53 protein-coding genes and 6 pseudogenes (2 of these 59 cut by a window edge) are annotated in these 57,253 nt (G+C 58.9%); 26 read left to right on the forward strand and 33 right to left on the reverse strand.

The genetic code is table 11. The annotated features are described in order from the left end of the window. Both S101446_RS16935 and S101446_RS16940 read left to right on the forward strand, forming a co-directional pair. Positions 1 to 212, forward strand: the 3' portion of a protein-coding gene (locus S101446_RS16935) for a winged helix-turn-helix transcriptional regulator (protein WP_208620589.1). 202 nt of this gene lie to the left of the window's left edge; 212 of the gene's 414 nt are visible here — the last part of the coding sequence; its start codon lies off the left edge, out of view; it ends in the stop codon at positions 210 to 212. Positions 213 to 366: 154 nt separating this feature from the next. Further along, positions 367 to 972, forward strand: coding sequence for a nuclease-related domain-containing protein (locus S101446_RS16940; protein WP_244184681.1), 606 nt, complete (start codon positions 367 to 369; stop codon positions 970 to 972). Here S101446_RS16940 and S101446_RS16945 read toward each other — a convergent pair. From S101446_RS16945 to ssb, 6 genes are all read right to left on the reverse strand, one after another. Next, complete coding sequence (locus S101446_RS16945) at positions 966 to 1,400, reverse strand: hypothetical protein (RefSeq protein WP_087609023.1); 435 nt, start codon at positions 1,398 to 1,400, stop codon at positions 966 to 968. The two genes, S101446_RS16940 and S101446_RS16945, sit on opposite strands and share 7 nt — an antisense overlap. Positions 1,401 to 1,853: 453 nt before the next feature. Continuing rightward, positions 1,854 to 2,243 (reverse strand): hypothetical protein, encoded by a 390-nt coding sequence (locus tag S101446_RS17885; protein ID WP_157684883.1) that lies wholly within the window; start codon positions 2,241 to 2,243, stop codon positions 1,854 to 1,856. 180 nt (positions 2,244 to 2,423) lie between these two features. Further along, positions 2,424 to 4,475 (reverse strand): ATP-dependent helicase, encoded by a 2,052-nt coding sequence (locus S101446_RS16955; RefSeq protein ID WP_087609025.1) that lies wholly within the window; start codon positions 4,473 to 4,475, stop codon positions 2,424 to 2,426. Further along, positions 4,472 to 4,807, reverse strand: coding sequence for a hypothetical protein (locus S101446_RS16960; RefSeq protein ID WP_087609026.1), 336 nt, complete (start codon positions 4,805 to 4,807; stop codon positions 4,472 to 4,474). Before S101446_RS16960 ends, S101446_RS16955 begins: the two co-directional genes overlap by 4 nt. Positions 4,808 to 5,109: 302 nt before the next feature. Then, positions 5,110 to 6,309 carry a DUF3991 and TOPRIM domain-containing protein gene (locus tag S101446_RS16965; RefSeq protein ID WP_087609027.1) on the reverse strand — a complete coding sequence of 400 codons (1,200 nt, stop codon included), beginning with the start codon at positions 6,307 to 6,309 and terminating at the stop codon, positions 5,110 to 5,112. A 579-nt stretch (positions 6,310 to 6,888) separates the two neighbouring features. Then, on the reverse strand, positions 6,889 to 7,359 hold the full coding sequence (ssb, locus tag S101446_RS16970; protein ID WP_014106778.1) for a single-stranded DNA-binding protein: 471 nt from the start codon (positions 7,357 to 7,359) through the stop codon (positions 6,889 to 6,891). A gap of 364 nt (positions 7,360 to 7,723) precedes the next feature. Here ssb and S101446_RS16975 point away from each other — a divergent pair, with 364 nt between their 5' ends. Then, positions 7,724 to 8,236, forward strand: coding sequence for a hypothetical protein (locus S101446_RS16975; RefSeq protein ID WP_087609028.1), 513 nt, complete (start codon positions 7,724 to 7,726; stop codon positions 8,234 to 8,236). On the opposite strand, the gene S101446_RS16980 is transcribed toward S101446_RS16975, so the two are convergent. The 7 genes from S101446_RS16980 to S101446_RS18850 form a co-directional block, all read right to left on the reverse strand. Next, positions 8,233 to 8,739: a hypothetical protein gene (locus tag S101446_RS16980; RefSeq protein WP_087609029.1), complete on the reverse strand. Its 507-nt coding sequence runs from the start codon at positions 8,737 to 8,739 to the stop codon at positions 8,233 to 8,235. The genes S101446_RS16975 and S101446_RS16980 overlap by 4 nt on opposite strands. Further along, positions 8,736 to 9,125: a hypothetical protein gene (locus tag S101446_RS16985; RefSeq protein WP_087609030.1), complete on the reverse strand. Its 390-nt coding sequence runs from the start codon at positions 9,123 to 9,125 to the stop codon at positions 8,736 to 8,738. Before S101446_RS16985 ends, S101446_RS16980 begins: the two co-directional genes overlap by 4 nt. Beyond that, a complete protein-coding gene (locus tag S101446_RS16990) occupies positions 9,122 to 9,505 on the reverse strand; it encodes a hypothetical protein (protein WP_244184682.1) in 384 nt (127 codons plus the stop codon). The genes S101446_RS16985 and S101446_RS16990 overlap by 4 nt, the downstream gene beginning before the upstream one ends. Positions 9,506 to 9,562: 57 nt before the next feature. Then, on the reverse strand, positions 9,563 to 10,462 hold the full coding sequence (locus S101446_RS16995; RefSeq protein WP_087609032.1) for an ArdC family protein: 900 nt from the start codon (positions 10,460 to 10,462) through the stop codon (positions 9,563 to 9,565). 61 nt (positions 10,463 to 10,523) lie between these two features. Beyond that, positions 10,524 to 10,679 (reverse strand): hypothetical protein, encoded by a 156-nt coding sequence (locus tag S101446_RS18105; RefSeq protein ID WP_010515653.1) that lies wholly within the window; start codon positions 10,677 to 10,679, stop codon positions 10,524 to 10,526. 218 nt (positions 10,680 to 10,897) lie between these two features. Then, a complete protein-coding gene (locus S101446_RS17000; RefSeq protein ID WP_087609033.1) occupies positions 10,898 to 11,413 on the reverse strand; it encodes a DUF3085 domain-containing protein in 516 nt (171 codons plus the stop codon). A 122-nt stretch (positions 11,414 to 11,535) separates the two neighbouring features. Next, positions 11,536 to 11,745, reverse strand: a complete 210-nt coding sequence (locus S101446_RS18850) for a DUF5983 family protein (RefSeq protein ID WP_444699932.1) — start codon at positions 11,743 to 11,745, stop codon at positions 11,536 to 11,538. Between the two features lie 18 nt (positions 11,746 to 11,763). On the opposite strand from S101446_RS18850, the gene S101446_RS17010 reads away from it, so the two are divergent. Beyond that, positions 11,764 to 12,795, forward strand: a complete 1,032-nt coding sequence (locus S101446_RS17010; protein ID WP_014106769.1) for an IS110 family RNA-guided transposase — start codon at positions 11,764 to 11,766, stop codon at positions 12,793 to 12,795. A 251-nt stretch (positions 12,796 to 13,046) separates the two neighbouring features. On the opposite strand, the gene S101446_RS18855 is transcribed toward S101446_RS17010, so the two are convergent. From S101446_RS18855 to S101446_RS17040, 6 genes are all read right to left on the reverse strand, one after another. Next, complete coding sequence (locus tag S101446_RS18855) at positions 13,047 to 13,295, reverse strand: DUF5983 family protein (RefSeq protein ID WP_019087509.1); 249 nt, start codon at positions 13,293 to 13,295, stop codon at positions 13,047 to 13,049. Between the two features lie 31 nt (positions 13,296 to 13,326). Next, positions 13,327 to 14,358, reverse strand: coding sequence for a phosphoadenosine phosphosulfate reductase domain-containing protein (locus S101446_RS17020; RefSeq protein WP_087609034.1), 1,032 nt, complete (start codon positions 14,356 to 14,358; stop codon positions 13,327 to 13,329). A gap of 321 nt (positions 14,359 to 14,679) precedes the next feature. After that, positions 14,680 to 14,928 (reverse strand): hypothetical protein, encoded by a 249-nt coding sequence (locus S101446_RS18565; protein WP_239020163.1) that lies wholly within the window; start codon positions 14,926 to 14,928, stop codon positions 14,680 to 14,682. Then, positions 14,921 to 15,259, reverse strand: coding sequence for a hypothetical protein (locus S101446_RS17030; RefSeq protein ID WP_087609035.1), 339 nt, complete (start codon positions 15,257 to 15,259; stop codon positions 14,921 to 14,923). The genes S101446_RS18565 and S101446_RS17030 overlap by 8 nt, the downstream gene beginning before the upstream one ends. A gap of 183 nt (positions 15,260 to 15,442) precedes the next feature. Next, complete coding sequence (locus tag S101446_RS17035; RefSeq protein WP_087609036.1) at positions 15,443 to 17,368, reverse strand: ParB/RepB/Spo0J family partition protein; 1,926 nt, start codon at positions 17,366 to 17,368, stop codon at positions 15,443 to 15,445. 177 nt (positions 17,369 to 17,545) lie between these two features. Further along, positions 17,546 to 22,645, reverse strand: a complete 5,100-nt coding sequence (locus tag S101446_RS17040; RefSeq protein WP_087609037.1) for a lactate dehydrogenase — start codon at positions 22,643 to 22,645, stop codon at positions 17,546 to 17,548. A 549-nt stretch (positions 22,646 to 23,194) separates the two neighbouring features. Between S101446_RS17040 and S101446_RS17045 the strand changes: the two genes are divergently transcribed. Then, complete coding sequence (locus S101446_RS17045; protein WP_235450627.1) at positions 23,195 to 23,869, forward strand: ParA family protein; 675 nt, start codon at positions 23,195 to 23,197, stop codon at positions 23,867 to 23,869. Then, the gene (locus S101446_RS17050) at positions 23,866 to 24,564 is read left to right on the forward strand and encodes a hypothetical protein (RefSeq protein WP_007400691.1); all 699 of its coding nucleotides are present in this window, start codon (positions 23,866 to 23,868) and stop codon (positions 24,562 to 24,564) included. The genes S101446_RS17045 and S101446_RS17050 overlap by 4 nt, the downstream gene beginning before the upstream one ends. Before the next feature lie 561 nt (positions 24,565 to 25,125). On the opposite strand, the pseudogene S101446_RS17055 reads toward S101446_RS17050, so the two are convergent. Beyond that, positions 25,126 to 25,782 (reverse strand): annotated as a pseudogene (locus S101446_RS17055) (IS630 family transposase); the annotation flags it as partial. A gap of 77 nt (positions 25,783 to 25,859) precedes the next feature. After that, positions 25,860 to 26,798 (reverse strand): replication protein RepA, encoded by a 939-nt coding sequence (locus S101446_RS17060; RefSeq protein ID WP_087609072.1) that lies wholly within the window; start codon positions 26,796 to 26,798, stop codon positions 25,860 to 25,862. 953 nt (positions 26,799 to 27,751) lie between these two features. Between S101446_RS17060 and S101446_RS17065 the strand changes: the two genes are divergently transcribed. Then, positions 27,752 to 28,645 carry an alpha/beta fold hydrolase gene (locus S101446_RS17065; RefSeq protein WP_087609038.1) on the forward strand — a complete coding sequence of 298 codons (894 nt, stop codon included), beginning with the start codon at positions 27,752 to 27,754 and terminating at the stop codon, positions 28,643 to 28,645. Between the two features lie 135 nt (positions 28,646 to 28,780). On the opposite strand, the gene S101446_RS17070 is transcribed toward S101446_RS17065, so the two are convergent. After that, positions 28,781 to 29,410, reverse strand: coding sequence for a TetR/AcrR family transcriptional regulator (locus S101446_RS17070; protein ID WP_087609039.1), 630 nt, complete (start codon positions 29,408 to 29,410; stop codon positions 28,781 to 28,783). Positions 29,411 to 29,526: 116 nt separating this feature from the next. Here S101446_RS17070 and S101446_RS17075 point away from each other — a divergent pair, with 116 nt between their 5' ends. After that, the gene (locus tag S101446_RS17075; RefSeq protein ID WP_087609073.1) at positions 29,527 to 30,096 is read left to right on the forward strand and encodes a hydrolase; all 570 of its coding nucleotides are present in this window, start codon (positions 29,527 to 29,529) and stop codon (positions 30,094 to 30,096) included. Positions 30,097 to 30,105: 9 nt separating this feature from the next. Then, complete coding sequence (locus tag S101446_RS17080) at positions 30,106 to 31,188, forward strand: AbrB family transcriptional regulator (protein ID WP_048851911.1); 1,083 nt, start codon at positions 30,106 to 30,108, stop codon at positions 31,186 to 31,188. A gap of 206 nt (positions 31,189 to 31,394) precedes the next feature. On the opposite strand, the gene S101446_RS17085 is transcribed toward S101446_RS17080, so the two are convergent. Next, on the reverse strand, positions 31,395 to 32,309 hold the full coding sequence (locus tag S101446_RS17085) for a helix-turn-helix domain-containing protein (protein WP_087609040.1): 915 nt from the start codon (positions 32,307 to 32,309) through the stop codon (positions 31,395 to 31,397). Between the two features lie 153 nt (positions 32,310 to 32,462). Between S101446_RS17085 and S101446_RS17090 the strand changes: the two genes are divergently transcribed. Beyond that, positions 32,463 to 33,209, forward strand: coding sequence for an SDR family oxidoreductase (locus S101446_RS17090; RefSeq protein ID WP_034928751.1), 747 nt, complete (start codon positions 32,463 to 32,465; stop codon positions 33,207 to 33,209). A 48-nt stretch (positions 33,210 to 33,257) separates the two neighbouring features. Here the strand turns inward: S101446_RS17090 and S101446_RS17095 are convergent. Then, positions 33,258 to 33,566, reverse strand: a pseudogene (locus tag S101446_RS17095) (DUF1348 family protein); the annotation flags it as partial. Between S101446_RS17095 and S101446_RS18825 the strand changes: the two are divergent. Then, positions 33,472 to 33,876 (forward strand): transposase, encoded by a 405-nt coding sequence (locus S101446_RS18825; RefSeq protein ID WP_082084931.1) that lies wholly within the window; start codon positions 33,472 to 33,474, stop codon positions 33,874 to 33,876. The pseudogene S101446_RS17095 and the gene S101446_RS18825 sit on opposite strands and share 95 nt — an antisense overlap. Before the next feature lie 113 nt (positions 33,877 to 33,989). Then, positions 33,990 to 34,739: pseudogene (locus tag S101446_RS17105) on the forward strand (IS5 family transposase). 9 nt (positions 34,740 to 34,748) lie between these two features. Here the strand turns inward: S101446_RS17105 and S101446_RS17890 are convergent. The 4 genes from S101446_RS17890 to S101446_RS17120 all read right to left on the reverse strand — a co-directional run bounded on the left by S101446_RS17890 (position 34,749) and on the right by S101446_RS17120 (position 37,297). After that, positions 34,749 to 35,537, reverse strand: coding sequence for a hypothetical protein (locus tag S101446_RS17890; RefSeq protein ID WP_133250329.1), 789 nt, complete (start codon positions 35,535 to 35,537; stop codon positions 34,749 to 34,751). Then, positions 35,506 to 36,489, reverse strand: a complete 984-nt coding sequence (locus S101446_RS17115; RefSeq protein WP_157684884.1) for a nucleotidyl transferase AbiEii/AbiGii toxin family protein — start codon at positions 36,487 to 36,489, stop codon at positions 35,506 to 35,508. Before S101446_RS17115 ends, S101446_RS17890 begins: the two co-directional genes overlap by 32 nt. Continuing rightward, the gene (locus S101446_RS17895; RefSeq protein ID WP_034928088.1) at positions 36,470 to 36,901 is read right to left on the reverse strand and encodes a DUF6088 family protein; all 432 of its coding nucleotides are present in this window, start codon (positions 36,899 to 36,901) and stop codon (positions 36,470 to 36,472) included. Before S101446_RS17895 ends, S101446_RS17115 begins: the two co-directional genes overlap by 20 nt. A gap of 114 nt (positions 36,902 to 37,015) precedes the next feature. Then, positions 37,016 to 37,297 (reverse strand): HU family DNA-binding protein, encoded by a 282-nt coding sequence (locus S101446_RS17120; protein WP_264996583.1) that lies wholly within the window; start codon positions 37,295 to 37,297, stop codon positions 37,016 to 37,018. Between the two features lie 191 nt (positions 37,298 to 37,488). Here S101446_RS17120 and S101446_RS17125 point away from each other — a divergent pair, with 191 nt between their 5' ends. The 6 genes and pseudogenes from S101446_RS17125 (at position 37,489) to S101446_RS17150 (ending at position 43,429) form a co-directional block, all read left to right on the forward strand. After that, a complete protein-coding gene (locus tag S101446_RS17125; protein WP_239019510.1) occupies positions 37,489 to 39,366 on the forward strand; it encodes a strawberry notch-like NTP hydrolase domain-containing protein in 1,878 nt (625 codons plus the stop codon). Further along, positions 39,363 to 39,818 carry a replication initiator protein A gene (locus S101446_RS17130; RefSeq protein ID WP_244184683.1) on the forward strand — a complete coding sequence of 152 codons (456 nt, stop codon included), beginning with the start codon at positions 39,363 to 39,365 and terminating at the stop codon, positions 39,816 to 39,818. Before S101446_RS17125 ends, S101446_RS17130 begins: the two co-directional genes overlap by 4 nt. Positions 39,819 to 40,060: 242 nt before the next feature. Next, positions 40,061 to 40,387, forward strand: a pseudogene (locus S101446_RS17135) (DNA methyltransferase); the annotation flags it as partial. 53 nt (positions 40,388 to 40,440) lie between these two features. After that, positions 40,441 to 40,782: a DUF736 domain-containing protein gene (locus S101446_RS17140; protein WP_034928093.1), complete on the forward strand. Its 342-nt coding sequence runs from the start codon at positions 40,441 to 40,443 to the stop codon at positions 40,780 to 40,782. 110 nt (positions 40,783 to 40,892) lie between these two features. Beyond that, positions 40,893 to 41,459, forward strand: a complete 567-nt coding sequence (locus S101446_RS17145) for a lytic transglycosylase domain-containing protein (protein ID WP_239019508.1) — start codon at positions 40,893 to 40,895, stop codon at positions 41,457 to 41,459. 228 nt (positions 41,460 to 41,687) lie between these two features. After that, positions 41,688 to 43,429 (forward strand): annotated as a pseudogene (locus tag S101446_RS17150) (relaxase/mobilization nuclease domain-containing protein). A 21-nt stretch (positions 43,430 to 43,450) separates the two neighbouring features. Here S101446_RS17150 and S101446_RS17155 read toward each other — a convergent pair. Then, on the reverse strand, positions 43,451 to 44,059 hold the full coding sequence (locus S101446_RS17155; RefSeq protein ID WP_034928099.1) for a glutathione S-transferase family protein: 609 nt from the start codon (positions 44,057 to 44,059) through the stop codon (positions 43,451 to 43,453). Between the two features lie 93 nt (positions 44,060 to 44,152). Between S101446_RS17155 and S101446_RS17160 the strand changes: the two genes are divergently transcribed. The 5 genes and pseudogenes from S101446_RS17160 to S101446_RS17180 all read left to right on the forward strand — a co-directional run bounded on the left by S101446_RS17160 (position 44,153) and on the right by S101446_RS17180 (position 48,191). Next, positions 44,153 to 44,698 carry a TetR/AcrR family transcriptional regulator gene (locus S101446_RS17160; protein ID WP_014106942.1) on the forward strand — a complete coding sequence of 182 codons (546 nt, stop codon included), beginning with the start codon at positions 44,153 to 44,155 and terminating at the stop codon, positions 44,696 to 44,698. A gap of 88 nt (positions 44,699 to 44,786) precedes the next feature. After that, on the forward strand, positions 44,787 to 45,008 hold the full coding sequence (locus S101446_RS17165; RefSeq protein ID WP_010512019.1) for a hypothetical protein: 222 nt from the start codon (positions 44,787 to 44,789) through the stop codon (positions 45,006 to 45,008). Beyond that, positions 45,005 to 45,583, forward strand: coding sequence for a zeta toxin family protein (locus tag S101446_RS17170; RefSeq protein ID WP_014106943.1), 579 nt, complete (start codon positions 45,005 to 45,007; stop codon positions 45,581 to 45,583). Before S101446_RS17165 ends, S101446_RS17170 begins: the two co-directional genes overlap by 4 nt. 170 nt (positions 45,584 to 45,753) lie before the next feature. Further along, positions 45,754 to 47,757, forward strand: a pseudogene (locus S101446_RS17175) (conjugal transfer protein TraG). Next, positions 47,754 to 48,191, forward strand: a complete 438-nt coding sequence (locus S101446_RS17180; RefSeq protein ID WP_087609043.1) for a CopG family transcriptional regulator — start codon at positions 47,754 to 47,756, stop codon at positions 48,189 to 48,191. The pseudogene S101446_RS17175 and the gene S101446_RS17180 overlap by 4 nt, the downstream one beginning before the upstream one ends. A gap of 253 nt (positions 48,192 to 48,444) precedes the next feature. On the opposite strand, the gene S101446_RS17185 is transcribed toward S101446_RS17180, so the two are convergent. The 4 genes from S101446_RS17185 to S101446_RS17205 all read right to left on the reverse strand — a co-directional run bounded on the left by S101446_RS17185 (position 48,445) and on the right by S101446_RS17205 (position 53,745). After that, positions 48,445 to 49,631 (reverse strand): IS3 family transposase gene (locus S101446_RS17185; RefSeq protein ID WP_118963845.1). Its coding sequence is split into 2 segments (ribosomal slippage): positions 48,445 to 49,373 and positions 49,373 to 49,631, totalling 1,188 coding nucleotides; the frame shifts between segments, so codons are not numbered across the junction. Between the two features lie 355 nt (positions 49,632 to 49,986). Next, positions 49,987 to 52,221, reverse strand: coding sequence for a xanthine dehydrogenase family protein molybdopterin-binding subunit (locus S101446_RS17195; RefSeq protein ID WP_087609044.1), 2,235 nt, complete (start codon positions 52,219 to 52,221; stop codon positions 49,987 to 49,989). Between the two features lie 13 nt (positions 52,222 to 52,234). Next, a complete protein-coding gene (locus tag S101446_RS17200; RefSeq protein ID WP_087609045.1) occupies positions 52,235 to 53,242 on the reverse strand; it encodes an FAD binding domain-containing protein in 1,008 nt (335 codons plus the stop codon). Continuing rightward, positions 53,239 to 53,745: a (2Fe-2S)-binding protein gene (locus tag S101446_RS17205; protein WP_087609046.1), complete on the reverse strand. Its 507-nt coding sequence runs from the start codon at positions 53,743 to 53,745 to the stop codon at positions 53,239 to 53,241. The genes S101446_RS17200 and S101446_RS17205 overlap by 4 nt, the downstream gene beginning before the upstream one ends. 598 nt (positions 53,746 to 54,343) lie before the next feature. On the opposite strand from S101446_RS17205, the gene S101446_RS17210 reads away from it, so the two are divergent. From S101446_RS17210 to S101446_RS17220, 3 genes are all read left to right on the forward strand, one after another. Continuing rightward, positions 54,344 to 54,622 carry a hypothetical protein gene (locus S101446_RS17210; protein ID WP_019091889.1) on the forward strand — a complete coding sequence of 93 codons (279 nt, stop codon included), beginning with the start codon at positions 54,344 to 54,346 and terminating at the stop codon, positions 54,620 to 54,622. 128 nt (positions 54,623 to 54,750) lie between these two features. Continuing rightward, complete coding sequence (locus S101446_RS17215) at positions 54,751 to 55,257, forward strand: YciE/YciF ferroxidase family protein (protein ID WP_019091888.1); 507 nt, start codon at positions 54,751 to 54,753, stop codon at positions 55,255 to 55,257. 334 nt (positions 55,258 to 55,591) lie between these two features. After that, positions 55,592 to 57,253: the 5' portion of a thiamine pyrophosphate-requiring protein gene (locus S101446_RS17220; RefSeq protein ID WP_087609047.1), read on the forward strand. 126 nt of this gene lie beyond the right edge of the window; only the first 1,662 of its 1,788 coding nucleotides appear in the window; its start codon is at positions 55,592 to 55,594; its stop codon lies off the right edge, out of view.

Raw genomic sequence — 57,253 nt, forward strand, 5'->3', positions numbered from 1 at the left:
ACGGGTTTGTCCTGCGGACGGTCTACGCCGAGGTGCCCCCGAAGGTGGAATACAGCCTGACGCCGCGGGGACGGACCCTGGAGCCGGTCATCATGGCTCTCAAGAAATGGGGGGACGAGAATACCGGGTTCAGGCGGGATCCTGAATCCCCTGCGAAACTGGACGAGCCTGCCGCCGATTGTCCGGTCTCCTGCGTTCAGGCTGGCGGTTGAGCGGGCACTATTGGTGATCCGCATCCACGCTGCAGACATGTACCCGGCCCCTCACCCGGAACATAAACGGTTCCCGGCATTTCCCGCCCCAGTCGCATGACGGACAGATATACGGGACACGCTATCGGGCCATTGAACCATAGGGGGAGACTGCGTGGTAAGACTTCGACGTCGTCGCGTGAAGCCTCCCGACAGGTGCCGGCTGACGGCCCATGAGACGCAGGTCTGGCGATCCTTTCGCGCCGCCATCCAGGGCGAGAAAGGAGAGAGCGCCGTAGCCCACGTGCTCGACCGGAGCGGCCTGGCCGTGCTGCACGACGCCATACTGCCGGCGGGTGACGGCAGGACGACCCAGATTGACCACCTGTTCCTCAGCCCGCGGGGCATCCATGTCGTGGAGACAAAGCGGTATGGCGGCGAACTGACCGGACACCCGGAAGTTGAACGGTGGCGACAGCGTTTCGCGGGCGAGGCGCCCGACGCCCCGCCCCGGCTGATTTACAGCCCGGTGATGCAGAATGCCGCCCATTGCCGCGCCGTCTATGCGCTGGCCCGCCTCGTGGACCCGACCATCCAGGTCTTCAGCCACGTTGTGATGACGGGAACTGCGGTCCTGTCACCGGCGCTTGTCGGCTGCACCGTTTCCCTTTCCGAATTGGAAACCCTGCTACGTGGTCTTGAGCGCAACGTGCCGCGGGGCACACTGACTGACGCATGGCGGCGCATCGGGCTTGCCTGCCATGCCAGCGGGCATCAGTAAGCGGCCTCCCTGTCAAGAAAATCGAGCAGTTCCGCGATTTCCCCGGTTGAAAGCATGCGTCCGCGACAGGCCTCGCTATCGCGGGGAAAATCGAGCGGTTCGCCGCCATGATCACGGTTGCCGGCACTGATCCAGAGTACCCGCTCCGGCTCTTCGGGATCATAATCGAGGCGAACCCCGAGGCCATCTCCAAGGTCAATGAAATCGGAGAACAGGTCGTCCTCACACCGAAGCGGAAGCGTGCCGATTTCCACACCGACCCACCTGTCGGGAAATCTGGCCCGGAGAAGGTCGGCGAGCTGGCGCGTATGCAACCTGAGATCCGCCGGGTCCCGGACGGGCGGCGGTGGCTCCTGAGGCTGCAGGAAACCCGCCTCGTCATCATCCCAGTCATCGGGCTCAATCGGCGGCACCGGCTTTTTCGCCATAAAGGAGACGTCCTTCGACCAAAAGAAAAGCAATTAAAGACCGACGCGACAGACAGGGCCAGCCTGTCCGATGCAGTGCCCTGACGCTCATGTGAAGCCGATTATATCCCAGCTGTGTGACTGCGTGCGTATCGTATCGAAACGCGGTCCTGTCCGGTTATCCATAAGCTCGCCAACATGTGTCTGGGCCGCACTCGGCCATGCAAGAGCAGGTCGCCGTCCTGCGCCGCCCTCGCCCGATTACGCCTTTCCTGTATTCACAATCCGGATGCGTCCAATTCCTGATCCGCAAGATTCCAGCAATCACTAAACTGGAGAGACATATTAAGAAGTTCATAAATTTACCCAATAATAAATATCTCAATTTTTTTATTTTTATGTTAAACATCAAATATTATTTTTAATTTATTAAATATTGATGTAAATTGTAATTAAAAAAAATAATATCGGGAATTACTCCTCATCCCCAAACCCCTCCTTTGGAACAGCATAATCCCCATCTTTTATAACAGGACGCCATCCGGATGCTGGATAAAACATCTTTAGATCTAATATACGATAGATATCATCCGAGATCCGCTCGATAGATATTTCTCCATCTGCGTAATACGTGTATTTCCCTCCCGCCCCGGCAGGAGCTCTTTCGTTAATTAATTTAATATCCCATTCAGATACAATACCAACCGCCTCCTGAAGAGGAGCCCTAAATTCTATCTTGAAATCACGTGATATTTTACATAAACAAGGTACAAACTTCTGATCAATAATCATTTCTGATATAAAATTATCTGGGAACGATACTCTTAATTTCAATTCAACCCTCCAAATCCCAAAAAATGACAATTATTATCCCAGTCATCGGATTCCATCGGCGATACTGGCTTTTTTGCCATAAATCAGACGTCCTTCGACCAAAAGAAAAGCAATTTAAGACCGAATCGTCGGACGGAACCAGCCTGTTTGGTGCAATGCCTGGGCCGCGCGAATGCATGTCGCCGCTGCCGGAGCATGCATTGTCCGCATTCACAAGCCAAGCGCATTCAGTTCCTGATCAACCTGCCTCCAACGACCGTCAGACTGACGTGGTTCGTTCCTGCCATGATTCCAGCTGCTGACCCGGTTTTCGCGTGGAATTTCGTCAATGAACCGGCTCGGACGGGAAGATCCGCCCTGGCGATAATCACAGAACGTGATCGTGGCCTGCTCCATGGCCCGGGTCAGTCCCACATAGGCAAGGCGACGCTCCTCTTCGGGATTGCGCGACATCGCACCGGGGAAAATCGCCTCTTCCCATGCAGGAAGAAAGACGTGCCGGAATTCCAGTCCTTTCGACCGGTGCATGGTCATGAGCTGAACGCGATCACGACCTTGTTCGCCAGGTGCTCCGCCTGCCAGTGCCGCATGTTCGAGGAGGTGTTCCACGCGCCGGAAACCCTGGGCCAGTTCGATCAGTTCCGCGAGGTTTTCGCGCTGGGTTGCCGCTTCATCCGAATCATCAGCCCGCAGCATGTCCAGATACCCTGTTGCCTCGAGCAGGCCGGTAAGGCGCTCCCCAAGGCTTTCCCTTTCCCGACATCCGATCTGTCTGAGAATCTGGACGAATCCCTGCAGCGCCACGGCACATCTCGGGGACAGACGGGTCCGTGTGGCCGCCGCGCATAGCGACTGACCACCCGCCGAAGCCTCTATCTCGATTTTCTCCAGGCCCCTGGCGCCAAGGCCCCGTGGAGGCCGGTTGGCCATCCGCCGAAAGGCTTCGTCCGACCTGCGCTCATCGGGCCATGCGCAAAGCGTCAGCAGGGCCAGAGCGTCCTTGACGGCGGTACGCCGATAGAAACCCACATCCCCGATGATCTCGTAGGGAACACGAGCGTGGAGCAATGCTTCCTCCAGCGTTCGGGAGAGCCGGTTCTGGCGGTAAATGATAGCCATGTCATGCCAGGCGACGCCGGTCGCTGCGCGACGGCCAATCTCCCGGACGATCGCCGCAGCTTCCTCGGTGGCGTAGGAGAACCCCAGAACCTCGATCGGGAGGCCCTCGCCCCGACGTGTAAACAGTGTCTTTTCGATCCGCGACGGGTCAAATGAAATCACCGCATTCGACGCATCAAGAATATTGCTGGTGGAACGGAAGTTCTCCTCGAGCTTGAACGTCTTCACAGCAGGAAACTCACGCGGGAAGTTCCGCAGGAAGCCGACTTTCGCCCCCCGCCAGGAATAGATGCTCTGGGAATCATCACCCACACAGAACAGTTCACCAGACGTCCTGCTGAGCAACGTGAGCCACAGGTACTGGGCGCGGTTCACATCCTGAAACTCGTCCGCCATCACGGCCGTAAAACGGGCGGACCACCGGCGATGGTATGCCGCATCATGCAGCATCGCGAGGGTCGGCCACATCAGCAGATCACCAAAATCCGCCGCGTTCTGCTCGCGCAGGATCGCCTGGTAACGACCATACAACCCGACGACAAAGCGCCAGCTTTCGTGATCCACATGGAGATTCGCCGACTGCCGCCTGCCGATCAGGCTTTCAACATGCGCGAAAGCAGCCACCGGTGTGATCAGATCCTCTTTCAGCCGCGCAATCCGCTCGGCCATTTTTTTGATCTGTCTCGCATCTCCTGGCGCTCCTTCCTGCGGCACGGGAAGCTTTTCCTTAGGGACAGTCCTGATCAGGCGGCGGACAATGGCGAGACTGTCCTCGGCGTCACGAATGTCAAAACCGCTACGCAATTGCGCCACTTCAGGCTCGGCCCGTAGCTGTCGGGCAGCCAGGGCATGAAACGTTCCAAGCCATGTGGGTACCGAGTACGTCCCAAGAACGTCTCCGATGCGCTTGCGCATTTCCTGGGCGGCCTTGTTGGTAAAGGTTACACAGAGGATCTGGCCAGGAACCATGCCATGCAGTCCGACGCGGGTTGCGACCCCGGCTGTCAGGGTTTTGGTCTTGCCGGTGCCTGCCCCTGCCAGAACCAGAACATATCCCAGCGCCATCGCCGCGCGCCGCTGTTCTGGCGTCAGGCTATCAAGGACTGGCGCAAGCGCACGCGGAACGGGAAGATTACCGGTCATAGCTCTTCCAGCCCTTCCGCCATGCAACCCGGGGTCGTGGTGATCTTACCGGTCGAGAGCAGGATCGTCGCCGGATAGGAAAGATCCCAGTTCCCAAGCCTGCGTTCCCAGCGTCCATCGATAACCAGGCCGACAGGACAGCCCGACCGTTCGTAGAGGCGGACTGCACTTTGCGGTATCGGGGGATCATCTTCGGCCTGCTCCAAACGCTGGCGCAGGTGGCGGTTCCAGATGCCTCGAGCCGGGCGCGAGCGGGCAAACGTCCGTGCAAGGTCTGCCTTCATCGCCAGACGCGTAATCCCCAGATCCGCATAGTCTGAAACAGATCCCATGACCCTCTCCTATGTGAGATGATCCTGCGCGCAGGACCGTTCGGCGCCCACCTCTGTGGCACGCCAGCCGTAAATGACGATCATCCCGTGATCGTCGGCGAAGGAGGCGATGCGGCCTGCCAAATCCCGGCCTCAGGCCATCGAGGCCGCGTGTTGCCCCGCAATCGATGCGCCACGTATTTCCGCATATCCGTCGCCCCTGGCAGAGCCGTTCGGGCATGCGCGCGGGCCTGCAGATATCTGGACAAAGCCTGCACCTCGTGATGCCGTCTGTCCGGTGATCCCAAAGGATTTACGCTGGTTCACAAGGACATCCCCGGCGATGAACCTAGCCGTGGTCCGGCAGGCTTCTCGACAGGTTCAGACGAAGCAGGCAATGAGGGAACCGAAACCCGCAGCGGCCGCTGCATGCCGTGCGCCTCGGCCTGACCCAGCCATGACGGGGAAACCGTCTCCGGCTGCGCTTTCGACCCCGAACCCAGGACTTCGGACAGGCGGCACAAGGGCGCAACGGGAACAGAACCGGCCTGCATTCCTTCCCTGCGGCTCCTCAGAACCGCGTTCCAGTCCTCTCCCTGCCCCTTCGGAGATACCCGTCCTGACCAGAGACCGACGTCCTGTGCCATCGCAGCGAATTTCCCGGCATAACGATCCCCCTGCAGGTCGTTATCAACGGCAACAACCAGTCGCGCATCAGGCTGGGCGGCGACCTGCATCATGACCCGCTTCAGGTTCGCTTCGCTCTCTGGGCTCATGCCGCCACCTGTCGAGGTGTAGAGCGTTCCTTTCTGGAAGCGATCGAGTGCTGCAAAGGATAATGCATCAATGGCCGCCTCGGTGACGACAAGGCGCGTCACGGGTTCTTCTCCCCCGTCGGCCCGGAAACCGAAGAGACGCTTGCCAATGCCGCCCGTCGAAAACCCCTTGTAATCCGGCCCCCGCATTTCCATGCCGGTGAACTGCCCATCCGCATCCCGGTGGCCGAACCAAGCGGTTCCGTGCGGGCCTTCCTTCAGCGCCCCCTGCTGTCCGGCAATCGCGACAATATGGTCGGGCAACCCACGAATCTCCGTCAGATAGCGCCATGCAGCCGTCCCCTGCCCGGGTGCGGTACGACGGTTCCACAATTCAGCGGGATCGCGCCGCGGTCTGTCAGCGGCTCCCTTCGTACGCTCGACAACTTCGAGCGTCGGGCTCCTGCCGATCAGGGCGCGAAGTTCCTGCCTGACATGACCGAGATTCTTCGAGGGATCGAGATACTGGACAAGCTTGAAGACATCGCCCTTGCCGTCGCCCTTGGGGTCCCACCAGCCCTTGCCATCGTGATTGACAATAATGGCCTCACTGTCACGGCGAAATTTCAGGTTACGGGCGGAACGCTGCGCAGTGGCCTGCCGATCCAGCCGGAACCCGGCTTTCTCCAGCACTACGGCGCAGTTTACAGCATTGCGAAGCTCATCAAGTTCTCTTTGCTGTGCTTCTGGGGAAGACGTGTAAGCCATGAAAGACACTCCTTCACGAACAGCATGGATTGTGTTTCAGACCGCTCCGGTATTTACGGTGAGTATTTGAGATGATCATGCGGAAACACACGACGACCTCTGTATGGTTCGTCGAGATATTGCGTCCTGATGATCCGCGTTGACGGTTTTATTCTGCGTGAACTGCAAAAGAATACAGAACGCACGAATGGCCGCAGTTTACGCGCGGCAGCAAACGGCATGTGCCCGCGCCACTGCGCACGCATTACCGGGACTATGGACGAGCGGGCATTCACGACGGCAGATACTCCCTGTGGAGGATCCCGTCTGCGCCCACATCATGCGACTGACGAAAAAATAAGGTTCACGAGCCCGTATAAAGGTCGATAGAGAAACAGGAGAGACACAGTTCATCCCCGATGTGGACGGACGACCGGCGTTCCGGTGTCGGCCGACAGGCTTTCCCGATCGCCCGCGCCATCAGGTCTGACAGTCCTCACAAGTATTCATGACGAGAACTGGGGCAGCAGAAACCGCATTTTCTTCTCCCTGAACAGGCACAATGCTCCGGGTCGCTGACGACCCGGAACACCGAACGACCTAAAATGGGATTTCATCATCCACGTCCTGCGCGTTGGAAGTTGCGGCAGGAACGGGGCGCTGTGCAGCGCTCCGCGAGGGACGCTCTTCATCAAAACGTCCATCGCCCGTGCTTCGACCATTGGCCAGCACCTTCAGGTTTCCATCAAACCGATCAATGATGATCTCGGTCACATAACGGTCCTGTCCCTGCTGATCGGTCCATTTGCGTGTCTCGAGATGGCCTTCGACATAGACCAGCGTTCCTTTCTGGCACCGACGTTCGATCACGGCTGAAAGGTGATCGTTGAAAGAGACGACACGGTGCCACTGGGTTTTTTCCCGGCGCTCACCGCTGGCGCGATCGGTCCAGGTTTCACTTGTCGCCACGCCGAAGGATGCGATTTTGCCCTCCCCTTCCCTACGTGCGGCAAGATCCGGATCCCGGCCCAGGTGACCGATGATGATGGCGCGATTGACTGACTGGCTCATGGTCTTGTTCCTTTTTTCCTTCCTGGTCGTCTCCGGCCCCTGCCGGATCTCTGACCTGGTGCGGTCGCGCGGAAGCGGGCCACAGGCGGCGGGCGCAACCCCTCGGGGCGGCAGTGGTGCGGAAGCCGCGCATGCGGCTTCACGGTGCCGTCCCGACCGCAGGCCTGGGGGTTGCGCCCGACGACGACCGCTTCAGACCGCAGAAACCAGGTCAGAGACCCGGCAGGGGCCGAAGTCATGCTTTTGGATTTTGAATTTTGATTTCTGTTTTATTTTTCTATTTCGCTCATAATCGTGTCATTTATTCTTGTACAATTATGATAGTCGTCCTAGAATTTCCCTGTCTCTACATTGGGAGTTCATCATGGCGGTGATTACTGCGTCGGAAGGACGCATCACCCTGAAGGCCGACTTTCATCCCGAACTGGCAATCCAGGCCCGGCGTTACAGGGGACGATTTCTCGGCAAGGAAATCGGCTGGTCCTTCCTCCCCGACCATGAGCAGGCGATCCGCCAGATCTGCCAGACCCTGTATGGCGTGGATGGCACGCCAGATGCATGGAATGACTGCTGCACCGTGCAGGTCGAAGTCGACGAGCAGGATGTCCGGGCACCGCTGTGGCGCCAGTTCAACGCCGATATTTACCTCGGTGGCCGTCACGTTGTGGGCGTTTTTGGTCCACGGCAGGCAGTTCGCACCGGCAGGGGCATAAAATTCCTGCGCGGCCAGCCGCATTGCGCCGCCCGGATCGGCGCCTACCACATGGAGGTACCCACCGGCAGCGTTCTGGAAATCCGGAAATATCCGCGTGCCGCACTGGCGTTCCTGGGCCGGTGCCTCGACGGGCATGGCTCCTGGCGCATAGCCCAGGGCTAGAGCAGCCCGAGTTGCACGGTGGGCACGGGTGCATCCGCTGCCGTCGCTGTTCCGCCATGCTTTGCCTGCAGACGGGCCAGCTCCGCTTTCTCGCGCGCAACCTGTTCCTCGCGGGCACGGGTCGTCCATGCCTCGACCAGCAGGTTTTCCCGAACGCGCAGCCTGATTTCCTTCTCTACATCCGACCAGACAAAAGTCGGGTCGCCCCAGCAGGGATATCGCGCAACCTGATCGAGGAAATCGCGCCGTGTGGCTGCATTGTCGAACCATGTCTGCGCGAAGCCGGTCCGATTATAATGCGCGATAAATCCGAACATATTGCTCAGCCGGTTATACAGGGCCGGTGTAAATTTTTCTGCAGGCATTCCGAGTGCAATGAACCGCAGGATCGCATTACCAAGCTTTGCCTTTTGCTGGGCCGTCGCCCATTGGGTGGGTTTCAGGACAGCCGGGTCGAAAGGCGGGACCCGAAGCCGCTCACACAGGATCGGCCCCGCCGTCATGACACCTGGCTCCGGCATCGATAGCCGTTATGAAAGCGGCTCACATCCGGCAGATCAGGATAATGCCCCTCGCCCAGGCCCTCTTCACTCATCCTTTCCAGATAACGCACCGCCACGGTCACACGTCGGGCACTGGCGAGGCTGCGCAATACGACCAGATCCGAGCGGCCTCGCATATAACGATCTTCCCGGAGACCGGTGACGGGGTTCAGCGCAGCCGCCCCCATCGTGGCGTTCAGAAAGCATTCCACGATCCACGGCCGGGTCCGATAGGGACGCCCCGAAACAGGAGCCGGAAGACGGAAGATGGTTCCACTGGCAATGGTCCCGACCCGGAGCGGGTTATTACCGCCCTGAAATGGAGACGTATAATACTGGCGGATCATGCCACGTCTCCTTTGCAGGACGCCATGTTTCCAGTTTCGGCTGCGGATCGTCCATGCAGGATCCGCACGCCATCAGCGTCGTTATCGACCATGAGAACCCATCTGTCCGTCCCCAGGGCGCCAGCGCGGTAAGCCGCATCAAAGCCACGTGGCTTACGATCGCCCCGACGGATATGCACACTGATGGAAAACGAGCGCCCGGGATGCGCGCCGGCGATCCTCTCACCGTACAGCGTTACGGCAGTCGAGATTTCCGCGAGCGTCAGGGCTTCTGTCATCCCCCGTGCACCAAGGTGTTCCATCGGCAGCGCCTTAAGGATGGTGCAGCCGTCGGAACGGATGCGCACGGCGGGAGTGGCAATCAGGGCAAAGACAGGCATGATGAACTCCATCACTCAGCGCGCCCTCGCGGGCGCACAGGTTTTTACGGTTGGGTTTTAGGCGGCAGAAGCCACGTCCTCGACGGACGGCTGACGTGCCGATGGGCTGAAAATGTATTGGGCCGCGGCTGAAGCAGCGCTCGCTGCGGTGAAAATGGCGCGCTTGTCAGCCCTCAGCAGTTCCAGCCAGTTCCCGATGTAATCCGCATGGCGGACCGTCGGCTCGATCTGCAGTTCCGCGCATACGAAAGCTGATGTCATCTCTGCGACCAGTTCCTCGGCCGCGTAGGCATGGTCACCAAACCGCCTGCCAAAGGTGCGCGACAGCCGACTTTCGGCCCCGGTCCAGTGCCCGATCTCGTGAAAGACGGTTCGGTACCAGTCGATCTGGTTGAAATAGGACTGCTGGGGCGGAACCCGGATGAAGTCCGCATCCGGGGCATAAAATGCCTTGTCACCACCGATGCGAATGTCCGCCCCGGTTTCGGTCATCAGCGCTTCCGCGTGCGGCACGATTTCGCGTTCCGGCAACGGCGCGGTCGGCGCAACCATGCTGTCCGGCAGGTTCTCGCACTGGTCAACGTTGAACACCGTAAACCGCTTTAGAAACGGGATCTGGCGTGGCTCGTCGGAACCTGCTTCCGATTTTGGCGTGAAACGGTCGGCATAAAATACCGTCGTTCCCTTCTCGCCTTTCCTGACATTGCCGCCCTGCGCATGCGCCTGGCGGAACGTCAGCCATTTCTGGGTAGAAAACCCATGCATCTCTACCGAACCCCACAGCATCAGGATGTTGATCCCGGAATAGGCCCGGTCGATCGCGGCATTACGCGGCAGGGCAATGCCGCATTTCGTGCGGCTCCACGGGCAGACCCATGGCACGGTTCCCGCTTCAAGTTCGCGGATGATGCGGTCAGTGACGGACTGGTGGATGTCAGTACGTTCAGTTCTGGCCATGATCAGTCTCCAGAAAATGCAGACGCCGCCCCGAAGGGCGGCGCGGATGGCGAGGGTGGTGTCACCTGAGATCGATGATGCCCGTACACGGATCGAGGAAGACGTCGGGCAGCAGGAGGAAAGTGACCATGGAGGCCGTCCAGAGGAGCACGATGACGACGAATTTGGCGATTTCGACGGCAGGGCGGGACGGCGGCGCGATGCGGTTCTGTGCCATTTCCAGATCCTTTTTTCGGGGGTTTCGACCCCTTCCGGCGACCGCAGGCCAGACTGGCGGGCAAGGGCGCCGCACAGCGGCGGCACCGGAGCCGCGCACAGATGGCGCAGCCATCGCGCACGGCGAGGAGCCACCCCTTGCGCGGCAGGCTGGACTGTGGTGCCCGCCTCCTACCTTTACTTTTTCGTTTATTTCTATATTTTATTTTTATTGTATTTTTATTTAGAGTAGGCCTTTCCAGATCCGCCATCCGGTCGTCCGGATCGGTTTTTTTGCGGGGATGCCAGATAGGGGCAACTGATCCGCGCAGGCGTGACATCAATCCACAAACGACTGCCCGCAGTCGCCTCCAGCGCCTTGCGGATGGTGTCGGCAGAAAGAAATTCCGCGCCATCGTCACCGCCAAACGACGCGCGCTTGACATCGTACCAGTCGTCAGGACATGTGCGCGGGTCCGCTTCGACAGCATAGGCGACAAGGCTCGCCTGCCCCTCAGCGTCACTGAAGCCCGGATAACCATTCGACATCAGGTACACCCCATGATCGCCAACCAGCATGAGGCCTGCCGGTATCTTGGTACGGTCGACATCCACACCGGTCGGATGGCGCGACGACACGCCAGCCTTGAGAAAGACCGGGTCAACAAGCTGATCATAGGTAGGGGAATGTTCGCTCGCGGCTTGCGCATGAGCGAGAAGACGCGCCACGAGGGCATGGTCGAAATGAAGTTTCATGGCAGTATTCCTTTGTGTGAGCCCCTTGCGAGGACACAAAAAAGGCGGAACACCGAAGTATCCCGCCTTAAGAAATAAGAACCGGCGCCTCTGGCCCGAGGGACGCCCGATGCCGTTGCCGGTCATTCATCTTCATCGTCATCAAAGAAACGAAGCGAGGCATCGACCGGGCCGTCCGCATCAAACAGGACGTAATCACAGTCGTGATTCCGGGCCAGGGCAAGAATGGCCCGCAGTGACCGCGACCCCGGCCAATCATGGGAGTATGGATCCAGATGGGGTGGACGGCCTCCATGCGACATCAATGTGCCATGATGAGGTCGGAAGACCATTCAGAGGAGACCGCCCGGATGAAAGTTACCATAATCGGCCTGGATATCGCCAAGTCTGTTTTTCAAGTGCATGGCACGGACGCAAGCGGAAAATGTCTGCTCAAGAAGAAACTCGGGCGGAGTGAAGTTATCTCATTCTTTGAAAAGCTGGAGCGCTGCCTGGTCGTACTCGAAGCCTGTAGCACGTCGCATCACTGGGCTCGTGTCATCCGTGACACCGGTCATGAGGTAAAACTCATTCCCCCTGAAATGGTCAAACCATTTGTCAAACGTGGCAAGAAAAACGATGCTGTTGATGCCGCCGCGATTTGTCTTGCCGCGATCCATCCCGACACGCGCTTCGTCCCGATTAAAAATCGGGAGCAGCAAAGCCTGTTATCGCTGCACTCAACTCGTACCCTTCTGGTCAAACAGCAAACGATGCTGGTGAATGCGTTGCGTGCACTTGCAGCGGAATTCGGTTTGATTGTTCCCCTTGGAAATGCCCGTCTCCCCGAACTTCTGGCGAAAATCGAAACCTCATCCAATCTGCCTGATGCCCTGAAACAGACAACCATGCTGCTCTTTGAACAGTATGGTCGACTGAACGAAAGCATAGAAAACCTGGAAGGAGGTATCCGGACACATGCCAAACAGGATGAAGATGCTCGCCGTCTTTTGACCATCCCGGGCATTGGTCCGGTAACCGCCTCCCTGATTGTCGCGTCTGTTACCGATATTGGGGCCTTCGATACGGCCCGGCACTTCGCAGCCTGGCTTGGTCTCGTACCGCGCCAGCATTCATCGGGCGGAAAAACCCGATTGGGCAGAATTACCAAAACGGGCAACCGGGAAATAAGAAAGATGCTCGTTCTGGGCGCAACATCCATGCTTTACCGCGCACAGAAATGGGATAGCGCTGCGGGAGTATGGCTTTGCAAGCTTCTGGAACGTCGCCCGGGCCGTCTGGCAACCGTGGCGTTAGCCAACAAGCTGGCCCGGATCATCTGGGTTTTGTTGTCGCGCAAAGAGATCTATCGTCCGGCCGGTCGCAGTGTCGCTATAGTCTGACATGTACCACCAGGATGATGGATACCGGAATAAGCTCCGGTAGATCCGGCAGTATGCACTGACCGCGTGATGGGAAAGACTGTAATCAGAAGCAGTTCAGGCAATACCGAATGTCCCCATGTGCCATTGAGCACGAGATCCAGATTGGTGCCTGACACGCAAGCGAACACCCATGATGGCCAGCGAAGGATTTCGCATAAACAGGCCGGACATAAGGGCGCATCTGACCGGATCTCCACATCATGACAGTATCAGTGCATTTCGCTGGAGCGAAAATACGCAGAAGAAAGATACGACAATGCAATCAATGTGACCTCTTGCATCGTAAAGGCCGTCCACATAAGCGGGACATGGACAAACCATCCGTGCGGGCCGGACAGGCAGGTCAGCCCAAAGGAACCACCTGACCTTGCATATCTCTCAAGGTGTCCACGGTCCGACAGGGGGAGGTGGCCGGTGCTCAGGTCGAGGAATTTCCGGATCTGGAAAGGCGCTAACATCGGGTTTCTCCCTGCTGGAGGATGAGGCGGGTCAGACCGGCCCGGCGCTCTCGCCGAATGCGCCAGCGGGCAGGACCCATTGTTCGGGGGATGTGAGGACACGGCCACGCCAGCGGTGGCAGAGCGCACGGCGCACCAGATCCGGATGCTGGCGCACGGGGCCGTAGACCGTGCCGCCCCTGGCCAGCGTGCCGAGGTCCCGGTCGCGTCGGATGGTGCAGCCAAATGCGCGTTCCCACTCACACAGCCGGGCGAACCGATCCGGGTCCATGTGACGCAGCGTTGCAGCCTGATCGGCAGACATGAATACGCATGTCAGGCAGGACAGGCGGCCAAACCCGAGCTGATAGGGAAGCGGCGGAATCACGCCATGCCGACTCAGGATCTGCCAGACAGCCGCTTCACTCCAGGCATGTACCGGCCGCCAGTGATCGATATGCCGTCGGATCCGACCATCACGACAGTCTGCCCGGTGCCGCTCAAAGACAGCGTAACGGGCACGGTTCGCGGACTCCGCCGCGCGTTCTCCGGTTACAAACAGGGTCCGGGCATGACTGAAGCGCGCCTGGTTCCGCAGGGCGCCATCCGCAACCATGATCTTGGCGTATGGGGAACACCAGCGGACCGACAGGTTTGCCGAAACCTGCGGGAAGCGGCGTCGTGTATTGGGCGGTCCCTTGCCACCGACAGTGACGCGCCCTGTCGGGGTATCGAACCAGACCGGTGCGGTCGGCGCATTCTCGCGCAGCATTTCCCGCACGATCCCGCCCTGGCGGGCGGAGAAATACAGCCTGACGCCAAGGGCTGCAGCCAGATGCCGCCCGTAATCGGGTACATGCGGCCAGTCAAAAACGTCCCCGTCATCGTCCACACGATGGTGCCACCACTCGATGCGTTGCGGCGCCACGCCCTTTTCAAGCAGGTGCAGCGTACTGGCGAGGGAATCCTTGCCAAAGGAACAGGCGATGATGACGTGATCATAACCCGCCAGGTCAGGTCTCTCTCCGGGCTCCGGCACGACAGTTCCCTGGCGGGATAACAGGCCTGCGGTCACCATGGACATTCTCCTTGTCTGAATGTCTTCTGGCGGTCCGAAGGGATATCGCGGGTCAAACGCGGCGCGTGCGCCGGCATCGCAGGCCTGCGGAGCGGGACAAGAGCCACCGTTTGAGGCGCGATGGCCCTTCGGGCATATTTTTCCTGTGTCTTCCTGCTCTTCCTATGCGTCCGCGTTCAGGTATTCGTGCAGATACCGGCGCAGCACCACGCAGGCTGCATGGGTGTCCCGCTCATCGTCATCCGCAAGGACACGATCCATCACTCTGGCGAGAACGGCGGCTGCCTCTCGCCCCGGGCTGAAAACAAGGGAAAACCCAAACTGTCCCTACAGCACGCCGGTCCCGGCATCGTGGACCATGGCCACGATCTCGCCATGGACGACTTCCTCGACCTCAAGGTCCACTTCCTGGCCGTCAGGTAAAATAGTGGTCCGGATCCCGTCAGAGTCCACACTGTCGGGGACGGCATTGAGGACGATCCGCGCAGCCGCCTCGGCGTCCTTCGCCGTGACCATGAAATCGCCAGCATCGGCTTCAAACAAGCGCTCAACCAGCGTGACACGAAAATCAGGCATTGCCGTCCTCCCTTAACAGGACAAATTCGCTCAGTGTCTTGGCTTCCCGCCATGGGCAGTGCCACACCATCACCTCCTTTCCGCAGATTTCGGCGACAGAGCCGCGCTCTCTCAGCCGGGCTAGCTCGGCCGACGTGACTCTGGGAACCGCCGTGAAAGCGGAAAATTCGACCACTGCCGCCTCCACGCTCTCATAGGGTCCCCGCCATCGGCGGGCCGCTGGCGGATAGATTTCAGGCGTCCGGATCAGAACCCCACCATCCGGGTGGAAGCCCAGTTCAACCACATACCTGCCGATCAGACGCTTTTCCGTCATGTATTCATGGGTCATCACGGTTCTCCTTCGCCGACGCAAGTGAACGCGTAACCTGACGTTCCGGATAAGCCCGGTTGGGGCGCATCGCAGAATTTCGCGGTCGACGTCCTGCCAGAGGCCGTTGCCGGCTCACCGCCCGACGTCACCACTGGGGGCGACGGGCCGTGAGCCAGAGCCGTACGGCGGCAACAGCCTCGCTCAGCTGAAGCCTACAAACTCAACATGCGTCCTGAGGAATTCTTCAGGTGTCTGCGATGGCGGAGCCAGACTTTCGGCCCTGCCGTGCGGCACCTCATCCCCCTGATCTGCCGCCAGGTCTGTGGGCGTGTCAGTCACTTCATCGAGCTCAATGCCCGTCGCGGCAGGATCATCGGTTCCCGGGCCACCAGTCCGCGCATCGGCATCCGCGTCGTCTTCCAACTCGGTCTCGTCGTCATGCGCCAGGTCCCCATCATCGTCATCCGCTTCGGATGGCGGGGCGAGCGCTTCCGCGAAGGTGGCGTTCAGCGCTGCGACATCGACCTGGAAACGCGCGGCAGGATGCACCCAGATCCCCTGCCCGACATGGTCCATCAGGGCGCGGCGCATTTCCTTGCCGGTATTGCGCGGCAGGATGCCTTCCGCCTTTATGGCCTTCGTGATGCCGGACTTGCTGAGCGTTTTCAGGAAGTTTTCATCCGCCATGGCAGGCAGATGGTCGTCCGCTTTCACGATATGGCCGACCAGGACACCCCAGTCGCCGCTATTCGTCGCGTTCTTCTCGCAGGACAGCACGGCTTTGAGCACGTCGACAGCAGCGCCACGCAGGACCGCCTCGTCCAGCGTCATCTCGCCATCCTGGAACAGTCCGGCGGCAGCCACGAGCCGGCGTGACGGACGGCGCTGCGGGTAGTGCGCGTTGGAATCCCCGTCCACCCGGACATTCTGCGCGTTGAGGGCCGCGATCATCAGCCCGACCAGGATCCATGGATCGGCAGAGCCCCGCATGCCGTCCAATGCGGCATGCAGCGCCTGGGTGCGGAAACTGCCGATCATGTCAAAACCGCGCCCCGAGATATCGGGCCGTTCCCGTGGCCCTTCGGGCAGGGCTTCAATGACGGCGGACGGCGTCACGCGACCCGCCGCCTCGCTGCCCGGCAGGACGCACCAGCCCTCGCGAACCTTCAGGCGATGATCGAGCCAGAAGAATTTCGTGGCGCCCTCGCGCTGCCAGTAGATCCGGACCATGCCGGGTTCGAAGACCGGCTCGCCGTTCTCGTCGCTCTGCAGGATCAGTGCGTCTTCAGGCGTGTTCTGACCCAGCCACTGGCGCTGCGCCTTCTCATAGGCGAAGCCGTCATCGGTATAACGGCCGTCCTTCCCGGCTTCACCGAACAGATCTTCCTGCCAGGCGATCCGGCAGCTTTTTGCAATGGCGTCATCAAACGAGGCCTCGATTGCATAAAAACGGTCCTGCCGCAGGGCTGACGCAATCCGGTCCCAATCGGGGATGGCAGCACCGGGTTCCCAATTTCCGTCGGGCTGTTGCTCGCCCTCATCTTCGCAGGCTTCGACATCCTCGGGCGGCGACGAGCCAACCGGAAACCCGAAATGGCCCCAGACCTGTTCCTGCAGCGCGGTGGACGCAAGGGCGATGCTCGCCAGTTCACGATTGCCGGGCCCCTTGCCCGCCTCGATCCACGCCAGAATCTCGGGTAGGATGGCAGACAGGCGGCCGATCTGCTTCAGCTGCACCGGTGTGAGCATCAGCGCCTTGCAGATCGCGGTGTCATTCCACTTTTTTTCCTCCCGAAGCCTGGCAACAACCCGCCACTGTTCAACCTGGGTCATGGGCTGACGGATCATGTTCTCCGATGCGGCACGCATCCGGTCCAGTTCCGCATCATCGCCTGCCACCGTCACCTGAATGGTTTTCAGGCCGGCCTTGACCGCGGCACGCCGGCGGCGATGCCCTGCAACGATCATCAGACCGTCAGGAGTTTCGCGGACCAAAGGCGGGTGGATGATCCCGACGGCCTTGACGTTCAGCGCCAGCTGGCGCTCTTCCGCCTCGTTGGGCGCGGATTTCCGCGGGTTTTCGGGGTTGTCGAGCAGGGTTTTCGGATCAACTTCGCGCAGTTCCATGGTTTTTACTCCGTGTTCTCAGGACGCCTTTCCTGATGCACTCCGGCGGCCAGCACCGGGCTGGCGGGGCAAGGGCGCCGCGCAGCGGCGGCACCGGACCCGCGCGCAGGCGGCGCAGACGCCGAGCACGGGGAGGCGCCCCCCCTTGCGGCGCCTGACCGGAGATGGCAGCCCTTCTCAGGCTGCCACCTCTTCTTCCTTCTCCCTGTCCTCGGTGTCGTCATGCGCCGGGTCTTCATCGGTCGCGGTCGCCGCCAGATCGTCTTCCAGCGCTTTCAGCTCAGCGCGCTTTTCATCAAGCATCGCCTGTTCCGCGAACGGCAGGCCCAGACGGGCGCGGTATGATGGCAGGCGACGCTGCGCTTCCTCCCGCATCCGGATTGCATCACGGAGCGCGTCATCAATCCGAAGCAGCGCATGCTCGAGGCGCGAGGCCAGCCCAAGGCCCTTCGTGTCGTCCTCGACGCCGATTTCAATGCGGCCTGAGCGCGCTTCCACAAACAGCATCACGTCGACCGCGCGCTTTTCGTAGTACACGCGACGGGCAGGCCCAGCTTCGCACATGACGGCGAACCCACCGATGCGTCCGAGGTTCCAGACGCCTGCCTCGCCGTTTTTCGCCGCCAGGCGGATCTGGGACAGGAGCCATGATCCGGCCTTCTCGCGCTCGCTGACATCCCCCTTGTCCCGACGCAGTACGAACGCATCCCCCTTCGTGGGCTGACGGCTGGCAATATCCGCCTCGATAAGCGGGATCTGGCGCTCCGCGCCCGCAATCTCACGCTCGGCCCGGTCGATGGCACGTTTTACGGCGAACTGGTCGTCATAATGGGCGGCCGCCAGTCTCTCGAGCCGCGCAAGATCGGCCTCCAGCCCGGCTTTGTGCATCAGCCGGGCATCGCCCGAGGCAAGCGCCTTGGCCATGGCGAACTGGTTTCCCCCTTCCCCGCCAATGTCCTCAATCCGCCGGATGGAACGGTCACCTGACATCGCAAGTCCAATAAAGCGCTGCTTGCGTTCGAGGAGCTGCCAGTTGGTCGCGTCAACGGAACCCTGCTGGGCGTAGGCGTAGAGTTCGATTTCCGCGTGCTGGTTGCCCTGCCGCTCGATGCGACCCTCGCGCTGGATGATGTCGGAGACCAGCCACGGCACGTCGAGATGGTGCAGGGCCTTGAGGCGCTGCTGGGCGTTGACGCCGGTGCCCATGGTCGCCGTCGAGCCGATCAGGATCCGCTTGCGCCCGGCATTGAGATCACCGAACAGCTTCTGCTTCGCCGCACTCTTCCTGTAGTGCTGCATGAACGCGATTTCCGCGCGCGGCACGCCCAGTCGGATCAGTTCATCGCGGATCCATGTATAGGCGGAAAAACCGCGTGTCTCCATCGCGCTCTCGGTGCCCAGATCCGAAAAGATCATCTGCACCGCCCCCGGCAGGTCGTACGGCCGACCGGTTTCAGGATCGCTGTAACGGCTTTCCGATGTCTCCTGCCAGATCCGGAACACGTTCCCGATCATCAGGTTGAGCTTCGACGTGTCATCATTCGCGGCGAGAGGGGCGACGAAGCGCAGGTCGATCGCGGCATGACGGGCATCCGTGATGACGGACAGGAGGATGTCGTCGCCCTTTTGGGGACGCCCCTGGCGCGCTTCGATGGCGTTGATGCGGGCCGCCAGCGTCTTCTGGTAGGCCCTGAAGTTATCGTTTGTCGGCGCGACAATAATCTCGCGACGCCCGCCCCGGATCGCAGGCAGAGTCACGTACTGGCGCAGGTCATCGTGCTGCACGACATCCGCGAAGTCGCGATACATCGCCATGAGGTCGGCGACGTTGACGAACTCGGTGAAGCGCGTGACCGGCTTGTAAAGCCCGCTTGGCTGCAGTTCCAGTTCGGTACGGGTTTCGCCGAAATTGGCTGCCCAGGCATCGAATTCATGCAGGTAGCGCTTCTGCAGCGCCTCAAGATCCATATAGCGGCTGACCGTCCACATTTCGGCGAGCGTATTGGTGATCGGGGATCCGGACGCCATGATCAGCGGGCGCTCCGGATTTTTTGCCGCCAGGTAGCGCGTCTTCACGAAGAGATCCCAGGCCCGCTGCGAGCCGTTCGGATCGACCCCCTTGAGGTCGGACTGGTTGGTTGCAAAACTCAGCTTCCGGAACTGCTGCGCCTCGTCGACGAGGATCTGGTCGATACCGATCTCTCCCAGATGCACGAGATCGTCCTTTCGAGCGGAAAGGCCTTCCAGCTTCGCCTGCATCTTCTCCTTCATGCTCTCGACCCGCTTGCGCGACAGGCGATCGGCCGCGTCGACGCTTTCCAGCACTTCCTCGTAAGACGCGATCTGCGCCTCGATCATCTGGCGTTCGAAATCCCCCTCCACCGGGATGAACCTGAATGCGTCATGCGTGATGATGATCGCATCCCAGTTTCCGGTCGCGGCCCGGGCAAGGAACCGCTGGCGCTTTGCTTTCACGAAGTTCGTCTCGTCGGCGACGAGGATCCGCGCAGTCGGATAGAGCATGAGGAATTCGCGGGCCATCTGGGCGAGGCAGTGACCGGGGACGGCGATCATCGCCTTGCTGATCAGCCCAAGCCGCTTCTGCTCCATGACGGCCGCAACCATCGAGAAGGTCTTTCCGGAGCCGACCGCGTGCGCGATATACGTGCCGCCCGCGGCGATGATCCGCCAGATGACCCGTTTCTGGTGGGGGCGCAGGCTGATCGTGGTGCTTGCACCGGGCAGGCGCAGATGGGAGCCATCAAACGCGCGTGCCACGAGGTTGTTGTAGGTATCGTTATACAGCCTGACCAGCCTCTCGGCCCGATCGCCATCCTGCCAGACCCATGTCTCGAACGCACGCCTGATCGCCGCCAGTTTTTCCTTTGCGGCTTCCGTCTCCTGTGTGTTCAGTTCGCGGTGCTCATTGCCATCGCCATCACGCCAGACATCCCATATTTTTGGCGATGCCTGCGTCAGGGCATCTTCCAGCAGTTCGCCGGCATGTCGCCGTTCCGTTCCCCAGACTGACGTCGCCTCGGCCTTGCCCATGAACGCCCGTTTCTCCACGGTCCAGCAGGCGACCGCAGGCGCGTGATAGATGACCGTTTCGACCCCGAGCACTTCGGCGGTAAAGGCGATGATGTCGCTGACCGGCAACCAGGGAGCGCCAAGGCGCGCGGTGATCTCCGACGGACGCAGATCGGCTGGCTGGACGGCTTCCAGCGCCGTCACGTTCCGGGCGTAGCGTCCATCGATCCGGGCTGCATCGCGTGCCTCTTCCAGCTTGGTCCGCACGGCGCCGGAGAGCATTTCATCAGCCGTGACCCAGACATCGCGACCGTCCACACTCCGTACCGGATCGAGATAGACCGCATCCCCCAGTGCGGCCGCGACCTCAGCTTCGGACTGTCCCATGAGTTCCGCGATCCGCGGCATTTCCACGCCGCCTGTTTCATGCAGGCAGACGGCCAGGGCGTCGTGGGCGGAATGGATCTCGGGTTCGGCAGGCGCATGAATGACCCGTTCCGAGAAAATTGGTCCCATCCGACCTTTCTGTGTCGCCTCGTCGTATTCCTCGATGGACGAGATCAGCCAGACGTCGGGATCATCGTAAAATGGCGTAAGGTTCGGTCGCCGCTGGGTTTCGTTTTCGACCCCGGTTTCCGGATCGATTCGGACCGTCACATTCATCAGGTTGATCGGGCCGAACTGTCGGACAAAGCTGAAATAGGCACGCTTCAGGTCACCTTGCAGGCGTCCATAGGGCAGGTTCTCCATCTGCGCCCGCAGGACCGCGCGTGCCGCATCCCGGACGGGTATCAGCGCGGTAATGATCCGGGCATGCTTCTGGAAGAGGCCATCCTTCTGATCCCCCTTCCTGATGGCGACCGTGGTGGCCTGTCCGTCGCAGATCTGCTGCAGGACGCCTTTCGTGACGAAGTAGGAGCCCTCTTTCAGTTGGGCGCCATCGGCAGCCGTGCCGACCAGCACACCGGCTCCCACCGGCCGGACAATACGCTGGTCCAGGGGTTCCGGAAAGCGCACGTCCTGCCCGATCCGGCTCAGGGCCCCGGGCAACATCACATCGAGCCTGCCGTCGGCACGCGCGTCGCATGTGTAATCGGGACCGAACTGGGTGGTGGTCCAGCCGTGATGGCCAAGCACCTGCTCCGGATGGTCGAGGAAATAGCGATTGATAAGGAGCGGGCCATTGCCCTGGTCGCTGTCCGCAAGGGCGTCGGTTTCCAGCCAGGTCTCGTCATCGGCCATGTCGCCGATCATGCGCTTGCGTAACACCAGTACGTCCACCACCACGTCCGTGCCGGCGTCATCGCGCATTGCCCCGGCGGAGAGCCGGACCGCCCCCACGAGGTCAGCCATCTCGGCGATGGTCCGGCGCGCGGTGCTGTCCGTCTTGTCCAGCGTATGGCGGGACGTCACGAACATTGCGATGCCGCCCGGGCGGAGTGCTTCGATGGATCGGGCGATGAAAAAGTCATGCAGGCTCAGGCCAAGCCGCCCCAGACCTTCCGGGCCACGCACGGTGCGATTGGAAAAGGGTGGATTACCGATCGCAAGGTCATACCCGTCTGCGAGCTTCACTGTCGTGAAATCCTCGCTGCGGATCCACTGGTTCGGATAGAGCCTGCGTGCAATCCTTGCCGTAATCGGATCATTCTCGATCCCGGTAAAGGCGATGCGTCCCTCGAGCGTTTCCGGTCGGGCTGCGATGAAAAGACCGGTCCCACAGCCGGGTTCAAGCACGGAACCGCCTTTGAAGCCCATCTGCAGCACTTTGTTCCAGAGCGCGTGCACGATCAGTTCAGGGGTGAAATGCGCATATTGTGTCGCGCGCTTCAGTCCTGCCCTTTCAACGTCTGTTGTGGAGGCATGGATCGCCTCGCCAATCTCTTCCCAGCCTGGGCGGGGGCTATCGCTTCCGGATGGAAACAGGTTGTTCGCCAGTTCTCCTGCCCCAAAGCCGATGAAGCGTGACAGGACGATCTGTTCGGGGGAAGAGGCGTTTCGGTCTGCTTCTTCGATCTCCTTGAGCAGCGCGATTGCCAGTGTATTGTCACGGGCCCGCTGTTTCCAGGTGTCAGCGAGGCCTCGGTCGGCCACCATATGAAAGTCGATCTGGGGAAGGGCCATCGGGGCCGGTGTGACGGGAGGGACGGGGGACGTGCCGTCTTCGCCTTCAAGTTCGCCCCAGAAAAGGTCGTTCTGGGTATCTGCGAGAGCGGTTGTGCCAAAGAGGTTGAGCTGGAACGACATGGCCGTGCTCCGTACAAACGCCGGCACCCGGCGCTGCTTCTGCAGGCCGGGATGTTTCCGGGTCAGGTTTTCGGGATGTCAGGAACGGGCGTGCTAATCAGGTTGTGTCGCCTGATTACTCTTTCCTTCAGCTCTCATTGCAACCGGGTCGGGCAGTGCGGGGCAAGGGTGCCGCGTAGCGGCAGCACCGGACCCGCGCGCAGGCGACGCAGACGCCGAGCACGGGGAGGAGCTACCCCTTGCGGCGTGCTGGTCGATCTGGTGCAGTTTTGTCTTATTTAGACCTTTTTTTGGCCGTTCCTCTTCGGCAAACAATGGGCAATCGGCTCAAAGCTCTAGCGCTCCCGACCATAGGTAATCTAACTGTATCCCCAGACGATACGTCCTGCGCAAGCAACGCATCAAATCAACAGACAAAAGCGTTTTACGCGGTAAAAATTTTACGGCGTAAAAGATTTGGAACTCTTCTCTTGTATTCAGAAAGCTGTCCTGTAAAAACTCCTTCTATACGGTGGCGGTCCGCGGAACTCCTGCATCGATAAGGTCCCAATGACAAAACATCCCTCTCCATCAAAACAATCCATCGTGATGCTATCATCGCCAAAGGGTGGTGTTGGAAAATCGTCGTTATCTCGGAATATACTTGTTTTAGCTGCTCAATCTGGCAGACAAGTATTAGGACTGGATATGGATAAACAGGCAACTCTAGCCACATGGGCGGAACGCAGGGAACGCGTCCGTGCGAGTATTCCGGCCGTGTCCCATATTCCTGTACATCGCGCGTCCCTTGATGACTGGCGATCCACCCTGAAAATGGCGAGGCAATCCTCGGCCGATTTTATTGTCATCGACACGCCGCCCTCGATCGAAATCAACATGACAGCAATCTTGGGCTTGTGTGAAAGTTCTGATTTTGTTCTGGTTCCATGCCAGCAAAGCCAAGACGATTTAGACAGCGTGATACCGTGGATGCGCCATTTGAAACAGAGCGGTGCGAAAGCAGCGTTCATCATTAATCGGGCGAATATTCGAACTCGTTCCTACGCGACTATCCGCTCCAAATTGCTAAATGTCGGACCCGTGTGTCCCGTAGAAATCGCCCAAGCAGAGGAAATATCACTCGCAAATGGTAAAGGGTTAGGCGTCATGGATCTAAGTCGGCCCAAAAACGCGGAAGCGTTTGGCGCACTCTGGTCATACTTGCGACAGGAGTTGGACCTGTGAGCAAAGCCAATTCGACGCGCGGCATCTCGCTGCGAGCCTTGCAGGGCCTTGATGCTGACGAAATACAGCCATCTGATGCGCGTCCTAGCGAGCTACATGAACTCACCACCGTATCTTCTGAAACCCTGGAGACAATTGCATCAGTATTTTCCGGAACGGACCTTGCGAAGGACGAGGGCCGCATCCGGATCATTCTTGATACCCAGCGCGCCGTAACATCTGCGTGGGAAAAGGCTGCGCGTTCCTTTCTGGAAATCGGCCGAGCATTAAATACGCTAGAAAATGCACTTTTTTCGAGAGAAGAAAAAAACCGTCTTAAAGCCAGTTTCGAACGCTTTTTCCCTTTCTCCGAACCGGTGGCCTCCCAGTTGCGTCGGATCGCAAGCATGGTGGATAGTGGCCGAATTAGCGAGACGTTACTACCGGGTTCATATAGTGCAGCGTATCAGCTGACTTTACTGGGACCAGAGGAACTTGAAGCGGCGCGCGAGAAGGGCCTCGTCGGACCCAGCGCGTCTCGTTCTGCAATCATAGCATTCCGAAAGTCAATCAAGCGGCCTGCATCTCATGTTGATTTTGCCGCGCTCGTAACAGAGGCGCGGCGCCTTAGATCCACTAGGCGCCAAATGCTGGAACAGCTTGTTGCCATCCGAAAGCGCTTACGTGAAATCGATGAACTTATCGGTGACGAGTAAAAGTTCCGAGAGAGCATTAGGAGGCCAACCCCTGCATCTATTACGGGATCGGCAACGCGACCTTCTACACAAGACGATCGAAATACGGTGGGCTGGAGGTCTCGAAGCTTGAGGAGCAGCAAGTAGGAAACTCGTGAGACGCCCGGCATTACGGCATAATGCTCTGACCAAGGCGGTGTCCAAACGGGATTACTCGCAACGGCGGGGGCGGGCCTGTAGTCGCATCACCGTCGACCCGAGGACGTAGCGCTATGCGTCGTACCGTCCATGCGATACCGAGGTGCGCGGCCTACCGCGCCACCTTGCGGGCGAACGATGCCAGTTTCCCTATCAGGGTCGGCACATCTTTCTGGAATGCGAAGGAGTAATCCTGATCCACAAAAAGCTGTTCCGGTTGTATCGCAAGGAAGGGTTGTCGGTCCATTAGTGTGGTGTCCTGAAACAGGAAATGGGCACCTACTCGCCAACGCCGGTGCCCGACGGTCCTAATTAGCGCTGGACAACGGATGTCGCTTCCGCGTGCTGACCGTTGAGGACGACTACACGCGAGAGTGCCTAGTACTAGTCACCTGAATCTGAAGTTCGGCTCATTGTCTTATGACAAAAGCGCTTCACCGAGGCGAGGATCTGGTCGGCTGATTTGACCCACCGATACGACCGTGGGTTTTTGTTATGTGCATCGATAAAAGTTGTGATGTCGGCTTCGAGTGCAGTTGTTGACCGATGCACGCCGCGTTGGAATTGCTTGCGCGTCAGTTCGGCGAACCAGCGCTCTACCTGATTGATCCAGGAAGCCGAGGTGGGCGTGAAGTGAACATGCCAATGCGGGCGGCGGGCGAGCCACGTCTTGATCGTGGTCGTTTTATGTGTGGCGTAGTTATCCATCACGAGATGAACATCCCGGTCATCAGGGATCTCGGCGGCGATACGTTTCAGGAAATCGAGAAATTCCATGGTACGATGACGTTTGTAGCATTTGCCGATTACCGCACCTGTTGCGATGTCGAGGGCTGCAAACAGCGACGTCGTACCGTTCCGGAGATAGGTATGGGTACGTGGTTCCGGCACGCCCGGTACCATGGGCAGGACGGGCTGTTCGCGGTCTAGCGCCTGGATCTGGGATTTCTCGTCGACGCACAGCACGATCGCGCGGTTCGGTGGCGACATGTAAAGACCGACAATATCCCGAACCTTGTCGACAAATAGCGGGTCCGTCGACTGTTCGTCCGCAATTAGTCTACTGATTTGCCTCTATGCGACGCAGATGTTTTCATCGTCTACTTTGAGTGAGGACTTTAGCGGGACCTAGGAAACGTGACTACCGTGCGTTTTGGCTCAACAGGTGGAGGTGAGGGAACTAATGTCAGACCTACAGCACTCAGTTTGACTACCGCCTCTGGATATACTGCTAGCGCCAAGTTGAGTTGAGCGCAGAAGGTATCACGGAAATGGTCTAGGCGTTTTACGCCAGCGCCGAACTGGGCGTGAAGACCCTTCCAAGTGATTGGCGTGTCCTTCTGGAGGACATGCAGCCGATATGCAAGCCAGCAATATATGTCTAAAGCCATCGAGTGTTTACTGATCGCTCGAATTGCGGATTCCTGGATAGGAACAGGATGTCGACGAAGCTGATCGTAGAATGTTTCACTTAGCTTCGTCCGCGCTAAAAGCTGTCCCCCGCTAGAGTCCTCGCCATCTTCCGTAAACAGTGCCTTATCGACTATAAGTTGTTGGACTAATGCTGACTTTCCTGCTTGTTGGACCTCGAAAGTGAGACGACAGCGCGTGATGCGGAGTGCCTGCTCTCTTACGTCGGCTATCGTTTTGCCGCCAGGAGAGATGTTCATCTTCTTAAGCCAGTCGCGAAGCGACTTTCCGAGCTCAATTTCGCGACTCTGGGTTCTTAGAGCCTCGGTTTGCAGATATAGCAGTATAAGTCTGGCTCGACTTCCGTATGGGACACCAATCCATTGAAGTTCCCCATTCGGAAGCGTTCGTCGACCTGGTTCTACGAGAAGGGTAACTCTGTCGGTGCGAACTTGCCAAGGTGCAGAGTCGGGTTGTTTTTTATGTGGGAGCGGTGCTTGTGCCCAGCCGCTATACATGAAACCTAGTCCGGCATCTTCGTCCGTCAGATATGCGGCGGCCGCATCAACGACGCGGCGGTCCATGTCTAGCTGGAGTACATGCTGTCGACCATGCTCCTGAAGCAAGTCATGCACTTCCGCCATCATGGCTCCCCTAGGCATATGTATGTTGGCTCGATTCTGCGTCCATGATGCACGGATTTGTTCAGAATGTCTCTGAGGACTGTAGCGGGATCTAATACTAGTTAAAACTAATTGTATTCTAATATTAGTTTGTCCCGTTAGTGTCCTCGGGATAACTTATGCGAATCGTGCTTGCTCCGTAAGCACGTGTCGCTAGAGTCCTCAGTTTTTCCGCTACAGTCCTCAGTACCCTGTTGGTCACCTCGCAAAAGGGAGGTGTAGCGAATCGGTATCTCTGAGGGCATCAAGTTTCCCGTCAGAGTCCTCGATTTGCAGATAGCGCTAATTTGGCGCCCCGTCAAAGTCCTCAAAACTGAGAAATTTTCAGGTTAGGAGGCTTCTAACAGCCCGATTTTCCTTGATGTTCGGCGGATAAACCTGTTTTTGGCGCACAAAACCCCGCTAGAGTCCTCACTTCGAGGGCCGTTTTGCGATCTGTTTCGGCTCCAGATTTCTGGCATATCTCAGAAATTAACCTTGCGCGTCGCATGTTCCCGCCAGAGTCCTCAGTTTTTGCCTCTGAAAGAAACTCCATGAGGACTCTGGCGGGAATGTAGGCTGGAACAGGTGTTCAGAACTTTCACTTGGTCGGGTAGCGCGCTGAGATGCTGGCTCCGTCGATGTACGTTTTACGGTCTCTCGGGATAATGTCGTGGCGTGGGCTACGCCCGCCAAAGTCCTCATCTGGATGTTGTGGTTACACTGGGGGCTGACGTCTGTGATCACGCGTGACATAGCCCTGTCTATTTCCGCAGGCTCTGCGAATCGACCCTCTCGGATATCCCAACTGATCTACCCAGTGACGCCGTTGTGAGTCGCGGCAGGGAGATAATCAACAGGTCTTCATCAGGGGAAATACTGGTTTCCTGATATTCTGCTTTTTTGCTGTGTGCCACTGGACGAATGCAGGTGAAAGCATGACCGCAATCAGGAAATTCCCCGATTTATTGCCGGGCTTTAGCTGGCGGGATATCGAGGTGAATGGCGTGCGGATCCGCACGGCTACCGGCGGAAACGGACCGCCGCTGCTCATGCTGCATGGTCATCCGCAGATGCATCTGACCTGGCACAAGGTTGCGCCCGCACTGGCGAAACGATTTACCATCGTGGCCCCAGATCTGCGGGGATATGGCGATAGCGCCAAGCCTGAAGGTGGGGCGGATCACGCCAACTATTCCAAGCGGGCCATGGCGGCTGATCAGGTTGGCGTCATGCACCAGCTTGGATTTGAACGGTTCATGGTTGTCGGGCATGACCGGGGCGGACGGGTGGCGCACCGCATGGCGCTGGATGCGCCGCAGTCGGTGGAAAAACTGGTGCTGATCGATATCGCACCGACAGCAACGATGTATGCCCGGACCAATATGGAATTCGCCCGACGCTATTTCTGGTGGTTTTTTCTGATCCAGCCCGCCCCCTTGCCTGAAAGGCTGATCAGCGGGGATCCGGACTTTTTTCTCGAAAGCCACATTGCAGGACAGATCAAGATACCAGGATCGGTCGATCCGCGTGTCATGGCCGAATATCGTCGATGCTACGCCGACCCGGCAATGCGTCATGCAGCATGCGAAGACTACCGCGCTGCAGCAGGCATCGATCTGGTCCATGATGCGACTGATGCAGACAGGCGGATTGAGGTCCCATTACTGGCTCTGTGGGGTGCACGTGGCACCGTGGGCGCGCTATATGACGTTGTCGAGACATGGCGCGAAAAAGCCGTGGACGTGCGGGGATACGCGATCGACTGTGGTCATAGTCCGCAGGAAGAAGCACCGGCAGAACTGCTGCATCGGCTTGATGCGTTTCTCTGACCTTCGCGAAACAGTTGGAGAGTCAAAGCTCGATTTTCACCGCATTATAGTCAGTTATGCTTTGAAAAGCAGACCCGTTCAATCCAGATGACGCGATCGCTGAAGATATCGATCGGCTGTGTGCGGATTCAGAGGTTACGGAGCGACCTCTGACCCGGATGAGCGGGAGGCGACCGCATGTTCCAGATAGAGCCGCAGCATCGTAATGGCTTCCTTGTCCTGGGCCGGGCGGGGGACCGAAAGATCCTGTGGCAGGGCAAAGATCGCCTTGACCAGATGCAGCAGCATCACGGCCCGTTCGTCATGTGGACCCGGAGAACCACCCAGCCGTGACAATAACTGGCTCATGCGCCCGATCAGCGCCTTGCGGAGCGTTCCTGTCCCATCTGGCAGGGTAATCCCGCTGTCGAGCAGGGAAAGGACGACTGAGCGTTCCGTCCGCAGACGCTGGATGATGTCCAGCAGTCCTTCTGCTGCATCACGTGGCGACAGCGGCGGATCGCGGTCGACCAACTCATCCAGGGCATGCAGGAGCCGCGCGCCGTAGCGTTCGAGCACTGCGGCGGCCAGCACGTCCTTGGTCGGGAAAAAACGGTAGAGCGAACCGATTGCCGTGCTGGCGCGGGCAGCGATCTCGGTCATTGTCGCCGCCTCGTAAGATTTCTCGCCAAAGACCGTTGTCGCGGCCGTAAGGATCGCTTCAACGCGGTCGCGTCCGCGCTGCCGCTTGGGCGCGAGTGGTGATGAACGGGGCGGGCTTGACATAATGCGAGGGTACCCTCAACTTTCTTTTATGCGAGACAGTCCTCGCATAACCGATTTTCCATTGCCGGTCGATGTTTGACCCGACCATGTATCCAGATCCCGGAAGGCGCCGATCCGTGAACAGATTTGACCCGCGAACCACAGCCCTTGTCCTCATTGACCTGCAGAATGGCATACTTGCCCTGCCAACCGCCCCGCGGCCATCGTCGCAGGTGCTGGAGAGCGGTAAATCGCTTGCTGCTCGCTTCCGGGATGAAGGTGCTACGGTCGTACTGGTTCGGGTCGCGTTTGCACCTGACTTTGCCGACGCGCCACCGGGTCTGGCCGACCAGCCCTTAAGCCCGCCGGAAGGCGGCCTGCCAACGGACTGGGCGCACCTGGCCGATGGGCTGGCAGCACCCGGCGATATCGTCATCACCAAACATCAGTGGGGGGCATTTACCGGCACGGAACTTGACCTGCAATTCCGCAGGCGGGGCATCCGGACGGTCGTGCTGGGCGGTATTGCTACGAATTTCGGGGTTGAATCCACCGCACGGCACGGCTGGGAACTTGGCTACCATATTGTCATCGCCGAAGATCTCTGCACTAGCCTGTCAGCAGACCTTCATGATGTTTCCGTCCGCTCGATCCTCCCGCGGATTGCACGCGTGCTGCCTTCCGATACAATCGTGTTTGGCGGTTAAGCGGTGAGGGTGGGGCCATCAGCGTGGCTGCTGACCGGGCGATGGGGCTTACTGGCGCTGCTTTCGCTGGTTTTCGGTATGCTTCTGGCCGTCTTACGCCTGCCGGCCGCGCCGCTGCTGGGACCACTGGGGGCGGCGGTCGTACTGGCCACACGGGGTAGTGCGGTCCGTATTCCCCGCTGGGCCTTTCTCGGCGCACAGGGCGTGGTCGGGGTCATGATCGCCAGCTATCTTTCAGCCTCGATCTTTCACGAAATGGCAGCCAGCTGGCCGGTCTTTGTTGCCGGTACGTTTTCTACCCTGTCTGCGGCAGCCCTTCTCGGCTGGCTGCTGACACGCTCGCGCCTGCTACCCGGCAATACCGCGATCTGGGGTTCATCACCCGGTGCGGCCACGGTCATGACCCTGATGGCGGAATCATACGGGGCGGATATGCGGCTCGTCGCCTTCATGCAATATCTGCGCGTGGCCTGCTGCGCCGTCATTGCGGCTGTTGTTGCGCGCGTAGCCGGAACGCCGTCCGCCCCGCTGGTCGTGGCACAGACCCTCTCATGGCAGGGGGCTTTACTGGCGCTGGTGATCGCACTGGCAGGGAGCGCCGTGGGAACCCGTCTGCGCGTGCCGGCCGGGGGACTGCTTGTGCCCATGGGGATCGGGATGGCCGCGAGGCTTGGTGCTCATCTGCCGATCGAACAGCCGCATTTTCTGCTGGTCGCGGCCTATGTCCTGGTCGGGTGGGGCATCGGCATGCGGTTTACGCCAGACGTGCTGGCTTATGCCGGACGTGTCTTTCCACGCGTGCTGGGTTCCATCCTCGCGCTGATTGCGGTGTGTGGCGGCTTTGCATTGATACTTGCCCGGCTGGCGCATGTGGATCTGCTGACGGCTTATCTTGCAACCAGCCCTGGTGGAGCTGATTCCGTCTCCATTATCGCCTCGACCACAAAAGTGGACATGCCTTTCGTCATTGCCATGCAGGTCGCCCGGTTTTTCTGTGTTCTGGTCACCGGGCCAGCTTTGGCGCGTTTTCTGTCCCGCAGATCGTCGGGAAAAGGACAGCGCGATGTGTCGCAAGAAATACACGGGAAATAGGCGAAAAGGAGGAGGGGCTTGCTGAAGACCAATGCGACAGATCCCGCTCTTGCAAACCCGCTCGCGCTGAGGCGTGACGACAATTTTGGTTGATGGCGGGAGCAGCGATTTGGCCATCAGGGTGTAGTCATTTACCCCGCTTGTCTGGCGCGCGGCATCTTCTTTCGCTGCATCCCCGTTTGACAGTCATATCCATTCCGATGATGTCATAGCTTCCTGTAGTCGCGTGGGCTGATGCCGGTTTCCCTGTGAAACATCTGTGCAAAATGGCTCGCACTCTCATAGCCGCTGGTCAGGGCAATCTCGATGATGGACCTGTTGGTCTGCGATAGAAGGTTTTTCGCATGTTCCACACGCCGTCGGATAAACCAGCGTGACGGGCTTTGCCCCATGGTGTTGTGAAATGACCGGCTGAAATGAAACCGGCTCATCCCGCACAACCCGGCCAGAAAATCGAGATCGAACGGTTCGGCGAGATGGGCCTCCATATGATCCAGCGCCTTGCGCAGCTTCCACGCTGGCAGTTGTGCGGGTCTGGGTGTGGGCGAAGGCTGTGTCTGGGCATAATGACGCAGAAGATGGACGGTCAGACTTTCCAGAAGTCCATTCACAAATAGCGAACTGGCCGAATGAGGTGTCTGGATCTCGGCTGTCAGACCTGTCATGACGCCAGAGATGAATGCATCCTGAACACCGGAAATGTCGCGCATGGAGAGCCGGGACGAATTAAGCCCCAACGATTGGGCAGCCCGGTTGACCAGAGTAAGGCCCAGATAAAGATGCAGGACTTCAAACGGACGGTCCGGATCGGCCTGCCAGCGCATGAGGTAAGGCGCATTGGTCTGTGTCAGGAAGAATGATCCGGATCCGACCTCACTTTTCGTCCATTCACCGGTCAGTTCTCGTTCCTCGATCTGCGCTTCTCCCGAGATGATCCAGACCAGCAAGGGCTCGGCCACGGCCGGGACCAGCACTTCATCCTCGTGTTGCGGCCGGCGGAATATCTGTGCCTCGGCCTCTTTCCATGCCCCTCCTTGGCTTTGCCCGATCTTCCGGCCCGGAATACGGTCCTCGAGGGCATAACAGGCGGCATGCAGCGAAGAACGATGCGGGTAAGGCATCCGGTTTCCCTTTCAGGCGTGCCGTGAATTGTCCAGCCCAACTCACAAAAACGCAAAATCACAATGGTTTTAGCAAGAGGACGACAGAAACCATCTGCCTTGGTCTTTACCTGTTTTCTCGTTCTTTTTTAAACGGAATAGGTGAAGATTATCATGAGTATCAGAGGTAAGGTCGCCCTTGTTACCGGAGCCTCCAGCGGGATAGGCGCTGCAACAGCACGCAAACTTGCAACAGAGGGGGCGATTGTCGGTCTGGCAGCACGGCGCAAGGACCGTCTGGACGCGCTGGCGACGGAAATCACCGGGGCAGGCGGCAAAGCCGTTGCCCTTCCAACCGACGTTACGGATCTGACGTCATGCAAGGCTGCAGCAGATGCGCTTATCACCCAGTTCGGCAGGATTGACGTGTTGGTCAACAATGCGGGCCTGATGCCCCTGTCCAACGTTGACAGCCTGAAAGTGGACGAATGGCAGCGTATGGTGGACGTAAACGTGTCCGGTGTCCTCAATGCAACGGCGGCGGTTCTTCCACAGATGATCGCACAGCATTCGGGCCATATCTTCAACATGTCCTCGATTGCGGGCCGGAAAGTCTTTACCGGCCTAGCCGTCTATTGCGCCACCAAGGCCGCCGTCGCGGCATTTTCCGATGGACTCAGGATGGAGATCGGGCCAAAGCACAATATCCGCGTCACCTGCATCCAACCGGGTGCCTTGAAGTCGGAACTGTACGAGCAGATTACGGATGCCACTTACCGCAGGCAGATGGATGACCTGGCGGCGTCCATGACCTATCTGGATGGCGAGGACATCGCTGATACAATCCTGTTTGCCCTGAACGCACCATCCCGCATGGATGTCGCAGAACTGTTCGTTCTGCCCACCGAACAGGGATGGTAAGGATCAGAATCATGAAAGAACTTCGGCGGGAGCAATTTCTTCAGGACATTAAAGTTCAAGGTCGGACAGCCCCGGATGATCGTCGGGGCGTCTTCCCGCAGGCCAATGGAACAGTCGGTCTCCGGCCTCTATCGGCAGGTCATTGATCGATGCGACCCGGCGGCGCATAAGCCCGGCGGTATCGAATTCCCACAGTTCATTGCCGTAAGACCGGAACCATCGACCCGCATCATCATGCCATTCATAGGCAAAACGGACAGCCATGCGGTTATTGCGGAAACCCCAGAGTTTCTTGATCAGGCGGTATTCGTGCTCTACGTTCCATTTGCGTGTCAGGAAGGCCACGATCTCATCGCGTCAGGCCATCGGACGATCCTGGGGCGGATTGACTACAAAGATCCATGCCATTTGCGATGCCCTGAGTAACCCGGTGGAGATTGACATCACATCGGGAAAGAATGCGGATACCAACCGGGCGGAACCGATGCTGGAAAACATGGACCCAGATGCCTTCCTTGTCGACAGGGCGCATGATGCAGACAGGTTGATCGACCGATCGACAGAGCGCGGGATTACCCCGGTCATACCGCCAAAACGCAATAGAACGATGCAGCGGGCAACCGCTTCGCTTCAATCATTATCCTTCTTGACTGACGACACGCCGTAGAAGGTATTTCGTCAACCTTCATCTGAATTCCGCGTCAAAAGCATGCTTGGTAGGCTCAGGACCCATTGATATGATTGCGGAAATCTGATTCAGCCTCTGTGAGGAGACTGAAGATGAGTGACCTGTATTGGTTGACGGAGGAGCAGATGGATCGTCTGCGGCCCTTTTTCCCGAAGAGCCATGGCAAACCTCGCGTTGATGATCGTCGTGTGTTGAGCGGGATCATTTTCGTGAACAGAAATGGTCTGCGCTGGCGTGATGCGCCCCGGGAATACGGTCCACACAAGACGCTCTACAACCGCTGGAAGCGCTGGAGCGCTATGGGGGTATTCATCCGCATGATGGAGGGACTGGCTACTGGCAAGGCAGAGTCTCAGACAATCATGATTGATGCGACCTATCTCAAGGCACATCGCACGGCTTCGAGCCTGCGGTTAAAAAAGGGGGCTCAGGCCGTTTGATCGGGCGGACCAAAGGCGGGATGAATACGAAGCTGCATGCTGTCACCGACCGGAACGGACGTCCGCTCGGTGACAGCAGGTCAGATCAGTGATTATACTGGTGCCGCTGCCCTTCTGGACAGTCTGCCACCAGCCGAATGGATGCTGGCAGACCGGGGCTATGACGCTGACTGGTTCAGAGAGGCCCTGGAGGAGAAAGGGATCAAACCCTGTATTCCTGGTCGAAAATCTCGTGCAAAACCGGTCAAATACGACAAACGGAAATACAAAAGACGCCACCGTATCGAGATCATGTTCGGCAGGCTCAAGGACTGGAGACGGGTCGCAACACGCTATGACAGATGCCCGACCGTCTTCTTCTCGGCAGTCTGCCTCGCCGCAACCGTCTTGTTCTGGCTATGAGTCCTGAGCCTAGATACGTGGAGACAATAAATGCGTGAGACTGGAGAGCATGTGCCAAAAATGTATCCCGGATATTTTAGTCGAAAAATATCCGACCACAGAGCCGCAAAGAGCTGAGCGCAAAAAGAGAATAAAAGCGCATAGCAAAGGAGGAAACCCCTCCAAAGATTTTGATGTTGTCAGTAAGCGCAAGAATAAATAGAATTGAGAGCCAAGGTACCTCATAAATCGAGAGAATGAGGAATATGTGTTGGACCATGCATTAAAATTAATGCCTCCGGCAAATATTTCTTGGCGTCGTATACGTCCTTGTTCCCACTGATTTTCTGTCGTTAATAAGAACTCGCGCGCGATAGCCGAAAGCGCATGGGCAAAGAAAAACAGATCCATGCCAATTATGATCATGTTGCCTGATATGGAAGACCATTCCTGAGGCTGCGCAATATGTGGCAGACAAAGGTAGAGCGTCATCGCGGTCAGTCCGCCAGTCAAGATACCCCTGAAGAAGGGCCTGATAAATTCAGGACCTCCTCTGACGAGACCGTACCAGGTTCCGGCAGCAGCTACGGAGGCGACATAGACCCATATCGGAAGCTGGCCGCAATCCGGATGTTTGTCAGCCCAGAGGAATGCCATGAGTGTGAGGACGGCGGGTGCGGTGACAGTTTCATCAACGGTTTCGGGCCGCTTACCAATGCGGAGCAGCCAACGGACGATCCTGCCGGTTTTTCCTTTGGAAAAGTGATAATCTTTATCGCCGTTGTCTTTATTTCGGTCGTTTTTTATTTGGTTCGACATCGTTTTTTTTATCTACATGATTTTCGGTTTCTTTAATGGCGGCATACAGGCTCTTTACTGACGCCATTGCCGTGTCGTAGATGAAATGTTCGCCGTAAACCATGGATGCCTGAAACCGATCGAAGGAATCACGACATTCTGAATTCGTCATAAGATAAGCTAACGCCTGTTCGGTGCCTGCCTCTGGGTCTGCGCCATACGCAGGGAACCATTTCTTAAACTGCTCTGCGTCACTGACCATGATCTGTCTGGCAAGTGTCGAGACACGAGGCAGATCGAGATGGGGCAGGATGCAATGCAGGTCGTAGACGTGCCTGATCAGGAAGCGGTCATAAGCGTCTGTTTTCCGTCCTTCCAGATAACCTGCTGTCCGACGGGTCAGGGCCACGAATTTTTCGGCTGCGGTCTCATCCACGGAAATGCAGGTGATCTGCTGTATTTCCGGTTCGGCACCCGTTGCTTCGCTGACGAAAGACCGCACCGATCTGTCGACGGTCGGGAGTGCCGCAGGCGCGTATGTCAGTTCGACGAGAAGGTGCGGGCGCAGATCGACGTCTTCGGCCATGCTGCCCGCATAGCGCAGTTCGGCACGGATATAGTGGTTTTCGTTTTTGGCGGAAATGACGGGTTCGGGAAAACCGAGGTCCATCGCGATTTTACTGATGATGTCCTTCAGCGTGCCCAGAATCTTCCGGGCCGCACTCTTGCTCGACGGCAGCGGCGTTATGGCGACCTTCATATCCACGTCTTCGGACATCCGGGCAACCAGCCGATGGGCGCGAGCTAGGCATGTGCCGCCAGCAAAAACCGGACTTATTCCTTGAGGAAGGTCCGCATGCTGAAGTGCTGCCAGCACCTCTACAACGCGATAGTCCTTTTCCACGAGAGCTGCGGATGACAGGTCAAGCGCATCGGCAACTTCGGCGAGCAGATCAGGCGTAAGGCTTTTCAAACCGCGCCTCAAGATTTCGATAGCGCAGCTTCCGGTTGAACCGGCTCTGGACTTCGAAGACCGGATTGGCCTGAACCTGTGTCGTGCGCCCGTTATTGTACTGTCGGACCGTATCGGACTCCCGCCAGTCGACCTTTAGTTTGCTGAGAGTCTGACGCACGGCTCCATCGAAGCCGCCGCGGACGGCAAGCATCGGCCGGCCAGTCAGGCCGTTCGTTTTTACGCGGGCATAGACCCCGTAGCCCAGACGCGCGATCTCGCCTTCGACAATGAGCTGTCGAAGGGCTCTTTTGACACTGTCATATTCGCCGAGATCGGCGAAGTCACGCGGCACGAAGACGTCGCCGCGCGCGCGGCGAATGCGTGTCTTCAGCCGCTCTTTCAGCGTTCTGGTGCGACGTAGCTGGATCATGATGACCTTAATGGACCTCCCTGATGGTCCTGCACAGTAACAGAAACAGGACATTCCGATCCACAAAAATAGGACCTCCTGTTGTTTGTCGGGACCACCGGGGAGGGAGTGTTTTCAGCCGTTCAGCGCGTCTTTCAGGGCCTTGGCGGGCGTAAATGCCAGCTTGCGGGAGGCTGCGATCTTGATCTTGTCGCCGGTCGCCGGATTGCGTCCCTCGCGGGCCGGCACGGCCTTCACCTTGAACTTGCCAAAATCGGGCAGCGAGATCTCCTCGCCCTTTTGGGCGGCAGCGGTCATCGCTTCCACGAGGGCGTCGAGCACCTTGCGGGTATCGGTCTTGCTGGCGTCGGTCGTCTCGGCGATCTGGTCGACCAGTTCTGAAATCTTCATGCGCAATGCCTTCTGTACGAATGGTTCAGGCGTGAGCCTCACAGAACCGTTACGGGGAGATTGTGGCGGCTTCAAGCCCGGCGTTCTCCTGTGGGCGGGGACGGGAAGGGAGAGGGCTGTTTTGGGCCGGGTGGTTCTGGCGCGGGAGAGAGAGGCGTGCCGGGACCGTTCCTCCTTCCCTCCCGGAGACCACCGTTATGGATTGCCCTGTTACACCCACTCCCGACCTGCGCGGCTTTGCCGCCGCGGGGTTGCTTTTGTCCCACCTCGAACGCGGGGAGACGCTCGACGCCAGCCGACTGCGCCGAGCCATGCAAACCGCCTTCAACGCGGCTGACGCAACGGGCGCATGGGACTGGAAGATGGCCTATGACGCCGCCGAGGCCGCGTCCGTGCTGTTCCTGCGCCGCTACGGTCCGGCCCTGATGACCAAAGCATCCGACGACACAGATTTGCTGGCCCGTATCGCGCGTCTGGCGTCTCTTCTCCCCTCGCAGACGCGTCGCTCGGACGACAGCCAGACCTGGCAACAGTTCTCGACACCATTACCGTTGGCGTTCTGCCTTGCTCGTGCGGCTGATATCGGGCGCGGCAATCATGTGCTGGAGCCCTCGGCAGGGACCGGTCTTCTGGCCGTCTTCGCCGAACTGGCGGGCGCGGTCCTGACTCTCAATGAATACGCACCGGGCCGTTCCGATCTGCTGACGGCCCTGTTTCCCACGGCCCGGTCTTTCCGGCATGACGCTGCCCAGATCCACGACTATCTGCCCGAGAGCGTTCAGCCGGATGTCGTCATCATGAACCCGCCCTTTTCGGCGACGGTGCATGTGGCGGGGCGGGCGCCTGACACGACGTTCCGGCATATCGCCTCCGCACTCGACCGGCTGAAGCCCGGTGGGCGGCTTGTCGCCCTGACCGGTACGTCCTTCTGCCCCGACAACCCGCGATGGACCGATGGCTTTACCACTCTGCAGGCCAAGGCACGTCTGGTGTTTTCGGCCGGTGTCGCGGGGGATCTGTACCGGCAACATGGAACGGGTGTTAAAACGCGGGTCCTGGTGTTCGACCGCATACCCGCTTCCGAGCCCTCGCATTTTGTCGCGACCCGTGGCACCGCTCCCGATTTTCCGACGCTGCTGGGCTGGATCATCGGTGATCTGCCGTCCTGTCAGCCACAGGCGCACCAGTCGTCGGCAGTGTCACGCTCTGCTGCTCTCACCTCGCCTCGCACGGTGGGGGGCTATCTCGGGCGCAAGGCTGCCGTCGCATCCCGCCAAAGGACGGTCTCGGAAATGCAGGGTGCGGCCCTGTCCTACGAGATCCTGCCGCCGGACGGAGACGGAACCGTGACGACACGTCTGTCTGACGCGCTCTATGAGGATTATCGCCTCCAGAGTATCGCAATTCCCGGCGCTCGGCCGCATCCCACCAAACTGGTGCAGTCGGCCGCCATGGCGTCGGTGCGCCCGCCCGGGCCTTGCCACAAGCCAACCCTCCCTGACCCTGTCATCCGTGACGGCCTGCTCTCTGACGCGCAGCTGGAATCCGTCATCTATGCCGGCGAGGCCCATGATCGCTATCTGGCAGGCCGATGGAAAGCCGATCAGACATGGGATGTCCTCACTCGTGTCGGTGAGGACGACCCCGACGGCGTCCGCTTCCGTCGCGGTTGGTTCCTTGGCGACGGCACCGGCACCGGAAAGGGGCGGCAGGTCGCGGGCATCATCCTCGATAACTGGCTGCAGGGTCGCAGGCGGGCCGTCTGGGTGTCGAAGTCCGACAAACTTCTCGAAGACGCGCAGCGCGATTGGTCGGCGCTGGGGATGGAACGGCTGCTGGTCACGCCCCAGTCACGCTTTCCGCAGGGTAACGCCATCCGTCTGACCGAGGGTATTCTGTTCACGACCTATGCGACGCTCCGGACGGAAGAACGCGGCGCGAAAGCCTCCCGCGTCCAGCAGATCGTCGAGTGGCTGGGCGCTGATTTCGACGGGGTCATCATCTTCGATGAAGCGCATTCCATGCAGAACGCCGCCGGCGGTAAGGGAGAACGGGGCGATCAGGAACCCGTGTGACGACATCGCTGCGCCAGACCCGTGACGGCGCGCAGGGGTTTTCGTGGCTGATCGCCTGGCAGGAACGGCGTGGAGAACTAGACCTGATCCTGCCCCAATGGCTCTGCGATGTCATCGGTCGCCGGGGTGTCCTCACGCTTGACCCCCGCTACTTCACCCTGACCGGCGGGTTCGAGCGCTGGCTGTATCTCCTCGTTCGCCGACATGCCGGTCGGCAGTCCGATGGCTGGGCGTTCGATCTACCCCATCTCTACCGCAAGTCAGCATCCCGTTCTCCCTATCCCCGGTTTGTCTTCGAAATCCACCGCCTGGTCGCGGCAGACACCCTGCCGGGCTACCGCCTGCGTCTGGAGACCGACGCCAGCAATGTGCCGGTACTCCGCTTCTTCCCTGATCCCAGCAAAGAAACTTATCCACAAGGTCCTGTGGATAACCATGTGGAGGACTCCTGATGCCCATCGACCTATCAGGAATCGGAAATCCATCTAACAAGCTGTAATAAAAGGAGAAATTATGGCTCTCTAAAAGTACTAAATATTATAACCATTCTGTACTTGTACACCGCGCCTGAGCGCGCACGTGAGTCTTCGACTATCATAAAAACTGGTGATTCTGGCCCGACATTTGCCGACAGTTCTGCGCTCTGCCGTATGGTGGCAGGCAGACATGGCGGTATGGAACAGGGGGTATCGCCATGACCCCCCTTTGCGGCGATTGCCGGCTCCTGATGCCTGATCACGGGCCTTTTGATCTGATCATCTCTGATCCGCCCTATGGCGAGACATCACTGGCGTGGGACAGGCATGTACGCGGATGGTCGCCTTTAGCGGCAAAGGCATTGAAGCCTCATGGCTCGCTCTGGGTCTTCGGCTCCCTGCGCAGTTTTATGGCTACCGCACCGGACTTCCGGGCGGCAGGGCTGCGACACGCTCAGGAGATCGTCTGGGAAAAGCAGAATGGCAGTATTTTTCATGCCGATCGTTTTCGTCGCGTGCATGAATTGCTGGTGCAGTTCTATCCGGTCAGCGCCCGCCGCCAGCCCGCCTCCTTCTCATACTTCAAAGGATCACTGACATGGCGCAGATTGGACTCTTTACGCGCACGGCTGAAGGTTTTTCAGGACGCCTGCGCACACTTGCGCTGGATGCCGAACTGATTCTGGCGCGCGTTGAGACACCTGACGGCGGCAACGCACCGGATTATCGCATCTATCTCGGTGACAGTACCGAAGGACCAGAAGTCGGCGCGGGCTGGACACGCACTGGCGAACGGGCAGGCGAATACATCGTCGTGGTGCTCGACGACCCCTCTCTGGCACAGGGCCTGCGCGCGAGCCTGTTCCAGGCGGGCCGGGGTGGACGGATCTGGCAGCTTGTCTGGAACCGCCCGCAGAAACGTCAGGGAGCACGCGAATGATGCGCCTGATTGCAGGAGCGCGACAGGGTGGCCGCAATGCTAGCACGCCGACCAGGTGCAGTCTCGTCCGCGTGTGCTGCACAGGGCTGGCGGCTTCGCTGGTGGCTCTGATGCATCCTGCCAGCGCGCAGGACATCGAGGGAATGATCGATCAGGCGGCAGCGCGTGTCGCCCTGCCGCCCGAATGGATCCGCGCGGTGATGCATGTCGAAAGCCGCCGTGACACCCATGCCATCTCCGCCAAAGGGGCAATGGGCCTCATGCAGATCATGCCCGCGACATGGCAGGAGTTGCGGCGCGATCTCGCTCTTGGAACCGATCCTTTTGATCCGCAGGACAACATTCTTGCCGGTGCCAGCTATCTCCGCCTGCTGCATGACCGCTATGGGGATGCGGGGTTTCTGGCGGCCTATAATGCAGGACCGGGCCGTTATGAGGCCCATCTTGCAACGGGCCAGCCTCTCCCACACGAGACCCGGGATTACGTCGCCTCTGTCACACACCTGCTCGACCGGCGCACGTTTCCTGCGGACGGTCTGCACGAAACCGGCGTATCCGTTGCGCGCGACCAGCCTAACGAGACGCTGTTTGCCGGACATTTCCCGCACACGCCCCAGGCATCGGTCGGTACGTCCGAAGCGCTGTTCGTGCCCGTCTCTTTGGAGCAGGCACCATGATAGGGCGCGCACCGATGCCGATGGCGCGGGGAGCTGAGAAGTCGGGGGAACGGCGGTTGCGCTGGGGATCGGGTCTTTGGGGCCTAATGCAAGATAAAAGCCGCAAGGTGCGGAATGGTTGGGGAGGGCAGTTTTTCTGGGTTTTTCACAAGGTCATTTTCCCATCCCAAGGTGTCCGATGGCGTGATTGGCTTGTTTTCAATGTGTTAGCGCAAGGTCGCGATCTTCATGGCCCGTGATGACGATTTCCGGGTCCGGCCGGGCCGCATCCGCCTGCCCCGTGTCCGCGAGGGGCGGTCCTTCATCGGCCGCGTGCTGGCCGCGACCAACCGGGCGGGTGGCATGGGCCGTCCTGGCTCGGGGCGTGCCGGAAAGGGACCGTCCACTTTCGGGCGGGGCAGGGGAGCGGCAACCCGTGCCAATCGTCTCCTGTCCAGGCGCACCCGGCTTGCCCTCGTCAAGGCGCGGGTGGTCCGGCATGGCGCACGGGCGACCCTGCGTGCCCATCTCTCCTATCTCCAGCGCGAAGGTGTCACGAAGGACGGGGAGAAGGCCCGGCTGTTCGGGGCCGAGCGCGACCATGTGCCCGCGCGCGAATTCGCCGAGCGGTGTCAGGATGACCGACATCATTTCCGCTTCATCGTGGGACCAGAGGATGCAACTGAGATGGCGGACCTGAAAACCTTCACGCGGGAACTGATGACGCAGGCCGAACAGGATCTCGGCACGAAGCTGGACTGGGTTGCCGTGTCGCATTGGAACACCGACAATCCGCATATCCACATCATCGTGCGGGGCAAGGACCAGGACGGCGAGGATCTGGTCATATCCAGGGATTACATCCGCGAGGGATTGCGTGCTCGCGCCCAGAACCTGGTGACGCTTGAACTCGGGCCGCGCACCGACCAGGAAATACACCGCAACGTTGAACGCCAGGTCGAGGCAGAACGCTGGACCCAACTGGACCGTCAGTTGCAGCAGGACGCGAACCAGCACGGTATCATCGACATGGCGCCGTCGCCTGACCGGCAGCCAGACGCGTTCGCGGTCATGAAGGTCGGACGGCTGCGGCGACTGGAACGGATGGGCCTTGCCCATGAGGTCGGGGTCGGACAATGGCGGCTGGAGGAAACGGCGGAAGTCACCTTGCGCGAGATGGGGCAGCGCAATGACATCATCAAACGCATCCACCGTGGTCTGAGTGAACAGGGGATCGAACGGCCCTCGTCGTCATGGGTGCTGGCCGGGGAAGACCCGGCCGAGCCGGTGATCGGACGTCTGGTCGCGCGCGGTCTGGATGATGAACTGAAGGGGAGTGCCTATGCGGTGATCGACGGCGTGGACGGGCGCACGCACCATGTCCAACTGCCATCACTGGAAGCGGCCGGGACGTGCCGCACGGTGGGCTGGTTGAACTGCGGACCTATCAGGATGCGAAGGGGCAGCGACGGGCGACACTTGCGGTGCGGTCCGATCTGCCGATCGGAGAGCAGGTGCTGGCGCGGGGCGCGACATGGCTGGACCGCCAGCTTGTCGCTCGCGAACCGGTGGCGCTGGGAGAGGGTGGTTTCGGCGCGGAAGTGCGTGACGCGCTACGCCAGCGCAGCGCTCATCTGGTCGAGCAGGGGATCGCACAGCAGGACGGAGCGCGCGTGCGCTATCCGCGTGGCATGGTCGCCTCCATGCGGGCGCTGGAGATGCGGGACGTGGCCGGGCGTCTGGCGCGCGAAACCGGCCAGCCCATCCAGAGTGCTGAGGCCGGCGAGTACGTCACTGGAACCTACCGACAGCGGCTGACCCTCGCTTCGGGGCGCTTTGCTATGATTGATGGCGGCCTCGGGTTCCAGCTTGTTCCCTGGACGCCATCGCTGGAGAAACAGATCGGGCGTCATGTCTCCGGCGTCGCACGGGAGGACGGGGGCGTGGACTGGTCGTTCGGCCGGAAGCGGGACATGGGGATCGGGCTTTGATCGCCCGCTTCGCTGGCCAACTTAGTATGGTAACGTCAGCATACCGGGCATCGGGATGAAATTGGGGAGACGGCTGACCCGTGTCATCCACGCCATTAACGCGGGGAAAGGCCTTACGTCCACACTGCCCTCGTGCGCAACCGAGAGGTAAGGAAAGACTGCACAGTCGGCGATTGTAGGATGGCTTGATGCCAGCCACTCTCGGCTTTCCAGATGTTTGTTGAGGATTGGAAGAATCTTGGTGCTCCAGTGAAGGGCGGCCTCCATGTCGAGATCGACACCGAACTTCCTGATCAGACGTGCGGCATTCGGCCCATTGCGGATCTCACAGGCTGCAACTGACAGCCACCCGACAATGTTCGCCTGAACGCGTCTGTCATCGGGCCACCATCGCTGGTCGGACAGACTGCAAGCCAGATAGACGAGAATGGCCTGAGAATCCCGGACGACCGTCTCGCCATCGACGAGAACCGGTACTTCCTGAAATGGATTCAGGTCCGTAAACAACGAGCTGTGTTGCTCATCTTTGGAAAAATCAACCGGCACAAGGTCAAGAGGAATGCCGGTAAGGGCTGCAAACAGGCGCACCTTGTAGCAATTGCCGGATACATCGAGATCATAGAGTTTCATGACTGAGTCTCCTGACGATGGACTGACACTTTGAGAATGAAATGATCCCGGAATCAGGAAACCAGACCGATCGGTCTTAATGGAAGAATAAAGATGAAAGCATCCTATGACGATATCGTGATTGCTGCGCGCGAACTCTTCCGGGAACGGGGATACACCGGCGCTTCGATGAACGACCTGGCCGAGCGGGTCGGTCTGAAGAAGTCCAGTCTTTATAATCGTCTTCCAAGTAAGGAATCGCTCGTCGTTGATGTTCTCGAATTGACCCTGAAGGAAACTTTTGAAGGGCTTCCCGATCCGGCAGTCGACTGGATGCACACTTATCGAGAACTGATCGACCGTATTGTCGCAGTCTTTAGCGAGCGTGGACGATGTGTAGGCTTCCACCTGGCTTTCGGAGTCCCGATTGACACGCCAGAGGCGAAGACGGCTGTCCGGGATTTCGTAATTGCATTGCGCGCCCGAATGGCGGAAATCCTCGAAAAGGGTGCGGTTGATGACCCTATGCGGGCAGCCACGGACGCCCTGACACGTTTGCAAGGGGCTACATTCTGGCTGGCGGCCCTCGACGAAATAGAACCGCTCAGACGGGAAGCGGTCGGTGTTCTGGCTTCTGTAGGGATATCAACGCAGGCCTGATGTCCGTCTGGGCAAAAGACCTCTGCGCGTCAGACAACGATTGTGCTATGAGTGACTCCATAGAACGTCATGGATAAACGGGGTCGTCATGTCCGAATACAAGATGCAGGAGCGGCAGCACTATGCATGGGCCAGCTTTGAGGCGGTCCGCGTTGCTGGCGAGCGGGCACGGGAAGCCCGGACAGCGAGCGGCGAGATCATGACCTATGTCCAGAAGGGATGGGTTGTGCGCGAATTTCCCGGCGGTCGGGTTGAACGTCTTGCACCGCTGGAAGAGTTCCGCGACGAAGATTTTCCCTATCCCGCGTGACACGATTACTGATTTACGCAGGACCGAACGGCTCCGGAAAAAGCAGTCTGCGGGTTGGCACGAGCGCTGACATTGAGCCGGTCGACATCGTCATTGACCCCGACCAGATAGCGCGGGGGATCAACCCAGGCAGCCCGCGCGATGCAGACAGGGAGGCCGGACGGCGAGCCATCGAGATATTCAACGCGTCGCTGGCCGCCGGGAAGTCGATTTCTCTCGAAACGACATTATCTGGCCGTTCCGTAATCCGTCGCATCACGGCGGCGCGGAACGCCGGATATCATATCGAGCTGAGATATATTGCTCTGGCGTCGGTCGAAATGAATGTTCAGCGCGTCAGGGCACGTGCTGCGGGTGGTGGACATTTCATTGAACCGGAAGCCATTCGCAGACGATATATTGGCAGTCTCGCCAATCTTCCGACTGTTATTGGCCTGTCTGACCGTGTTGTCATCTCCGATAATTCAGGCGTTATGCCGGAGCCTGTGCTTGAAATCGAGAATGGTCAGATTGTGCGTCGAGGTATGACTATGCCTGCATGGCTGGTCAGCACATGTCCGGACTTCTGCCGTTAGTGCGTTTTGTCGCCAAGACCAGACACGCTGTTGGAATGGGTTCTGGTAACGCTTGCGCCGACAATTTTACGCCTCTTTGCGCCGGGCCGCGCAGGTAGGGCGGAAAACATTGAATCCAGTTAAGTGTCTTCGTTTCCTTTCTTCCATAGGTTTCTATGGAGGAAAGCACTATGTCCGGATCACGGATTTTATGGGGGCAGGTGAGCGTCGTCCTGCTCATGATCATCCTGTCATGGTGGATGGCGACGCAATGGGTGGCGTGGAAACTGGGCTTTCAGCCCCAGCTTGGTCAGCCCTGATTCACGCTTGCGCATCATTGGCCTGTCTACTGGCCCCCCATGGTTTTCTGGTGGTGGTATGTCTACGACGCCTATGCCCCGGATATTTTTAATCAGGGCGGGTGGATCGCCGGTAGTGGCGGCGTACTGGCTGTTGTGGCAGCGGTCGCGCTTTCCATTCGTCGGGCTCGTGAGGTAAGACGGGCCGCAACCTATGGAAGCGCACGCTGGGCCAGCCGTGAGGAATTGCAGCAATCCGGATTGCTCGATCCCGATGGGGTCATTCTCGGGCAGTATGGACGGGATTATCTCCGTCATAATGGTCCTGAACATGTCCTGTGTTTCGCGCCGACCCGTTCCGGTAAGGGGGTGGGGCTTGTCATTCCGACCCTGCTGACATGGCCGGGATCAGCCATCGTCCATGATATCAAGGGAGAAAACTGGCAGATCACCGCAGGTTTTCGGGCGCGTTTCAGCAGCGTGCTCCTGTTCGATCCGACCAATCCTGCCTCTGATCCCTACAACCCCCTGCTTGAAATCCGGCAGGGGGAGTGGGAGGTACGCGACGCCCAGAATGTCGCGGACGTGCTTGTCGATCCCGAAGGATCGCTTGAACGCCGGAACCATTGGGAGAAAACATCACACTCTCTGCTGGTGGGCGCCATCCTCCATGTTCTGTATGCGGAGAAAGACAAGACGCTCTACGGTGTTGCCAATCTTCTGTCTGATCCGAAACGCTCAATTGAAGCCACGCTTGCTGCGATGATGCAGACGAAGCATCTGGGCAAGGATGGCCCGCATCCGGTGGTTGCATCCGCCGCCCGTGAACTGCTGAACAAATCTCCCAACGAACGGTCTGGTGTGCTCTCCACCGCCATGTCGTTTCTTGGCCTGTATCGTGATCCGGTCGTCGCGAAAGTCACTTCGCGTTGTGCCTGGCGGATTGCGGATATTGTCAAAGGGCGTCGTCCGACCACGCTTTATCTCAGCGTGCCACCCTCGGATATCAGTCGCACCAAACCGTTGATCCGTCTGATGCTGAACCAGATCGGACGCAGACTGACAGAGGATCTGAACGCGCATAAGCATAACCATCGCCTGCTGATGATGCTGGACGAATTCCCGGCGCTCGGGCGGCTTGATTTCTTTGAAAGCGCTCTCGCGTTCATGGGTGGTTACGGCATCAAAGCTTTTCTGATCGCCCAGAGCGTGAATCAGATAGAGAAAGCCTACGGTCAGAACAATTCGATCCTCGATAACTGTCACGTCCGGGTCAGTTTTGCCACCAACGATGAACGGACTGCCAAGCGGGTCTCAGATGCATTGGGCACTGCCACGGAAATCAGGTCACAGAAAAACTATGCCGGGCATCGCCTGTCACCCTGGCTGGGGCATCTGATGGTTTCGCGGCAGGAAAGTGCCCGCCCGCTTCTGACGCCAGGTGAAATCATGCAACTTCCACCAACCGACGAGATTGTCATGGCGGCGGGGACGCCACCCGTTCGTGCGAAGAAAGCTCGATATTATAGTGATGCCCGTTTCCGGGAGCGCGCACTGCCACCGCCCCAACCAGGAACGATATCAGCACCGACCGCGATACAACCGGATGACTGGACCAGACGTCCCTTGCCCGAGACGGTGGTGCATGGTGCCGCCCCCCCACTGTCAACGCAGGAAGAAGAAACGCCTCTGGGGGCCGGTCACAAGCGCACACCGGACGCCGATCCGAGTGATATTCCACCGCGTACGGAGAGGGATGACACGCGGGAGCAGACGAAATCACCCGAAGCTGGCAATCGCACGACACGGTGGGATCGGGACTTTATGGATCTTCAGAAGGTAGCGCGGCTGGCCGCCATTGACCGTGATGATGGGATGGAGATCGGTGGACCATGAAACGCTCCCGCAAGAAGCAGCAGATGACGGTCTATCTCGATCCCGATCTGTTCAAAGCTGTCAGTGATACGGCCACCCGTCGCCGTCAGTCCGGCTCCCTCGTGGTCGAGACGGCTCTGTCTGTCTTTTTCTCTCCTGAAGAGGGGACCGGACAGGCCGCACTGACCCGACGGCTGGACCGTGTCGATAAACGCCTGTCCCGACTGGAGCGCGATACTGGGATCACCGTTGAGACACTGGCCCAGTTTATCCGTTTCTGGATGATCATGACGCCAGCTTTGCCGGAAACCTCGGCTGCTGCCGCCAGGGCGCAGGCCGCCGAGCGTTACGACGGCTTCATCGAAGCCCTTGAAAGACGTTTGGCAACCGGCCGACGTCTATATGAGGACGTTCTTCCTCCTGACGCACAAGTCAGTGCTAAAGATACGTTCTAATGTTGGACACCGCGGCAGCCGAAGGCTGAACAGGCCAAATGCCCGTCTCGTTGAAGCAGATTTTCATTGTAGATCACGATCCAAGCAACAGCAAAACTGAAAGTCAGTACCCCACTACTGATCCAACTTACATACCGCTAGATTTATCAGAGCATGACCGGAAACTAATTTAGTGATTTTAATACGTTATGATTGAGGTGGTCCCGTCCGTTCGGACAGTTTTGCGGGCTTGATAAGCTATACCCGGTTGTTGTTATGCCGCCCTTCTGACGGCGTTGCTGTTGGCCATCTGGTCCGGGGTTAACCCCGGACCAGATGGCGTCGGCACGTCATGATACGCCTCATCGGGCGTTCGTCCAGCCAGCGCCGTATGCGGACGCCTTTCGTTATAATGGGCGATCCATCTGCCAAGCCCGGCCCTCAGCTCTGATCCGGTCTCGAACGCGTACAGGTAGACGCATTCGTATTTCAGCGACCGCCACAGACGCTCGATGAACACGTTGTCCAGCCAGCGACCGCGCCCATCCATGCTGATGCGGATCTGACGCTCTTCCAGTATCCCGCTGAAACGGGGTGTCGTAAATTGCGACCCCTGGTCAGTATTGAAAATGTCCGGGGCGCCATAGCGCATGAGGGCATCCTGTAGCGCCTCGATACAGAACTCCACGTCCATCGTGTTCGACAGACGCCAGGACAGGACCTTGCGCGTGAACCAGTCCATGATCGCCACGAGATAGAGAAATCCCCGTTTCATGGGAATATATGTGATATCGGAACACCAGACCTGGTCAGGCCGATTGATGACCAGATCCCGTAGCAGATATGGATATTTCCGATGCTCCGGATGGGGCACGGTCGTGCGCGGCTTCTGGTAGATCGCCCGCAGGCCCATGATCGCCATGAGCCGCCGGACCCGCTTGCGGCCCACTTCATGTCCCTGGCGGCGCAGATGCCATGTCATCTGCCGTGAGCCATAATACGGCGTTTCCAGGAACTGGGCGTCGATCAGCCGCATCAGCTCCAGATTGGCTTCGCTCTGTGGCACAGGCCGATAGTAGACGCCCGACCGGTTGAGTTGCAGCAGCGTGCATTGCCGGATTATCGGCAGGCATGCTCTCTTCGGGTCAATCATCTGCCGCCTCTGATCACGCCCAACCGAGCAGAGGCATCGCGTAAAAAATCCCGTTCCACGAGAAGTTCGCCTATCTTCGCGTGCAGTTTCTCCACGTCAGCTGGGCTGACCGGGGGCTCAGCCACCGTCTTCCCGGAAAAGGTCGCCGCCATCCCCTCGATCGCCTGCCGTTTCCACTGGGCGATCATCGTCTGATGTACCCCATGTTTCGAAGCCAGTTCCGCCAGCGTCAGTTCCCCACGGATCGCCTCCAGCGCAACCCGTGACTTGAACTCTGCCGCATACCTCTTCCGCGTAACCTTGCCCATAAAACCCGTCCTCGTTCAGGCCAGATGATAGCTTATCGCCCTGTCCGAAAAATGGGGACCACCTCTGATCAAGTTCAGCACGCGTCATCTGGTGCCAGTGCTCATAATATTCCCGCCACGCCCCCGGCGCTTCATCAGCACGCAGCGGGGGAATGAAGCGCGTAAAAATGGTCCTGTCCCTATACCGCCGTGCAATGGAGACCACATTTGGCAAGACGCGGGCCATCCAGGGCGCATGCCACGGTGTTTTTTCACGAAACATGTTCTGCATATCTACACAGACGTGAAGCCAGCGGCCACCGTGCAGAAAGCGTTCCAGACTCATCCCAACGTCTCCTTCATCCGCCTTGCAGGTTCAGGCACCCGGCATGATGGGCAGATTGCGGTACCGCCTGCCGGTCGCATGGAAAATGGCGTTGGCAATGGCGGCCGCCGTCCCGCACATGCCGATTTCCCCAATACCCTTGACGCCAAGGGGACTGACTTCATCATCGTGTTCATTCACGAACAGCACGTCCATGTCCGGAATATCGGCATGGGCGGGGATGTGATATTCGGCAAAATTGTGGTTCATGAAACGGTCGACGCGCTCATCCATCAGGGATTCTTCATGCAGCGCCATGCCGGTCGCCATCACCATGGCACCACGTATCTGGCTTGCGGCTGTTTTCGGGTTCATGATCCGCCCGGCGGCAACGGCATTGAGCAGACGGGTCACGCGTACGGTGTCCAGTTCCGGGTCCACGCGCACCTCGCAGAACACCGCGCTGTGCGTGAAACGCGCCTTGCGCATCTGGCTGATTTTTCCCCGCAGTCCCGGTTTCGCGGTTTCTTCAGCTTCAAGCGCGTCGTAGCCTGCAAGGGACAGGGCATCAGGCAGGGAGAGACTGACCGGCCCGTTTTCAGTCATGTCATGTAGAATGCCGCCTTCCAGCGTCACGGTGTCCTGCTTTACCCATGGCGGGGCATTTTCACTTCTGGCGAGCATGTCGATCAGTTTCCTGCGCAGGCTGAGACATGCAAGCCATACAGCCGCCCCGGCGGAGGCCGCCGTCCATGATCCGCCCTCTGTCGGGCATTCCGGCAGGGTGGAATCCCCCAGTTCGACATCAATCCGGTCAAGCGGCATGCCGAACGCCTCGGCCGCAGTCTGCGCCAGGATGGTATAGGTCCCGGTGCCAATATCGGAAGCCGCCGTGGCAATATGCAGGCGTCCATCCTGACCCAGTCGGGCGCGGGCAGAAGTAGGGGAGAACATGGCATCCCATATGCCCGTTGCCATGCCCCAGCCGATCAGTTCCCTGCCATCACGCATGCTGCCGGGCATCATGGAACGGTCATGCCAGCCAAAATGCTGCGCGCCCTGGGCCATTGCGTCCCGCAGCGCCTTGCTGGTCAGGGGCATGTCATGCATGGCGTCAATATCGGAATAATTGTGCAGACGGAATGCCAGCGGGTCCATGCTGCAGGCATAGGCCATCTCATCAATAGCCATTTCCAGCAGGTTGACGCCGGTTGCAGCCCCCGGTGCGCGCATGTCGCTGGACGTATAGGTGTCACGCGGTGCGACCTTGTAATCAGCCGTGGCGTTCGGGCATTTGTAATTGATCAGCCCCCAGATCACGATATTTTCTATATTATGCTCGAAGCGCGACGTATCGGTCACGCCTTTGACAATCATGGACTGCAGGGTGCCGTCCCGGCTGGCGCCAAGGGCAATATCCATGACGGCTTCGGGGCGGAAGGCGTGAGTGAACATCTGCGATCGCGTCAGGGTCACGCGCACTGCTCGTTTCAGCATTTCTGCCGCCAGCGTGGCAAGGAAGACGTTGTACACCGCCCGCAGGCCCGAACCGAATGCGCCGCCTACATAAGGATTACGCACACGCACCTGATCTTTTGACAGGGAAAGGGCGCTTGCCAGATAGGCCTGTACCGCCTGCGGACCCTGTGTCTTGTCCCAGACCGTGAACGTGCCGTCATCTTCCACGATGGCGGTCGTGGCGTGCATTTCCATCGGGTTGTGGTGTTCGGGGGCCAGATGATAGCGACCCTCGATTTTTACCGCACTCAGCGCATAGGCTGCGGCAGCGTCGCCGCGGGGTTTGGGCGGCACGTAATTGCTACGTGTTTTGGATGGCATGTATTTCTGATGCAGCGCGACTTCGAAATCCGCATTGTGCGGCCATCGTTCATAATCGACCCGGACCACCATGGCCGCTTCACGTGCGGCCTCGAATGTTTCGGCAAGGACGACGGCAACGGGCTGCCCGTTGAAGTGGATTTCACCGTCATGCAGCGGCCTGTAGGGCACACCAGGTACGCCCAGGCCGTCCATGTACGATTTTTCGAACAATGCGGCATGGGGACGGTTGAGGTGGGTCATGACTTCGATCACGCCGGGAACCTGTCGCGCCTCGGCGTCGTGAATGGTTTCAATCCGTCCGCGTGCGATGGGGCTGTTGACAACGACGCCATACAGCATGCCCGGCGGGTGGGCCTCGGCAGCATATTTCGCCTGACCGGTGACTTTCGCAACACCATCGATCCGCGAAACAGGCTGCCCGATATGCGTGGATATGACGTTCATGGCTACGTATCCTTCAGCGAATGGCCTTGTCGGTCTGGGATTGCGGCGTGCCGATTGCGGCCTGCCACAACGCACGTTCGATCACGCGCGGTGCGAGCCGGATCTTGGCGGTGTTGTCACGGTCCGCCACGGCCCCGTGCAGCAATCGCTCGGCAACATCGCGGAAAAGCGAATGCGACGGTAACTGGTCCTCAAGCAGCGCCTCGGCGTGGGGCACGCACCACGGCTTCGTACCCATGCCACCCAGCGCGATGCTGCCGCGTTCGATCCGACCGTCCTTCATGCACAGGCCCACGGCCACCGAGACGATGGCAAACGCAAAGGACAGCCGGTCACGCACCTTGAGATAGGTATGGTGCGGACCGAACGGTGCGGGCGGCAGGTCGATGGCGGTCACGATTTCACCCGGTTGCAGGATATTGTCGCGCCATGGCGTATCACCGGGCAGGCAGTGGTAGTCACGCACGCCAACCGTGCGTTCGCCATCCGGGCCGTGCAGGTTGATCGTGGCGTTGAGGGCAGCGAGGGCAATGCACATGTCGGACGGGAAGGTGGCGATACAGGCATCACTGGTGCCCAGAACGGCCATGATGCGGTTGCGACCGCCCCGTGCGGCGCATCCCGTGCCGGGCGAACGCTTGTTGCACGCCATGGTGGGATCATAAAAGTAGTGGCAGCGTGTCCTCTGGTTCAGGTTGCCGCCATTGGTGGCCATATTGCGGATCTGTGGACTGGCACCGGCAAGGATGGCCGAGGCGAGCAGGGGGTACCGTTCAACCACAAGGGGATGGGCCGCCGTATCGGCATTGGTTACAAGTGCGCCAAGATGGAGCCCGCCATCGGGCCGGTCCGCGATATGGTGCATCGGCAGGGATTTGATATCGATGACATGGGCCGGGCGTTCAACATCCGACTTCATGAGGTCGATCAGGTTCGTTCCGCCTGCAAGGAAGCGCGTGTGTCCGGCATTGCGGCAGGCTTCCTCGAAGGAGGTGGGGCGGGAATACGAAAAACTTCTCATGCAGCCTCTCCCGCCTGGTTACGGTGCTGCTGGCTCACGACCCGTTCGATGGCGTCGATGATCCCGTTATAAGCGCCGCAGCGGCATAGATTGCCGCTCATGAACTCGCGGATTTCCGCGCGGGAATGGACATGGCTTTCCTCCAGCAGCGCGATGGCCGACATGATCTGCCCCGGCGTGCAGTAACCGCACTGGAAGGCATCCGCATCAATGAAGGCCTGCTGCATCGGGTGTAACCGACCATCCTGAGCGATCCCCTCGATGGTTGTGACCGTGGCATCCGGGATCGAGACAGCAAGGATGAGGCAGCTTTTGACCCGTTTTCCATCCACCAGCACGGTGCAGGCACCACATTGGCCATGATCGCACCCCTTTTTCGTGCCGGTCAGGTCAAGCCGCTCACGTAGCAGATCAAGTAACGTGACGGATGGCGGCAGGCCAGCAGAGTAGTCCTGGCCATTGATCTGGAGGTGACACGGGACGGCGACAGACTCACGGGTCATGGGAAATCGCTCCGGGGGTATCTGGTTTTGTCTGGGTCGTTACAGGGTTTAAGGCATCACGGGGCTGCCGGTTGCGCCTTAATGCATGAAAAGGGATGGCTAAAATTTTCCCTGGCGCGGCGTCTGGCTGGCGGCCATCACCATGGCCGATGTTTCTTTATTCTCGATGTCGGGAGAATGAGCCCATATCAATATACATCAGGTAAATACCGGAACTGTTGTACAAAAGTTTTTCGGTCATGATATTGCAAACGCACCTGGAGCGGCCTATCCGGCAAGCGTGGGTATAGGCTTGTGTCACACAGGTAAAGACCGGTGCTACCCGTTAAAGGTAATCCCACGGCTTGCGCATGAAGGCGTTCTTTATATCAGCCTGTATTGGAATGCTCACGGCTTTCATATTCAGTTACATAATAATATTTAATTTAAATATTTATAAATAATAATATAAACATATTATATATAGTCGACTCCGTTTGTTTTAGTTCAAAAAGTAAACTTTTTGCTGAATCTTTGAAACCGCATTCGGGCCAGATGGTTTGTCATGTGACGGTCAGAATAAGTGACCGTTCCCTATCAGCAAAAAAGGAATGGAAAAATGGCAAATCAGGGCAGCAGCCATGAACAGCACGTCAAGGCCGGCGAACAGAGCCACAAGAACACCGGCACGTCGCAAGGTGAGAAAAACGAGGGTACCCACAGCACCGGCACCCGGGGCGGCACACATGAACAGCATGTCAAGGCTGGCGAACAGAGCCACAAGAACACCGGCACATCGCACGGTGAGAAGAGCGAGGGTGAACACGGCACCGGCACCCGGGGCGGCACGCATGAACAGCATGTAAAAGCTGGCCAGCAGAGCCACAAGAACACCTGACATCGTGTTGAATACCGGGGACGTCAGCAATCTGCTGCCGTCACCCGGAATCTGAATGCTCCGGTCAACGCATCGACTACTGTGCGCCGATCAGGCGAGCGGCATCTTTTCGAGAATGGAGAAAATCAATGGGCCTGTTTTCAAAACCGATAAAGACCCTCGATGACCTGTTCGTGCATACCCTTCAGGACATCTATTATGCCGAAAACCAGATCGTCAAGAATCTGCCCACGATGGCGGAAGAAGCCACTGAACCGGAACTGAAGACTGCGTTCCAGCATCACCTGACGGAAACGCAGGAACATGTCCGCAGGCTCGAGCAGGTGTTCCAGATGCATGGCCAGCCCGTCAAGGGCGTGACCTGTCAGGCAATGGATGGAATCCTCGCCGAGGCAAAGGACATAATCAGCGACTGCGATGACCCCGAGGTCCGTGATGCCGCCATGCTCTCCGCAGCCCAGGCGGTCGAGCATTATGAAATAACCCGTTACGGAAGCCTCATCGCCTATGCCCGGCAGCTTGGCCGTGCCGACTGCGCGACTGTTCTGGAACACACACTTGAAGAAGAAAAATCCGCCGACCAGAAACTGACGCGCATCGCCGGGATGAGCGTAAACCGGCATGCCGCTGCGTGAGGTCGGATATATATATGAGATGGCATATCCTTCCTGTCGGTAAGAAGGGGAGGGCGGGAACCTGTCTCCGGTTGCCTCATGCCATTCATATCTGATGTCAGACACTCTGTTCACATAATAATTCCTGCGCATGACAGGTACCGATTGTTCATATTCAGCATGAACAACCGATTCTTTTGACTGTTTCTTTAAAACTATTCTGTCTGCAGACGATCATACGGGGGTGTCGTACGCATCCTGCGTGCGACTGGTTACGTCATACCCAACGGAAAAAAGAGGCAACCCCTTCGAATTTTCGGCGTTAGCCAGATGAATCCGACAGGAGACCCCCGAAATGAATGTCAGCGAATTCTTATGGAAGCGCCTTCAGGAATGGGGCCTCAGACGTGCCTACGGTTATCCGGGCGATGGGGCAGGCGGAATAGACGTGGCCCTGCAACGTGAAGTGGATGCAGGCCACGTTGAATACGTTCAGGTGCGACATGAGGAAATGGCGGCGTTCATGGCAACGGCCCATGCCAAGTTTACCGGGCAGGTGGGGCTATGTTTTGCAACGTCCGGCCCCGGTGCCATTCACCTGCTGAACGGGCTGTATGATGCCAAGCTGGACCATGTCGGTGTGGTGGCGATCATGGGCCAGCAGGCCCGCACGGCGATTGGCACGAATTACCAGCAGGAAGTGGACCTGCAGTCGCTGTGCAAGGACGTGGCGTGCGAATACATTGTCACCGTGACCGAACCATCGCAGATGCGCCATGCGCTGGACCGGGCCGTGCGGATCGCACGCGACAAGCGCGCGCCCACGGTCGTGATCGTGCCCAACGATCTGCAGGAACTGCCCTATGCTGACCCGCCAATGGCTCATGGTTCGACCCATACCGGCATTGGCACGACAGTCGGCAGCAAGGTGCCCGAGGAGGCAGGCCTGCGCGCCGCGGCCGAAATACTCAATGCAGGCAAAAAGGTTGCGATCCTTGCTGGCGCAGGTGCGCTGGAGGCAACGGACCAGTTGCTCCAGATCGCGGAAATCCTTGGGGCAGGGATTGCCAAGGCGCTGCTGGGCAAGGCCGCCGTGCCGGATGAACTGCCCTTCGTCACCGGTTCGATCGGACTGCTGGGCACGAAGCCGTCATGGGATCTGATGAAGGAATGCGACACGTTCCTTATGGTGGGGTCATCGTTCCCTTACAGCGAATTCCTGCCAAAACCCGGTCACGCACGCGGGGTGCAGATCGACATCAATGGTGCCAATCTGTCCCTGCGTTACCCGATGGAGGTCAACCTGCAGGGCGATAGCGCTGCGACATTACGCGCCCTGATCCCGTTGCTTCATCACAATAGTGACCGCTCATGGCGCGCCCATATTGAAAAAGAAGTGACCCAGTGGTGGAAAGTGCTGGAAGCCCGTGCCATGACCAGCGCCCGGCCGCTCAACCCGCAGCGCGTGTTCTGGGAACTTTCGCCACGTCTGCCCGAAAACGCCATCATCACCGCTGATTCCGGCTCCGTTGCCAACTGGTATGCGCGCGACCTGAAAATACGGCGAGGCATGAAAGCATCGCTGTCGGGTGGCCTTGCATCGCTGGGTGCAGGGACGCCTTACGCCATGGCAGGCAAGATGGCCTATCCCGAACGCACGGTCATTGCCTGCATGGGCGACGGGGCCATGCAGATGAATGGCCTGAACGTCATGATCACGATTTCCAAATACTGGAAGCAATGGTCCAATCCCCGGCTGATCGTCCTGGTGCTGAATAATCAGGATCTCAATCAGGTGACATGGGAAGAACGCATCCAGCTTGGCAAGGGCAAGACGGAATCAACCCAGTCCATCCCTGATTTTCCCTATCATCGGTATGCCGAACTGCTGGGGCTGAAGGGTATTTATGTTGACGACCCCGCACGCGTCGCCACCGCATGGGAAGAAGCCCTGAGCGCCGATCGCCCGGTCATTCTGGAGGCCCGCACCGACCCCAATGTGCCGCCATTGCCTCCA

It is taken from the genome of Komagataeibacter europaeus, from assembly GCF_002173515.1.
In the GTDB taxonomy this organism is placed as follows: Bacteria; Pseudomonadota; Alphaproteobacteria; order Acetobacterales; family Acetobacteraceae; genus Komagataeibacter; species Komagataeibacter europaeus.

Bases quoted from the DNA above. Each gene is read 5' to 3' on its own strand.
- S101446_RS16945 (WP_087609023.1), bottom strand. From the start codon at position 1,400: ATGGCGAAAAAGCCGGTGCCGCCGATTGAGCCCGATGACTGGGATGAT.
- S101446_RS16955 (WP_087609025.1), bottom strand. From the start codon at position 4,475: ATGACCGGTAATCTTCCCGTTCCGCGTGCGCTTGCGCCAGTCCTTGAT.
- S101446_RS16960 (WP_087609026.1), bottom strand. From the start codon at position 4,807: ATGGGATCTGTTTCAGACTATGCGGATCTGGGGATTACGCGTCTGGCG.
- S101446_RS16965 (WP_087609027.1), bottom strand. From the start codon at position 6,309: ATGGCTTACACGTCTTCCCCAGAAGCACAGCAAAGAGAACTTGATGAG.
- ssb (WP_014106778.1), bottom strand. From the start codon at position 7,359: ATGAGCCAGTCAGTCAATCGCGCCATCATCATCGGTCACCTGGGCCGG.
- S101446_RS16975 (WP_087609028.1), top strand. From the start codon at position 7,724: ATGGCGGTGATTACTGCGTCGGAAGGACGCATCACCCTGAAGGCCGAC.
- S101446_RS16980 (WP_087609029.1), bottom strand. From the start codon at position 8,739: ATGACGGCGGGGCCGATCCTGTGTGAGCGGCTTCGGGTCCCGCCTTTC.
- S101446_RS16985 (WP_087609030.1), bottom strand. From the start codon at position 9,125: ATGATCCGCCAGTATTATACGTCTCCATTTCAGGGCGGTAATAACCCG.
- S101446_RS16990 (WP_244184682.1), bottom strand. From the start codon at position 9,505: ATGCCTGTCTTTGCCCTGATTGCCACTCCCGCCGTGCGCATCCGTTCC.
- S101446_RS16995 (WP_087609032.1), bottom strand. From the start codon at position 10,462: ATGGCCAGAACTGAACGTACTGACATCCACCAGTCCGTCACTGACCGC.
- S101446_RS18105 (WP_010515653.1), bottom strand. From the start codon at position 10,679: ATGGCACAGAACCGCATCGCGCCGCCGTCCCGCCCTGCCGTCGAAATC.
- S101446_RS17000 (WP_087609033.1), bottom strand. From the start codon at position 11,413: ATGAAACTTCATTTCGACCATGCCCTCGTGGCGCGTCTTCTCGCTCAT.
- S101446_RS18850 (WP_444699932.1), bottom strand. From the start codon at position 11,745: ATGGTCTTCCGACCTCATCATGGCACATTGATGTCGCATGGAGGCCGT.
- S101446_RS17010 (WP_014106769.1), top strand. From the start codon at position 11,764: ATGAAAGTTACCATAATCGGCCTGGATATCGCCAAGTCTGTTTTTCAA.
- S101446_RS18855 (WP_019087509.1), bottom strand. From the start codon at position 13,295: ATGTTAGCGCCTTTCCAGATCCGGAAATTCCTCGACCTGAGCACCGGC.
- S101446_RS17020 (WP_087609034.1), bottom strand. From the start codon at position 14,358: ATGTCCATGGTGACCGCAGGCCTGTTATCCCGCCAGGGAACTGTCGTG.
- S101446_RS18565 (WP_239020163.1), bottom strand. From the start codon at position 14,928: ATGCCTGATTTTCGTGTCACGCTGGTTGAGCGCTTGTTTGAAGCCGAT.
- S101446_RS17030 (WP_087609035.1), bottom strand. From the start codon at position 15,259: ATGACCCATGAATACATGACGGAAAAGCGTCTGATCGGCAGGTATGTG.
- S101446_RS17035 (WP_087609036.1), bottom strand. From the start codon at position 17,368: ATGGAACTGCGCGAAGTTGATCCGAAAACCCTGCTCGACAACCCCGAA.
- S101446_RS17040 (WP_087609037.1), bottom strand. From the start codon at position 22,645: ATGTCGTTCCAGCTCAACCTCTTTGGCACAACCGCTCTCGCAGATACC.
- S101446_RS17045 (WP_235450627.1), top strand. From the start codon at position 23,195: ATGACAAAACATCCCTCTCCATCAAAACAATCCATCGTGATGCTATCA.
- S101446_RS17060 (WP_087609072.1), bottom strand. From the start codon at position 26,798: ATGATGGCGGAAGTGCATGACTTGCTTCAGGAGCATGGTCGACAGCAT.
- S101446_RS17065 (WP_087609038.1), top strand. From the start codon at position 27,752: ATGACCGCAATCAGGAAATTCCCCGATTTATTGCCGGGCTTTAGCTGG.
- S101446_RS17070 (WP_087609039.1), bottom strand. From the start codon at position 29,410: ATGTCAAGCCCGCCCCGTTCATCACCACTCGCGCCCAAGCGGCAGCGC.
- S101446_RS17085 (WP_087609040.1), bottom strand. From the start codon at position 32,309: ATGCCTTACCCGCATCGTTCTTCGCTGCATGCCGCCTGTTATGCCCTC.
- S101446_RS17090 (WP_034928751.1), top strand. From the start codon at position 32,463: ATGAGTATCAGAGGTAAGGTCGCCCTTGTTACCGGAGCCTCCAGCGGG.
- S101446_RS18825 (WP_082084931.1), top strand. From the start codon at position 33,472: ATGCGGTTATTGCGGAAACCCCAGAGTTTCTTGATCAGGCGGTATTCG.
- S101446_RS17890 (WP_133250329.1), bottom strand. From the start codon at position 35,537: ATGTCGAACCAAATAAAAAACGACCGAAATAAAGACAACGGCGATAAA.
- S101446_RS17895 (WP_034928088.1), bottom strand. From the start codon at position 36,901: ATGATCCAGCTACGTCGCACCAGAACGCTGAAAGAGCGGCTGAAGACA.
- S101446_RS17125 (WP_239019510.1), top strand. From the start codon at position 37,489: ATGGATTGCCCTGTTACACCCACTCCCGACCTGCGCGGCTTTGCCGCC.
- S101446_RS17140 (WP_034928093.1), top strand. From the start codon at position 40,441: ATGGCGCAGATTGGACTCTTTACGCGCACGGCTGAAGGTTTTTCAGGA.
- S101446_RS17145 (WP_239019508.1), top strand. From the start codon at position 40,893: ATGCATCCTGCCAGCGCGCAGGACATCGAGGGAATGATCGATCAGGCG.
- S101446_RS17155 (WP_034928099.1), bottom strand. From the start codon at position 44,059: ATGAAACTCTATGATCTCGATGTATCCGGCAATTGCTACAAGGTGCGC.
- S101446_RS17160 (WP_014106942.1), top strand. From the start codon at position 44,153: ATGAAAGCATCCTATGACGATATCGTGATTGCTGCGCGCGAACTCTTC.
- S101446_RS17165 (WP_010512019.1), top strand. From the start codon at position 44,787: ATGTCCGAATACAAGATGCAGGAGCGGCAGCACTATGCATGGGCCAGC.
- S101446_RS17180 (WP_087609043.1), top strand. From the start codon at position 47,754: ATGAAACGCTCCCGCAAGAAGCAGCAGATGACGGTCTATCTCGATCCC.
- S101446_RS17195 (WP_087609044.1), bottom strand. From the start codon at position 52,221: ATGAACGTCATATCCACGCATATCGGGCAGCCTGTTTCGCGGATCGAT.
- S101446_RS17200 (WP_087609045.1), bottom strand. From the start codon at position 53,242: ATGAGAAGTTTTTCGTATTCCCGCCCCACCTCCTTCGAGGAAGCCTGC.
- S101446_RS17205 (WP_087609046.1), bottom strand. From the start codon at position 53,745: ATGACCCGTGAGTCTGTCGCCGTCCCGTGTCACCTCCAGATCAATGGC.
- S101446_RS17210 (WP_019091889.1), top strand. From the start codon at position 54,344: ATGGCAAATCAGGGCAGCAGCCATGAACAGCACGTCAAGGCCGGCGAA.
- S101446_RS17215 (WP_019091888.1), top strand. From the start codon at position 54,751: ATGGGCCTGTTTTCAAAACCGATAAAGACCCTCGATGACCTGTTCGTG.